Annotated in this window: 49 protein-coding genes (1 of these 49 running past the window's edge); 45 read left to right on the top strand and 4 right to left on the bottom strand. The window is 39.8% G+C overall.

The features are described from left to right. Together cysD and LKE05_RS09290 are read left to right on the top strand one after the other, a co-directional pair. Positions 1-805: the 3' portion of a sulfate adenylyltransferase subunit CysD gene (gene cysD / locus LKE05_RS09295; protein WP_022230253.1), read on the top strand. Its footprint begins 95 nt before the window's first position; the window shows 805 of its 900 coding nt (coding positions 96-900); the start codon falls outside the window, past its left edge; it ends in the stop codon at positions 803-805. Between the two features lies 1 nt (position 806). Next, positions 807-2,486: a sulfate adenylyltransferase subunit 1 gene (locus LKE05_RS09290; RefSeq protein ID WP_308456629.1), complete on the top strand. Its 1,680-nt coding sequence runs from the start codon at positions 807-809 to the stop codon at positions 2,484-2,486. 40 nt (positions 2,487-2,526) lie between these two features. Here LKE05_RS09290 and LKE05_RS09285 read toward each other — a convergent pair whose 3' ends face one another. Beyond that, the gene (locus LKE05_RS09285) at positions 2,527-3,057 is read right to left on the bottom strand and encodes a hypothetical protein (protein ID WP_308456628.1); all 531 of its coding nucleotides are present in this window, start codon (positions 3,055-3,057) and stop codon (positions 2,527-2,529) included. 181 nt (positions 3,058-3,238) lie between these two features. On the opposite strand from LKE05_RS09285, the gene LKE05_RS09280 reads away from it, so the two are divergent. Together LKE05_RS09280 and LKE05_RS09275 are read left to right on the top strand one after the other, a co-directional pair. After that, the gene (locus LKE05_RS09280) at positions 3,239-4,261 is read left to right on the top strand and encodes a response regulator transcription factor (protein WP_308456627.1); all 1,023 of its coding nucleotides are present in this window, start codon (positions 3,239-3,241) and stop codon (positions 4,259-4,261) included. Positions 4,262-4,323: 62 nt separating this feature from the next. Beyond that, on the top strand, positions 4,324-6,558 hold the full coding sequence (locus tag LKE05_RS09275) for a hypothetical protein (RefSeq protein WP_308456626.1): 2,235 nt from the start codon (positions 4,324-4,326) through the stop codon (positions 6,556-6,558). Here the strand turns inward: LKE05_RS09275 and LKE05_RS09270 are convergent. Further along, complete coding sequence (locus LKE05_RS09270; RefSeq protein WP_308456625.1) at positions 6,547-7,479, bottom strand: glycosyltransferase family 2 protein; 933 nt, start codon at positions 7,477-7,479, stop codon at positions 6,547-6,549. The two genes, LKE05_RS09275 and LKE05_RS09270, sit on opposite strands and share 12 nt — an antisense overlap. A 110-nt stretch (positions 7,480-7,589) precedes the next feature. On the opposite strand from LKE05_RS09270, the gene LKE05_RS09265 reads away from it, so the two are divergent. From LKE05_RS09265 to LKE05_RS09110, 32 genes are all read left to right on the top strand, one after another. Beyond that, positions 7,590-7,847 (top strand): YlmC/YmxH family sporulation protein, encoded by a 258-nt coding sequence (locus tag LKE05_RS09265; RefSeq protein ID WP_022230568.1) that lies wholly within the window; start codon positions 7,590-7,592, stop codon positions 7,845-7,847. Between the two features lie 61 nt (positions 7,848-7,908). Further along, entirely contained in the window at positions 7,909-8,370 is a 462-nt protein-coding gene (gene nrdR, locus LKE05_RS09260) for a transcriptional regulator NrdR (protein ID WP_022230569.1), read from the top strand. Next, on the top strand, positions 8,354-9,208 hold the full coding sequence (locus LKE05_RS09255; RefSeq protein ID WP_308456624.1) for a PHP domain-containing protein: 855 nt from the start codon (positions 8,354-8,356) through the stop codon (positions 9,206-9,208). Before nrdR ends, LKE05_RS09255 begins: the two co-directional genes overlap by 17 nt. A 35-nt stretch (positions 9,209-9,243) precedes the next feature. Next, positions 9,244-10,614 carry a tRNA uridine-5-carboxymethylaminomethyl(34) synthesis GTPase MnmE gene (gene mnmE, locus LKE05_RS09250; RefSeq protein ID WP_308456623.1) on the top strand — a complete coding sequence of 457 codons (1,371 nt, stop codon included), beginning with the start codon at positions 9,244-9,246 and terminating at the stop codon, positions 10,612-10,614. 133 nt (positions 10,615-10,747) lie between these two features. Further along, on the top strand, positions 10,748-11,746 hold the full coding sequence (gene pta, locus LKE05_RS09245; RefSeq protein ID WP_308456622.1) for a phosphate acetyltransferase: 999 nt from the start codon (positions 10,748-10,750) through the stop codon (positions 11,744-11,746). 163 nt (positions 11,747-11,909) lie between these two features. Beyond that, positions 11,910-13,109 (top strand): acetate/propionate family kinase, encoded by a 1,200-nt coding sequence (locus LKE05_RS09240; RefSeq protein WP_308456621.1) that lies wholly within the window; start codon positions 11,910-11,912, stop codon positions 13,107-13,109. 421 nt (positions 13,110-13,530) lie between these two features. Beyond that, positions 13,531-14,259, top strand: a complete 729-nt coding sequence (locus LKE05_RS09235; protein ID WP_308456620.1) for a JAB domain-containing protein — start codon at positions 13,531-13,533, stop codon at positions 14,257-14,259. A gap of 163 nt (positions 14,260-14,422) precedes the next feature. Further along, the gene (locus LKE05_RS09230) at positions 14,423-15,634 is read left to right on the top strand and encodes a homoserine dehydrogenase (protein ID WP_308456619.1); all 1,212 of its coding nucleotides are present in this window, start codon (positions 14,423-14,425) and stop codon (positions 15,632-15,634) included. Continuing rightward, the gene (gene thrB, locus LKE05_RS09225) at positions 15,634-16,530 is read left to right on the top strand and encodes a homoserine kinase (protein WP_308456618.1); all 897 of its coding nucleotides are present in this window, start codon (positions 15,634-15,636) and stop codon (positions 16,528-16,530) included. Before LKE05_RS09230 ends, thrB begins: the two co-directional genes overlap by 1 nt. Positions 16,531-16,556: 26 nt before the next feature. Then, positions 16,557-17,765, top strand: coding sequence for an aspartate kinase (locus tag LKE05_RS09220; RefSeq protein WP_022230577.1), 1,209 nt, complete (start codon positions 16,557-16,559; stop codon positions 17,763-17,765). Positions 17,766-17,887: 122 nt separating this feature from the next. Further along, positions 17,888-18,619 carry a 23S rRNA (guanosine(2251)-2'-O)-methyltransferase RlmB gene (gene rlmB, locus LKE05_RS09215; RefSeq protein ID WP_117967781.1) on the top strand — a complete coding sequence of 244 codons (732 nt, stop codon included), beginning with the start codon at positions 17,888-17,890 and terminating at the stop codon, positions 18,617-18,619. A 246-nt stretch (positions 18,620-18,865) separates the two neighbouring features. After that, the gene (locus LKE05_RS09210; RefSeq protein ID WP_308456617.1) at positions 18,866-19,135 is read left to right on the top strand and encodes an ACT domain-containing protein; all 270 of its coding nucleotides are present in this window, start codon (positions 18,866-18,868) and stop codon (positions 19,133-19,135) included. 14 nt (positions 19,136-19,149) lie between these two features. Further along, on the top strand, positions 19,150-20,517 hold the full coding sequence (locus LKE05_RS09205; protein WP_022230580.1) for a PFL family protein: 1,368 nt from the start codon (positions 19,150-19,152) through the stop codon (positions 20,515-20,517). An 80-nt stretch (positions 20,518-20,597) separates the two neighbouring features. Further along, positions 20,598-20,909: a hypothetical protein gene (locus LKE05_RS09200; protein WP_022230581.1), complete on the top strand. Its 312-nt coding sequence runs from the start codon at positions 20,598-20,600 to the stop codon at positions 20,907-20,909. A gap of 16 nt (positions 20,910-20,925) precedes the next feature. Next, entirely contained in the window at positions 20,926-21,972 is a 1,047-nt protein-coding gene (locus tag LKE05_RS09195) for a V0D/AC39 family V-type ATPase subunit (protein WP_022230582.1), read from the top strand. 12 nt (positions 21,973-21,984) lie between these two features. After that, a complete protein-coding gene (locus tag LKE05_RS09190; RefSeq protein WP_117967777.1) occupies positions 21,985-23,883 on the top strand; it encodes a V-type ATP synthase subunit I in 1,899 nt (632 codons plus the stop codon). Between the two features lie 37 nt (positions 23,884-23,920). Further along, positions 23,921-24,343 carry an ATP synthase subunit C gene (locus tag LKE05_RS09185; RefSeq protein WP_117967775.1) on the top strand — a complete coding sequence of 141 codons (423 nt, stop codon included), beginning with the start codon at positions 23,921-23,923 and terminating at the stop codon, positions 24,341-24,343. 321 nt (positions 24,344-24,664) lie between these two features. Further along, complete coding sequence (locus tag LKE05_RS09180) at positions 24,665-24,973, top strand: V-type ATP synthase subunit F (protein ID WP_022230585.1); 309 nt, start codon at positions 24,665-24,667, stop codon at positions 24,971-24,973. 18 nt (positions 24,974-24,991) lie between these two features. Next, positions 24,992-25,600 (top strand): V-type ATP synthase subunit E, encoded by a 609-nt coding sequence (locus LKE05_RS09175; RefSeq protein ID WP_022230586.1) that lies wholly within the window; start codon positions 24,992-24,994, stop codon positions 25,598-25,600. 31 nt (positions 25,601-25,631) lie between these two features. Next, the gene (locus tag LKE05_RS09170) at positions 25,632-27,404 is read left to right on the top strand and encodes a V-type ATP synthase subunit A (protein WP_117967770.1); all 1,773 of its coding nucleotides are present in this window, start codon (positions 25,632-25,634) and stop codon (positions 27,402-27,404) included. A gap of 18 nt (positions 27,405-27,422) precedes the next feature. Beyond that, the gene (locus LKE05_RS09165) at positions 27,423-28,823 is read left to right on the top strand and encodes a V-type ATP synthase subunit B (protein ID WP_022230588.1); all 1,401 of its coding nucleotides are present in this window, start codon (positions 27,423-27,425) and stop codon (positions 28,821-28,823) included. A gap of 21 nt (positions 28,824-28,844) precedes the next feature. Then, positions 28,845-29,468, top strand: a complete 624-nt coding sequence (locus LKE05_RS09160) for a V-type ATP synthase subunit D (protein ID WP_022230589.1) — start codon at positions 28,845-28,847, stop codon at positions 29,466-29,468. A 115-nt stretch (positions 29,469-29,583) separates the two neighbouring features. Then, a complete protein-coding gene (locus LKE05_RS09155) occupies positions 29,584-31,884 on the top strand; it encodes a sensor domain-containing diguanylate cyclase (protein ID WP_308456616.1) in 2,301 nt (766 codons plus the stop codon). A gap of 117 nt (positions 31,885-32,001) precedes the next feature. Next, a complete protein-coding gene (locus LKE05_RS09150; RefSeq protein ID WP_308456615.1) occupies positions 32,002-32,757 on the top strand; it encodes a helix-turn-helix domain-containing protein in 756 nt (251 codons plus the stop codon). 219 nt (positions 32,758-32,976) lie between these two features. Continuing rightward, positions 32,977-33,696, top strand: a complete 720-nt coding sequence (locus LKE05_RS09145; RefSeq protein ID WP_308456614.1) for an urea amidolyase associated protein UAAP1 — start codon at positions 32,977-32,979, stop codon at positions 33,694-33,696. 18 nt (positions 33,697-33,714) lie between these two features. Beyond that, complete coding sequence (locus LKE05_RS09140; RefSeq protein ID WP_022230593.1) at positions 33,715-34,362, top strand: urea amidolyase associated protein UAAP2; 648 nt, start codon at positions 33,715-33,717, stop codon at positions 34,360-34,362. A gap of 23 nt (positions 34,363-34,385) precedes the next feature. Further along, positions 34,386-37,973: an urea carboxylase gene (uca, locus tag LKE05_RS09135; RefSeq protein ID WP_308456613.1), complete on the top strand. Its 3,588-nt coding sequence runs from the start codon at positions 34,386-34,388 to the stop codon at positions 37,971-37,973. Positions 37,974-37,976: 3 nt separating this feature from the next. Then, complete coding sequence (locus tag LKE05_RS09130; RefSeq protein ID WP_308456612.1) at positions 37,977-39,674, top strand: allophanate hydrolase; 1,698 nt, start codon at positions 37,977-37,979, stop codon at positions 39,672-39,674. Between the two features lie 65 nt (positions 39,675-39,739). Beyond that, the gene (locus tag LKE05_RS09125; protein ID WP_308456611.1) at positions 39,740-40,135 is read left to right on the top strand and encodes a P-II family nitrogen regulator; all 396 of its coding nucleotides are present in this window, start codon (positions 39,740-39,742) and stop codon (positions 40,133-40,135) included. Positions 40,136-40,151: 16 nt separating this feature from the next. Next, positions 40,152-41,564 carry an APC family permease gene (locus tag LKE05_RS09120; protein ID WP_308456610.1) on the top strand — a complete coding sequence of 471 codons (1,413 nt, stop codon included), beginning with the start codon at positions 40,152-40,154 and terminating at the stop codon, positions 41,562-41,564. A gap of 102 nt (positions 41,565-41,666) precedes the next feature. Next, positions 41,667-42,251, top strand: a complete 585-nt coding sequence (locus LKE05_RS09115; RefSeq protein ID WP_022230598.1) for a xanthine phosphoribosyltransferase — start codon at positions 41,667-41,669, stop codon at positions 42,249-42,251. A 1-nt stretch (position 42,252) separates the two neighbouring features. Beyond that, positions 42,253-43,569, top strand: a complete 1,317-nt coding sequence (locus LKE05_RS09110; protein WP_022230599.1) for a nucleobase:cation symporter-2 family protein — start codon at positions 42,253-42,255, stop codon at positions 43,567-43,569. A gap of 42 nt (positions 43,570-43,611) precedes the next feature. Here LKE05_RS09110 and eno read toward each other — a convergent pair whose 3' ends face one another. Beyond that, positions 43,612-44,883 (bottom strand): phosphopyruvate hydratase, encoded by a 1,272-nt coding sequence (gene eno, locus LKE05_RS09105; RefSeq protein WP_308456609.1) that lies wholly within the window; start codon positions 44,881-44,883, stop codon positions 43,612-43,614. Positions 44,884-45,059: 176 nt separating this feature from the next. On the opposite strand from eno, the gene LKE05_RS09100 reads away from it, so the two are divergent. The 5 genes from LKE05_RS09100 (at position 45,060) to LKE05_RS09080 (ending at position 51,208) form a co-directional block, all read left to right on the top strand. Next, positions 45,060-46,058 carry a stalk domain-containing protein gene (locus LKE05_RS09100; RefSeq protein ID WP_308456608.1) on the top strand — a complete coding sequence of 333 codons (999 nt, stop codon included), beginning with the start codon at positions 45,060-45,062 and terminating at the stop codon, positions 46,056-46,058. A 454-nt stretch (positions 46,059-46,512) separates the two neighbouring features. Further along, positions 46,513-48,582, top strand: a complete 2,070-nt coding sequence (gene fusA, locus LKE05_RS09095) for an elongation factor G (RefSeq protein ID WP_022230602.1) — start codon at positions 46,513-46,515, stop codon at positions 48,580-48,582. Positions 48,583-48,817: 235 nt separating this feature from the next. Next, complete coding sequence (locus tag LKE05_RS09090) at positions 48,818-49,927, top strand: ABC transporter ATP-binding protein (RefSeq protein ID WP_022230603.1); 1,110 nt, start codon at positions 48,818-48,820, stop codon at positions 49,925-49,927. Positions 49,928-50,021: 94 nt separating this feature from the next. Then, the gene (locus LKE05_RS09085) at positions 50,022-50,975 is read left to right on the top strand and encodes a calcium/sodium antiporter (RefSeq protein WP_308456607.1); all 954 of its coding nucleotides are present in this window, start codon (positions 50,022-50,024) and stop codon (positions 50,973-50,975) included. Between the two features lie 8 nt (positions 50,976-50,983). Continuing rightward, on the top strand, positions 50,984-51,208 hold the full coding sequence (locus tag LKE05_RS09080) for a hypothetical protein (RefSeq protein WP_022230605.1): 225 nt from the start codon (positions 50,984-50,986) through the stop codon (positions 51,206-51,208). Between the two features lie 566 nt (positions 51,209-51,774). On the opposite strand, the gene aroF is transcribed toward LKE05_RS09080, so the two are convergent. Then, on the bottom strand, positions 51,775-52,788 hold the full coding sequence (gene aroF / locus LKE05_RS09075) for a 3-deoxy-7-phosphoheptulonate synthase (protein WP_308456606.1): 1,014 nt from the start codon (positions 52,786-52,788) through the stop codon (positions 51,775-51,777). 156 nt (positions 52,789-52,944) lie between these two features. Here aroF and tadA point away from each other — a divergent pair, with 156 nt between their 5' ends. From tadA to LKE05_RS09055, 4 genes are all read left to right on the top strand, one after another. Next, entirely contained in the window at positions 52,945-53,397 is a 453-nt protein-coding gene (tadA, locus tag LKE05_RS09070) for a tRNA adenosine(34) deaminase TadA (RefSeq protein ID WP_022230607.1), read from the top strand. A 64-nt stretch (positions 53,398-53,461) separates the two neighbouring features. Then, entirely contained in the window at positions 53,462-55,183 is a 1,722-nt protein-coding gene (locus LKE05_RS09065) for an S-layer homology domain-containing protein (RefSeq protein ID WP_308456605.1), read from the top strand. A gap of 11 nt (positions 55,184-55,194) precedes the next feature. After that, positions 55,195-55,869 (top strand): S-layer homology domain-containing protein, encoded by a 675-nt coding sequence (locus tag LKE05_RS09060; RefSeq protein WP_308456604.1) that lies wholly within the window; start codon positions 55,195-55,197, stop codon positions 55,867-55,869. A 135-nt stretch (positions 55,870-56,004) separates the two neighbouring features. After that, a complete protein-coding gene (locus tag LKE05_RS09055; RefSeq protein ID WP_308456603.1) occupies positions 56,005-57,492 on the top strand; it encodes a glycosyltransferase-like membrane protein in 1,488 nt (495 codons plus the stop codon). Positions 57,493-57,671: the final 179 nt, after the last annotated feature.

The following is a 57,671-nucleotide window of genomic DNA, read 5'->3' as shown; positions in this document are numbered from 1 at the left end:
CTCAATCGGTAAGGACAGTTCAGTAATGCTGCACCTTGCAATGAAGGCGTTTTATCCTGAAAAACCGCCGTTCCCGTTTATGCATATAGACACAACTTGGAAGTTTAAGGATATGATTAAATTCCGTGACGATACCGCAAAGAAACTCGGTATTGAAATGATTGTGTATTCAAATGAGGAAGGTATAAAGCAAGGTATCAATCCGTTTGACCACGGTGCGGCTTATACTGATATAATGAAAACGCAGGCATTAAAGCAAGCACTTACAAAGTACGGCTTTACAGCGGCATTCGGCGGCGGCAGACGTGATGAAGAAAAATCGCGTGCAAAGGAAAGAATTTTCTCATTCAGAAATGAGGCACAGGCTTGGGACCCTAAAAACCAACGTCCTGAAATGTGGAAACTTTACAACACTAAGATTAACAAGGGCGAAAGTATGAGAGTATTCCCAATTTCAAACTGGACAGAAAAAGATATTTGGCAGTATATCAAGCGTGAAAAGATTGATATTGTACCGCTTTACTTCGCGGCAAAAAGACCTGTTGTTGAACGTGACGGTAATCTTATAATGGTTGATGACGACAGATTACCTCTAAAAGAGGGAGAAGTGCCTGAATACAAATCAGTAAGATTCAGAACACTTGGCTGTTATCCGCTTACAGGCGGTATAGAATCGACTGCCGATACGCTTGACGAAATTATTGAAGAAACACTAAGTGCGGTATCTTCCGAAAGAACTTCAAGAGTTATAGACAATGAGGCGGCAGGAAGCATGGAACGCAGAAAAAGGGAGGGTTATTTCTAATATGAACGGATTACTTAAATTTATAACTTGCGGAAGCGTTGACGACGGTAAGTCAACACTTATAGGACATATCCTTTACGACTCAAAACTTCTTTATGCTGATCAGGAGAAAGCGTTGGAGCTTGACAGTAAAGTCGGCAGCAGAGGCGGAGCGATTGACTATTCACTTTTACTTGACGGACTTATGGCCGAAAGAGAACAAGGTATAACGATTGACGTTGCATACCGCTATTTCACAACTGACAACAGAAGCTTTATCGTTGCCGATACACCCGGACACGAAGAATATACAAGAAACATGGCAGTAGGTGCGTCATTTGCGGACTTGGCTGTAATTCTTATCGACGCGTCACAAGGCGTGCTTGTTCAAACAAGACGTCATGCGAGAATTTGTAAGCTTATGGGTATACGTTACTTTGTGTTTGCCGTAAATAAGATGGACCTTGTAAAGTATGATAAAAATGCTTATGATAAAATCGTAGGACAGATTGAAGAATTGAAAAACGAATTGTCACTTGAAAACGTTAAGATAATTCCATTGTCTGCAACAGAGGGTGACAACGTAACGGTTAAATCGGAAAACATCACTTGGTATGACGGCGAACCGCTTTTGGAATATCTTGAAAATGTAGATATAAGCGAAGAAAATGCGGAACAGGGATTTTATCTCCCTGTACAGAGAGTCTGCCGACCGAACCACACATTCAGAGGTTTTCAAGGTCAGATTGAATCGGGCAGCATAAATGTCGGTGACGAGATTACAACATTGCCGAGCAATGAAAGTGCTCATGTAAAAGAAATTTATGTAGGTGACAAGAAGTCAGAAACTGCATTTAAAGGTCAGCCTGTCACAATTACTCTTGACAAAGAAGTTGACGTTTCAAGAGGGTGTGTGCTTGTAAAGGGTACAAACCTTGCACCTTATAAGCGTCTTACAGCGTCACTTTTGTGGATGGACGATGAGCCTTTGACAGTCGGAAAAGACTATCTTGTAAAGATTGGTACAAAGACAATCGCAGGTATAGTCGCAGGTATTGATTATGCGATTGACGTTAATACAGGTGAGCATATCAATGCGGAAACAATAGGCAAAAACGGTATTGCGGTATGCGAAATTTTGCTTACAGAGGCTGTTGTTGCAGACTTGTTTGAAGAACACAGAACACTCGGTGAATTAATTCTTATCGACCGTGTGACAAATATGACTTCGGCTTGCGGTGTTGTTGACGAACTTAAAGAAAAGGGCGGTTCTTTCTCGGACAGAGCATCGTTTAAGTTTGAAAACCTTGAGGCAAGAGGCGATATTTTTGAAGAATTCTATTACGATCCACAGAGCTTGTCAGTACTTAAATATCAACCTGTTGACAAGACTTATACTGTCGGTGACAAAATTCCGACAGAGGGTGAAAGCTATAAATATCCTGACAGCTTTGATATAATTGTACTTCGTGACGGAGTTACGGTTAAAGTCAGAAATAAGAAGATAGGCGATATTATCGAAACAAAGAATTATGAATACGACGGTTACCCTGTCATTAACGGACGCGGTTTTGAAATTAAGGCTGATTCAAGAGAAAAAGTTGTGAACTTCCTTAGGGAATATGCAACAAGAGATGACGAAAACAAATTCTTTGAAAAATGGTTAAACTTTAATACATACAGAAAAGTTACCGTAAAATAAAAAATAAAGGCTGTCGGCGAAATGCCGACAGCCTTTTGTATTACATAATTTTAGCGGAAACAAGTTCTTTTTCATTATCCGAAACAAATTTTGAAAAAACGTAAAGCATTGCAAGAAGTGCTTTATCGTCGATTTCATCACATGAAATTTTGTGATTTGTAATCAAACCTTTGAGTTTGTTATTTATCAGAATATCGAATTTATTGAATTTACTTCGTCTTATACAAAGTTCACCGAAAAAGCTTTCAGCCTCAATATAAAATTCAATCGGGGGTGTTACGAAAATATCGTAAAGCTTCTTTAAAGCAGAGCCGTTTGTTTCGGTGTCGTTCCATTTGTAGTCTGCCCATGCGTAAAATTCGTTTTGTGTTTCGTGTTCGGTAAAGACGTATTTAATGCGTTTGTCGAGAGGTTTAGGGTCGATTTTTACGGAATAAACAATTTCACCGCTGCTGTTACAGACAGAATATTCACCGTATGTTTTCAGGTTTTTCTTTATTATAAATTCTGTTTGATTTTCGGTATTTAATATATATGATTTAAAAAATATTTTCTTTATCTTCAATTCCATAAAACAACAACTCCGTTCGTAAAAATTGTTTTTATAAAATTATATAATATATACGGTTAAATGACAATACAAAAAAATTAAAAAAATTTCCTATATTAAATTGACAATAAAAAAAATATGTGTTATGATTAAACCTATCGGATAAGTATGATATAAAAATACGGTGTGAGAAGGGGATTATATGTACAAGGTATTGCTTGTTTTTAAGGATGAAAATATTGCTGAAAAGATAAAAAGAATGAATATTTGGGGCGAAAATTCGGAATTTGAAATATCGGCGGTCGCAAAAGACGGTGCGGCGGCTTATGATGAGGTTAAAAAACAGCACTATGATTTGGCAGTCATGCAAACGGATATTGACGGAATGGACGGACTTCAGCTTTTAAGGCACATCAGAGGTGAAAGGCTGTGTTCTTGCGTGGTGCTTTTCAGCAGTGAGCCGAATTTTGAAAACGCAAGACAGGGTATAATTTACGGTGCGTTTGATTATCTTACAGAGCCTTTGACTGAAAAGTCGTTCTGTTCGATTTTCGACCGCATAGAGAACAGAACTGACAAGAAGGAAGAAGTTTATCATTCCGAAGAAATACTCAGTTGTATAGAACAGCACGGCGGCAATCTTGAAAAACAGCTTGCCGATACACGCACTGATATATACAATATTGCTACAGATAACGTGCTTGCGGAAAATGCGGTTATCAGCACATACGACAATGTTGTAAACGAACTTTTCAAGCAAAACGAATGGCTTGATTTGTATATTCCGCATATTGATGTCAAGGAGTATGTGGGGATAGAGAGAACCGAGGACGCCGAAAGGACGGTTATCGAAACTGCAAACGAAGTGTGGGAATTATATCCCAAAGTTCAAAATCCGCAAATGCAGGATGTTATATTATACATATTGAACAATCCGGAAAGTGACCTGAAACAAAAGACTATTGCGTCTAAGCTGTATATGAACAGTTCGTATTTAAGTACGGTGTTCGCAACACAGACAGGTATGCGCTTTGTGGATTATATCACAACTGTACGCTTAAAACGTGCAGGGTGGTTACTGAAAAATACGGAAATGAAAATTACCGAAATCGCATTAAGACTTGATTATAAGGACGTCGGATATTTTTCGCAACTTTTCAAAAAGCAATACGGCATTGTTCCGTCACAGTACAGGTTGCCGGATAATTATAATTATCAGATTTAAACTTGTATAAAGACGGATTTAATAGTATAATGTTACTAAAAAAGAAAAAAAGGGGCGAATTAATGAAACTGAAAAACATATTGATTTTAATACTTTGTATAGTACTTTGTCCGCCGATAGTAATGGCGGTAAGTGACAATACGGTGTACACCGAATTTACCGGCGGAAACAGTTCGAGCACAGGAAGCGGAACAGAACAATCGCCTTATAATCTGTTTGAGGACGCATTAAATGCCGTTGAGGACGGCGGTACAATATGTGTCGGCGAAAAAGGCGCATTTGTAAACAGCAGTGACGATAAACCGCTTGTAATAAACAAAAATGTTACAATCACTTCAAAAAGCGATACCGCACCGGAGATTTCAATACGCAAAGCGGGTGTGGTTTTGGGCGGAAACGTGAGTTTTAAAAATGTGGTTTTGTCGCTTGTAAACGGCAATCACGCACTGATTGCGGCAAACGGATATACACTTACGCTTGACAATGTTACATATTTTCAAAATACAAGGGAAGTACATATTGTAGGCGGTACTTTGTACGATAAAAACGGTGTGAGCCTTAGTCCGACGGTCGGAGAAAAAAGCAAGATAGTTTTAAGCGGTAATAAAACGCATTTCGGAAATATCTATGCCGGAAGTATCAACGGCAGTTTTGATAAAGATGTTGAAATTGATATAAACGGTGTGACGGGTAAAAATATCGGTAAGGTGTATTCTTGCGGAGCGAAAGAAGGTTATTATAATTCCGATAATTTCCTTGATCCGAATAATGAGCCGACCGCACCGACTGCCGGTTCGACAGTGTACGGTGTGACGGGTAATGTGAATATTAATTTGAGCAACAGTTCTATTTGTGAGATTGACGGCGACTGCGGTAGCGGCAGAGCAAATGTCAGTGTGGTAACGGAGTATCAGTACAGCAGTGCAATGAAAAATATAGGTTTGCTTACGGTGGACAGCGGAATGCTTGAACTTACCGAGATTAATGACGATGTCAACGTAAAGATTAATTCAAACGGAATTTTGGATATGTCAAACTTGGGTGAATGCAGTGTAAATGATTTTTACGGCGGAGGTACACTTGTTTTGGCAAAGGACGGATTGCTTACGGTAAACGGTACATTAAGCGGTGTGACAGAATTTCAAACTTCGGGCGGAGTAAATTCTTCGGGTATTGCCGAGTATGACAGATTATATATTAAGACATCAAAAGGTGACGGAAGTTTTACTTTCAATCCGTATGCCACTCAATCGCATATGACGCTTGACAAGACGGTGGACGGCTTTAAGACGAGCAGTAAAACGGAAGAATCTGTTGTTTTGAAAAGTTTTGGGATAACAGGAAGTGAGTTTAATGACACTTCACTTGAAGTTAATCAAGGCTATTTTGATATTCCGATTGAAACGGAATTTGAGGGCAGCGGTTTTTATGATATAAGTATGGTACCGCTTGTTTATACCGTTTCGTATAACGGTGAAACGTACGGCCCGAGAAATTCGACATTGACAGATGACGGGAATTATGAGGGTGATTTTAAGGAACTTAATATGTGCTTTGCACCGATAACGGACAATATAAGTGTGACGAAATATTCGTCAACGATTGGATTCATGGATGATATTGCAGAGGGCGTGTATGATGTAACGGTTACTGCACCGACTGCAAGCGGAAATGTTGAACGTAGCTTTAAACTGATTGTCGGAGATGTGACACCGACAGCAACACCAACCGCCGAACCAACGGCAACACCGACAGCAACACCAACACCAACAGTCGAACCAACGGCGACACCGACAGCAACACCAACAGCCGAACCGATGGCGACACCGACAGTTAAGCCGACCGCCGAACCGACGGCAACACCGACAGCAACACCAACAGCCGAACCGACGGCGACACCGACAGTTAAGCCAACGGCCGAAACAACGGCGACACCGACAGTTAAGCCAACCACAGAACCGACTGCAACACCGACAGTTAAGCCGACCGCCGAACCGACGGCAATACCGACTGTAAGCAACAAAGTTGAGTTTACAAAAGACGGTGACAGGGTTAATGCGAAAATTATATTAGACAAGCAAGTGTCGGCGGAAAATATAAAAATGTATGTTGTATACAAAGAAAATGATGTTTTGAAACGAGTTGAAACGGTGAACGTAAATGATGATTTTACGGCAGAATTTACAATACCGAATGAACTGAAAAATACAGAAATATCGGTTTATATATGGAACGACAAAATGAACCCGTATATGGATATACAAAAAGTGACGACCGAGCAGTCGTCACTTTTTTAATTTGATGAATATTTGTTTATTTAGTGCGAAAATTCCGCATTTATATTTGAATTTCATACTTGTATTTTTAAAAACAAGTTTTCGGTACATCAAACGAAATTGATTATAAAGCTCTTTGATTTTATCGCTTTCTCCTAAAATGCCGTAACCTTTAATGATACTGTACATTGCCATAGAAAGAGCCTTTTCGGCGAGGGTGTATTCTTTTTTGTTAAAGAAAAATTGACAACGGTCAAGCATACCTTCGGCGGCGTTTAGGTTTTCGGTTTTAAACTGCGTGTGCATAATACTGCCCTCACGCTGAAGATAAAAATAAAGCGGTTTTTTTGAAACTGCGATTTTGCTGCATTGACTTATTATTTGATGTACGGCAAATTCGTCCTCATGCAACGTATTAAGCGGAAAACGAACATTATTCCAAAGATGACTTTTATATAACTTTGCCCACAAGGTGACGTAATAAATTCTTGTGTCGGTGTAAAAATAATTCCAAAATGTATCGGTTGATATAATTCCGTCTGTGACAGTTACGTTTTCCTGCGGAGAGAGATTGCCGTTTTCCTCTACACTGGTGTAACCGCACATTGCTATATTGGTATCACCGATATTTTCTGAAAGAAACTCAATCATATTCGGTTCGATATAATCATCGGAATCGACAAACGTTATATAATCGCCGTGCGTATTGTCAAGACCGATGTTTCGTGCGGAAGACACACCTCCGTTAGGCTGGTGGATTACCGTAATTCTGTTGTCTTTTTCGGCAAGACTGTCGCATATTTGCGGTGAATTATCCGTTGAGCCGTCATCAATAAGTATTATTTCGAGATTTTTATATGTTTGGTTAAGTATGCTCATAACGCATTTTTCGATATATTTTTCAGTGTTGTATACAGGCACTATAACGCTTATCAATTTCATATTTTCCACCTACCTTTTATAATTAAGATTATAACTGATTATAATAATTAAGTCAACAAAATCATAAATATAACACACACAATGAAATACAGAAAGGATATGAATATATTATGTTTCGAGGGTATAATTTAAAACAAAAAGAAGTTGTGAATATAAAGACGGCAGAGCGGCTTGGACGCATCAGTGACGTGGAGATAAGCGAGAGTACGGGGAACATCGAAGCTATAATAGTTCCGCGAAAAGGGTGCTGTTTGGCAAGGCTTTTCGGAGGGGGTGAACTTGTCATTCCGTGGAGCGCTATTGAGGTGGTCGGGGAAGATTTGGTTCTTGTGCGATTTTTTGATATTGATAATGAAAAATTATCTTGAAAAAAATTATCGAATAGTATATAATAATACCATAAATACTATACATAAAGGAGAAACACAAATGAGATGTCCATATTGCGGATTTGCCGAAAGTAAGGTCATTGATTCAAGACCTACCGAAGAAAGCAATTCCATCAGAAGAAGACGTGAGTGCTTAAAATGTCAAAAGCGTTTCACTACATACGAAAAGCTTGAGGCGATTTCGCTTGCGGTTATAAAGAAAGATCAGTCACGTCAGCAGTATGACAGAGGAAAAGTGTTAAAAGGAATAATTACGGCTTGCGAAAAACGTCCTATATCTCTATCGCAAATGGAACAGATTGCGGACGATATTGAAAGCGAATTGTATCAGTCAATGACGCGTGAAATCGAAAGCACCGCTATCGGTGAAAAGGTTATGGAAAAGCTTAAAAAACTTGATGAAGTTGCTTATGTACGTTTTGCGTCTGTATACAAAAGTTTTGATGATATAGATACGTTTATGGCAGAATTGCAGGGACTTATCGATGATAAAAAAGATTGATTTGCATACGCATTCAACTGCGTCCGACGGTACGTTTACTCCGTCGGAGGTTGCGCATAAAGCACATAAAACAGGACTCAGTGCCGTCGCACTTACAGACCACGATACGATAAACGGACTTGCCGAGTTCAAACGTGCTTGCGGTGAATACGGAATTGAGGGTATATCTGGCGTTGAAATAAGTGCAAAGTACGAAAAAGAAATGCACATAGTCGGCTTGTTTATTGATGAAAACGATACTGAACTTGCCGAAAAACTTGACGAACTAAAAAATGCAAGAGAAGTGCGTAACAAAAAAGTACTTGAACTTGTGAACGGGCAAGGTATGGAAATATCGGTTGACGATATACTGTCGCAAAAAGACGGTGCAACGCTTTTGAATACAGGCAGAGCACATATTGCCCATGCTATGGTGAAGAAGGGATATGTTGCGTCAGTAGACGAGGCATTCAAAAAGTATCTAGGCAAGGGTATGAGCTGTTATGTTCCGCGAAAAACGTATTCGCCTAAAGAAAGTATTGAAATGATTAAAAATGCAGGCGGTTTGGCGATTTTGGCACACCCTGTTTATATTACGGAAGATTACGACAAATTGTATTCACTTTTGAAACAATTAAAGGAATACGGACTTGACGGTACGGAATGTTTATATAACTGCTATTCCGAAGAATTTTCAAAAATGTGTTTTGATATATGCGATAAATTAGGACTTGTAAAGTCCGGCGGAAGTGATTTTCACGGCGGTAATAAGCCTGATGTGGAGCTTGGAAAAGTTTCGGGCGGTTATGTGCCTTATGAATTTTTGCTGAATATGAAAGAACAAAGGGGTCTAATGTAATAGACCTCTTTATTTGTAAGAAAGGACTTGATAAAATGGAACGAACTATTGCGGCAATTTCCACTCCGCAGGGTAACGGCGGTATAGCTGTTATAAGAATAAGCGGTAATGACGCTATTAAAGTTGCGGACAAGGTTTTCTTCGGAAGTAAAAAACTTGCCGATTGCGATACACATACCGTTCATTACGGTTTTATAAAAAATGAAAAGGGCGAAAAGGTTGACGAAGTGCTTGCAACGGTTATGCTTGCACCGAAAACTTTTACGCGTGAAGATGTTGTGGAAATCAGCACTCACGGAGGAAGTACAGCGTCAAGAGCGGTACTTGATACGATTATAAGAGCAGGCGCGTATATGGCAGAGCCCGGTGAGTTTACGAAACGTGCATTTTTGAACGGACGTATAGATTTGTCACAGGCAGAGGCGGTAATTGATATTATAAATTCAACAAACGAACTTGCACAGCGAAATGCACTTTCACAGCTTGAGGGTTCACTTTCAAAAGAAATCGAAAATGTAAGAAATGAGCTTGTTCACCTTGCCGCACAAATGCAAGTCACGATAGATTATCCGGATGAAGATTTGGAGGATATTACGACTGACGATATAAGAAATGTTGCGCATGACTGCAAAAACAGAGTGAATAAACTTTTGTCAACCGCCGACAGCGGTAAAATATTGCGTGACGGTATAAAGACGGTTATAGTAGGCAAACCGAACGTTGGTAAATCGTCACTTTTAAATTCGCTTGCAAGAGAGGAAAGAGCGATTGTTACCGACATTGCGGGAACAACACGTGATGTTATAGAGGAATATATCAACCTTGACGGAATACCTCTTATGCTTATCGATACGGCAGGTATAAGAAATACTGATGATACGGTTGAAAAAATCGGCGTTGAAAAGTCGATTAAATCTATTGAAAAGGCTGACCTTGTTGTCGTTATGATAGACGGCAGCGGATTTTTCGGTGATGAGGACGTGGAAGTTCTGCATGCGACCAAAAACAAAAAACGAATTGTTCTTATCAACAAAACCGACCTGGGTCAAAGCAAATATGTTGAGGCGGTTAAGGCAAAGGCAAACGGCAGTGTTGTTATTGAAGTGAGTGCGAAAACGGGTATGGGACTTGATATTCTTGCCGATGAAATCCGCAAGGTTTATAATTTCGGCGAGCTTGCAAGAGAGGACAGTGCCGTTATAACAAATATGCGTCACAAGACGGCGCTTATAAAAGCAGGCGAAGCACTCGGACGGGTTGTTGAGGCTATTGATATGAATATGCCGTCTGATATTGCATCGATTGATATTAATATCGCCATTGACGCACTTGGCGAAATTACGGGCGAAACTGTGTCGGACGATATTGTTACGGCGATATTCCACAGCTTTTGCGTGGGTAAATAGTCGAGTGAAATTGTTAGAAAATTCACAAGCCAAAATAAAGCAATTTTTTAAGATATTTACTTGAAAAAGATGAAAAAAAGGTATATAATAAAAAGAGGTAAAAAATTATAAAGAGAAAAAGGAGTTTTGTGTAATGAGTACATTCATAGAACAATTAAAGGAAAGAGCCAAAAAGGACATCAAAACTATCGTTCTTGCAGAGGGCGAAGAAATCAGAACTTTGAAGGCTGCTGAAATGGTAAAAAAAGAGGGCTATGCAAAGATTATTCTTGTAGGTAACCCTGACAAAATAAAGACAATGGCTGCCGCTGAAAATCTTGATATTGACGGTATCAAAATTGTTGACAGCGAAAACAGTGAAAAGAACGAAGAATACGCAAACGTATTCTATGAATTGAGAAAGAAAAAGGGCATTACACCTGAACAGGCTGCCGAAACAATCAAAGATCCGTCATATTATGCGGTAATGATGGTTAAACAAGGTGATGCTGACGGTATGGTATCGGGTGCTATTCACTCATCAGCCGACACAATTCGTCCGTCACTTCAAATTCTAAAGACTGCACCGGGTACAAAGCTTGTATCTGCATTCTTTATTATGAATGTTCCTAACTGCGAATACGGTCACAACGGTACATTTATTTTCGGTGACTGTGGTCTTAACCAAGATCCGACTGCTGACGAAGTAAGTGAAATCGCTATTTCATCAGCTGCATCATACAAACAGCTTATCCAAGACGAACCGAGAGTTGCAATGCTTTCATATTCTACATACGGCAGTGCAAAGAGTGCCCTTGTTGACAAAATGCAAGAGGCTACAAAGCTTGCAAAGGAAAAGGCTCCTGAATTAAAGCTTGACGGTGAACTTCAGCTTGACGCCGCTATCGTTGACAGTGTTGCTAAGTCGAAAGCTCCTTCATCAGACGTTGCAGGCAGTGCGAATGTACTTATTTTCCCTAACCTTGACGCAGGTAACATCGGTTACAAACTTACTCAAAGACTTGCTAAGGCCGAAGCTTACGGACCTATTCTTCAAGGTATCGCAAAGCCTGTAAACGACCTTTCAAGAGGCTGCAGTGCGGAGGACATTGCAGGAGTAGTCGCTATAACCGCAATCCAAGCACAGTCTTAAGCGGTATATCACGCACCTCTCGCATTTTTTGTTCGCCTTGCGTACCGGCGTACGCGACGGCAACCAAGAAAAAGCGATATGCACGCAATCTACCGCTTAATACCAAGCGGTTACATTAAGTGGTTTGTGTTATAAATTAATAAAAAATGAAAGGAATTTTAATATGAAAATATTAGTTATAAATGCGGGTAGTTCATCATTGAAGTACCAGCTTATAGATATGGACAACGAACAAGTTATGGCAAAGGGTCTTTGCGAAAGAATTGGTATTGAAGGTTCAAATCTTCAACACACAAATGTTGCAAAGGACGAAAAGACTAAGATTGAAAAGCCGATGAAGGATCACGGTGACGCAATTCAGATGGTTATTGACGCACTTGTTGATGAAAAAATCGGTGTTATCAAGTCAATGGACGAAATCGGTGCAGTCGGTCACAGAGTTGTACACGGCGGTGAAGAATTTGCAGGTTCATGCGTAATTACAGAAGCAGTTATGAAAGCACTTGAAAAGTGTACACCGCTTGCTCCTCTACATAACCCACCGAACATTATCGGAATCAAGGCTTGCCAAAAGATTATGCCTAACACTCCTATGGTTGGTGTATTCGATACAGCATTCCACCAGACAATGCCTCCAAAGGCATATATGTATGCTTTGCCATATGAATACTACAAAAACTACGGTATCAGAAAGTATGGTTTCCACGGTACAAGCCACAAGTATGTTTCACAAAAGGCTGCTGAATTTTTAGGCAAGCCGGCAGAAGACCTTAAGATTGTTACTTGCCACCTTGGCAACGGCTCATCAATTACAGCTGTTGACGGCGGTAAGTGTATAGATACATCAATGGGATTCACTCCTCTTGACGGTGTGCCAATGGGTACAAGAACAGGTTCAATGGACCCTGCTGTCGTTACATATCTTATCAACCAAAAAGGTATGTCAGCTAAAGACGTTGACGCTCTTATGAACAAGGAAAGCGGAGTTTCGGGTGTTTCGGGCGTATCATCTGACTTCAGAGATTTGTCTGCTGCCGCTAAAGAAGGAAATGACAGAGCACAGCTTGCTCTTGATATGTTCTCATACCAAGTTAAGAAAGACATCGGTGCTTATGCTGCCGCTATGGGCGGTGTTGACGCAGTTGTATTCACTGCCGGCGTAGGTGAAAATGATGCGGCTACAAGATCAGCAGTTGTTGAGGGGCTTGACTTTATGGGTATCAAGATTAACGAGGACAAGAACGCTGCAAGGGGTACAGTTGATATTTCAGCTGACGATGCAACAGTTAAAACTCTTGTTATCCCTACAAACGAAGAACTTATGATTGCTATTGACACTAAGAGATTGGTTGAAAACAAGTAACTGAGAGCCTGGCGACAAAATGTCGCCAGCTCCAAAAATCACATCTTGCGATGTGATTTTTGAGTGTTTTCAGAGAAAAAATCTAAAGTTCCTCCAAAGTCGAAACTTTAGATTTTGAGTCCTTTCTGCCGCACATGTCGTCAGAAATGATTTTCAATGAGGGAGTATCGGAAAGACGTCCGACGCTCGTAGAGCGGTTTTGCCAAAGGCAAAACTACTGAAAAGGCACCTCAAACTCCCAAGAATAAAGTATACAAAACCACATGGTTTTGTATACAATTTGAATTAATATTGTTTTTTACGGAACATACTGTTTTAGTATGCTCCGTTTTTTTGTGTAAATAATTTGTCGAATTTTGTAGACAAATTATAGTAAAATAGTGTATAATAAGCCGTAGAATGAAGTAATGGCGGTGAAATAATGGACACAAACAATCACAAAGGTCACAGAAAAAGAATGCGTGAGGATTTTGAAAAAGGCGGTTTCAAAACGTGGCAGAAACATAAGGTTTTGGAGTATCTTCTCTACAACGTAATTCCGGTGGCGGATACGAATGATATAGCACATAATTTGATTAAAGAGTGCGGTGGATTTGTGAATGTGTTCCACACTTCTAAAAAACGTCTTATGAGCATAGACGGTGTAGGTGAAAAAACCGCCGATTACATATGTTCTCTCGGTGAATTTATACAGTATTACAATACGGAAAAATATAATACGGACGTGTTTGTTTTAAACAGTGAAACGAGTGAAAATTATTTGTGCAATCTGTTTGACGGCAAAAATCGTGAATGTTGTTATATGATTTGCCTTGATCCGAAAAACAGAATTATTAATCAGGAAATGCTTTTCGAGGGCAGTTTTGAAAGCGTTGAACTTGATGTTGCGAAGGTGCTTAGAAGTGCGGTTAAAAGTGACGCGTCACAGGTTGTATTTACGCACAATCACCCAAGCGGAATTTTAAAACCGTCAAATGCCGATTTGGTTACGACACAGGCTTTGGAGCATACGCTTTTTTTCGCCGGTATAAAAATGCTTGACCATATAATCGTGGCAGACGGCAAATGTATGAGTATTCTGCCGTATTTAAAAGGCAGCGGAATGAATGCGAAGATTAACAGAGAGATAAAGAAAAATAACAGACGATAAAAATGTTAGTGTTAATTTACACAAAAGAACTTTGATTAAAAAGGTCATATTTGGCGTTTGAAAACATTGACTTTATCACAGTGATATGGTAATATATTTTATTATAGATATTACTATAACAAAATACATATTATAATGAAAGAAAAATAAGGGAGGCATAAGAATGGCAAAGGTTGCAATAATGGGCTACGGTACTGTTGGAAGTGGTGTATACGACATAATTAAGACCAACAGTGACAAGCTCAGCCGCAGTGCGAATGGTGAAAGTGTGGATATAAAGTACATTCTTGACATTCGCGATTTTGACGACCATCCCGAAAAAGAACTTTTTACAAAAGAATTCAATGACATACTTAACGATGACGAAGTAAGCGTTGTTGCGGAAGTTATGGGAGGACTTCACCCTGCATATGAATTTACAAAAAGTCTTCTTGAAGCGGGAAAGAGCGTTGTAACGTCTAACAAGGAGCTTGTTGCCACATACGGGACAGAGCTTTTGGAGATTGCCCGAGGGAAAAATGTAAACTACTTCTTTGAGGCAAGTGTAGGCGGCGGTATTCCGATTATAAGACCTATGCATCAATGTCTAACGGCTAACAATATATTGAAGATTGCCGGTATTTTAAACGGTACAACAAACTATATTCTTGACCAGATGATAAGAAAGGGCAAGACTTTTGAAACAGCCCTAAAAGACGCACAAAATAACGGTTTCGCAGAGAGAAATCCTGCCGCCGATATTGAAGGTCACGACGCTTGCAGAAAGATTGCGATTTTGGCGTCACTTGCGTCGGGCAAAATGATTGATTACAATGATATTGATACAGATGGTATAACAAACATTACTCTTGACGATGTTAAATATGCCGCTGCTATGGATTCAGTTATAAAACTTATCGGATATGCACAGTTTGACGAAAACGGCAAGGTTTACTCAATCGTATCACCTATGGTGATAAAAAACAGCAGTCCTCTTGCCGGTGTTGACGGTGTATTCAATGCCATTATGGTTACAGGCGATTGCGTAGGCGATGTAATGTTCTACGGTAAGGGTGCAGGTAAACTTCCTACTGCAAGTGCTGTTGTTGCCGACGTTGTTGACGCGGTTAAGCACAGCGACAGAAGTAAGAAGATTTTCTGGGAAAAGCCGACTGAAAATATTATGGCTGATATTGATTCGAAGAAGTTTGAATACTTTGTAAGAACAACTGATTCTGCAGAAAATGTTCAGAAAATATTCGGAAAGTGCGAATTTGTCGATAATATTATAGACAATGAGTCAGCGTTTGTGACTTCACCGCTTACTAAATCTGAGGTTGAAGAAAAACTTGCTAAGCTGTCTGATGTTGTGGCAAACATTCGTGTAATGGATTAATGATTAAATTAAGAGTGCCTGCAACCAGTGCAAATATGGGTGCAGGTTTTGATACTCTCGGTGTGGCTGTTGGTTTGTATAACCGAATGATGATTGAGGAAATTCCCGAGGGACTTGAAGTAATCAACAAAAATACTCAAAGCTTTATCCCACAGGATACAAGCAATTTGATTTACCGTGCAATGGCGGAACTTTTCGACTATGTAGGTTATGAGCAAAAGGGTTACAGAATAACTCAAGACAGCCAGATACCTATGACGCGAGGTTTGGGCAGCAGCAGTGCGTGTATTATAGGCGGAATGTTGGCGGCAAATATTATTTCCGGCAGACAGCTTTCGTATCAGGAAATAATTCATCTTGCGGCAACGATGGAAGGTCATCCCGACAATGTGGGACCGGCACTTTTCGGCGGTTTCTGCGTGTCGCTTATGGATGATGACAAGACTATAATCAAAAGCACAAAGCTGAAAAGTCATATTAAGTTCGCGGTTATAATTCCGGATTTCTTTGTTGCAACAAAGAAATCAAGAGGAGTTCTTCCGTCAAAGATTGATTTTAAAGACGCAGTCTTTAATGTCGGTCATGCGTCAATGTTTCAGGCAGCTATGCTTACGTGCGATATGAAAGCGCTTGAAATCGGCGTTAAGGATAAACTTCATCAACAGTATCGTAAAAGTTACGTTGACGGTATGGAAGATATATTTGAAAAAACATATCACTTGGGTTCGCACGCAACATATTTGAGCGGCTCCGGACCTACAATACTATCAATACTTGACGGCAACTATGATGGATTTAAAGCTGGTATGGAAGAATATTTTAAGACTAACGGTCTTGAATGGAAATGTATGATACTGCCGATCGACAATGTCGGTGCGGTAGTTTCTGAGATATGAATATAAAAAAGGAAGGATAAACAAAAATGGGACTTATTGTTCAAAAGTATGGCGGTACTTCCGTTAAAGACGCTGAAAGAGTAATGAACGTCGCAAGACGTATTACAGACGCGTATAAAGCAGGTAACAATGTGGTTGTTGCAGTTTCGGCACAGGGTGATACAACCGATGACCTTATCGAAAAGGCTAAGGAAATCAACCCAAATGCCTCAAAGCGTGAAATGGATATGTTGCTTTCAACAGGTGAGCAAATTTCAATTTCTTTGCTTGCAATGGCGATAGAAAAAATCGGTTGTCCGGTTATTTCTCTTACAGGCTGGCAGGCAGGTGTTAAGACTGACGCTAAATACGGTGCTGCAAGAATAAGCACAATAGATACAGAAAGATTACAAGCTGAGCTTGATAAGAAGAACATTGTAATCGTTGCAGGTTTCCAAGGTATAAACAAGTATGACGATATAACAACTTTGGGACGCGGCGGAAGTGATACATCAGCCGTTGCATTGGCTGCCGCACTTCACGCAGATGTCTGCGAAATATACACAGACGTTGACGGTGTATATACGGCAGATCCGAGATTTGTAAAGAATGCGTATAAGCTTGATGATATTTCATATGATGAAATGCTTGAGCTTGCGTCACTTGGTGCAAACGTACTTCACAACAGAAGTGTTGAAATGGCAAAGAAGTACGGGGTTAAGCTTTCAGTCAGATCAAGTCTGAATAACAATGAAGGCACATATGTTAAGGAGGTAGAACAAGTGGAAAAGATGCTCGTTAGAGGTGTAACAAGAGATAATGATGTTGCGAGAATTGCTCTTTGCGGTGTAGAGGATACTCCGGGAAAGGCTTTCTCAGTATTCCGTATGCTTGCTAAGCACGGAATAAGCGTTGACTTAATCATTCAGTCAATCGGTAACGGTGAAAAGAAAGACATTAGCTTTACTGTTACGGAAGAAGATTTACAGCCTGTACTTGACCTTCTTGAAGAAAACAAGGCAATCGTTAAGGCTGACGAAGTTAAATGGACAAAGGACGTTTCAAAGGTTTCTATTGTCGGTGCGGGAATGGTTAATAACTCAGGCGTTGCCGCTACAATGTTTGAGGCTCTTTACGATGCACACATCAACATCAATATGATTGCTACATCGGAAATCAAGATTTCTGTTCTTGTTGACAGAAAAGATGCTGAAGCGGCTGTTGTTGCAATTCATGATAAATTTTTGTTGAAATAATTAAAAATAAATAGAAAATAAACCACAAGGGCGTGGCGACTGACGGATTTTATATGTCTTTTAGTTACACGAACTTGTGGTTTCGTGCTATAATATAGAGTAAATATAGAGGAGAAAGTTCAGTGAATGATAAAATTATAGGAAGAAATCCTGTTTTGGAGGCAATTCGTTCAGGTCGCAGCGTGGATAAAATCCTTGTTAAAAAGGGTAAGTACGAGGGCTCTATTGTTCCGATTATCAAGAAAGCAAAGGACGCAGGAATTATAATTCAAGAGGTCGAGAGAGCTAAGCTTGACCAAATCGCAGAGGGTGAAAACCATCAGGGCGTTATTGCATATGTGAGTGCATACGACTATGTGAGCGTGAAGGATATTCTTGATAAAGCTCGTGAAAAAAATGAGCCGCCTTTCGTTATTATTTGTGATAAAATAACCGATCCGCATAATTTGGGTGCAATATTGAGAACTGCAAATTGTGTAGGTGCACACGGTGTTATTATTCCTAAAAGAAATTCAGTGGGTCTTAACAGTGTTGTCGCAAAAACTTCGGCAGGTGCGGTTGAATATACACCTGTTGCAAAGGTTACAAATATCGCTAACACGATTGACAGCCTGAAAGATGAAGGCTTGTGGATTGCAGCGGCCGATATGGACGGTCAGGAAATGTATGATATTGACCTTAAAGGCTCGCTTGGTCTTGTTATAGGCAGTGAGGGCGAGGGCATCAGCAGACTTGTAAGAGAAAAATGCGACTTCATAGCAAGCATACCTATGGCAGGCGAAATTAATTCACTTAATGCGTCGGTTGCGGCAGGTGTTTTGATGTATGAGGCGTTAAGACAAAGAAGAAAGTAAAGCGTTTATTAACCGCAAGTTTTATTGTATTTTTGAACAAAAAACAGCCTTGAAAAACGGCTTATTTGTCGCAAATATCAAGACAAAAAACGGATTGTGAAAAAATAAACAAATTGCAATAAAATTCGGGTTATTAAACTGTTACAGTGGACAAACTTTAAAAAAACCACTTACTTTTTTAAAACAAAAGTGCTATAATTCAATTAAAGATAAACAATGAAAATATGAAAGATTGGAGATAAATAAGTGAAAGCAGTAGTTACCGTAATAGGCAAGGACCAAAAGGGCATAATAGCTAAAATCAGTAATATATTATTTGAAAACGGAGTAAATATTCTTGATATTTCTCAAACAATAATGCAGGATATGTTCACAATGATAATGCTTGTGAATTTTGAAAATGAGAATGTTACAGTAAAGCAAATCAGTGAAAAATTTGAACAGGCTGAAAAGGATATGGGGCTTTCAATCCATGTGCAGAGAGAAGAAATCTTCACATCAATGCACAGAATATAAGGGAGGTACAAATAATGATTAATCCCTTTGAAGTAATAGAAACTATAAAAATGGTTGACGAGGAAAACCTTGATATAAGAACTATAACAATGGGTATTTCTCTAAAAAGCTGTGCCGGTCCTGACGTTGATACAGTTTGCGAAAAAGTGTATGAAAAAATCACAACTTACGCAAAAGACCTTGTAAAAACCGGTGAGGACATTGAGGCTCAATTCGGTATTCCGATTATCAACAAGAGAATTTCGGTAACTCCGATAGCTACTTTGGTGGACGCATTGGAAGAACCTACTGTTGAAAAATGTGTTAAAATCGCAAAAACTCTTGACAAAGCCGCTAAAAAGACAGGCGTAAACTTTATAGGCGGTTATACGGCACTTGTGCATAAAGATTATACGAACGGTGAGAGAATACTTATTGAGTCAATTCCTGAAGCACTTGCCGCAACAGATCTTGTATGTTCAAGCGTTAATGTGGGTTCGACAAGAGCCGGTATCAATATGGACGCTGTTAAACAGATGGGTCAGATTGTTAAGAGAGCGGCTGAACTTACTGCCGATACACAAGGATTTGCGTGTGCAAAGCTTGTTGTATTCTGCAACGCGGTTGAGGATAATCCGTTTATGGCGGGTGCGTTCCTTGGCGAAGGCGAGGGTGAATGTGTTATAAATGTCGGCGTAAGCGGTCCGGGTGTTGTTAAATGTGCACTTGAAAAGGTTAAAGGCGAGGACTTCGGTGTTGTTGCCGAAACTATTAAAAAGACTGCATTTAAGATTACAAGAATGGGACAGCTTGTTGCACAAGAAGCGTCAAAACGTCTTAACGTACCTTTCGGTATCGTAGATTTGTCACTTGCTCCGACACCTGCCGTTGGCGACAGCGTGGCTTATATTTTGGAGGAAATGGGACTTGAAATGTGTGGTACTCACGGTACAACAGCCGCACTTGCACTGCTTAACGATGCAGTTAAAAAAGGCGGTATTATGGCGTCAGGTTATGTCGGCGGACTTTCGGGTGCATTTATCCCTGTAAGTGAGGACGCAGGTATGATTGCAGCGGCAACAGACGGCGTACTTACTCTTGAAAAACTTGAGGCAATGACTTGCGTATGTTCCGTAGGTTTGGATATGATTGTTATACCGGGCGACACAACTGCCGAAACTATTTCGGCGATTATAGCCGACGAAGCGGCAATTGGAATGGTCAACACAAAGACAACAGCAGTAAGAGTTATCCCTGCACCGGGTAAGGTTGAGGGTGACGTGGTTGAATTCGGCGGACTTTTGGGAACAGGTCCCGTAATGCCGGTTAAAAAGTATTCAAGTGCCGAATTTATAAACAGAGGCGGCAGAATTCCTGCACCGCTTCAAAGTTTGAAAAATTAATGCAGACAAAATCGTAATGATTTTTGAATATAGTCTGAAATAATGCAGATTAATCTGCAGAGGAAAGAGAGGTTGGGAAAATGGAAGATCTAATTATGAAGATTATCGACATCGAGGACAGAGCACAGGAAGTCATTAAGGACGCTAAGAAAGCCGACAGAGAGCTTGAAGAGCGAATTAAGGACGAATCTCGTAAAATGCGTGATGACATTACGAGAAGAATGGAGGCTAAAAACGTCACTCTAAAGCAAATAGAGGAAGAAGATGCCGATAAGAAAGTAGAGGCCATAAGAGTAAATATGGAAAGACATCTTTCCGAACTCGAAAAGAAGTACAACGACAATAAAGACAAATGGGTTAATGAAATTGTACAGAATATTATCGGCAGATAAGTGAGGTGGCAGCAAAATGAGCGTGGAATACAGTGCAATCGCCGCTAAATTAAAGGCGATGTATTCAAAATTTCTGACAAGAGATGACTATGAACAGCTCCTTGAAAGAAAAAGCGTAAATGACATATGCAGTTATCTTAAAAGTACACCCGGCTACGGTGAAGTTCTTGAACAGGTGAATGAGAGAGATATTCACAGAGGTCAGATGGAAATCCTGCTTGAACAGGAAATGGTTGACGAATACGTCAGACTATATAATTTCATGGACAATTCAAAGAGAACCGTTATGGAATTTTGGTTTATGCGCAGAGAGATTGCATTTTTGAAACGTGAGATAAGATATATCTATACTCACGAGGAAAGAAGTAATGATGAGGTAAACCAAAGCAAATTTGACGCTTTCTTTGAAACACACACGAAAATAAATCGTGAGATAATGCATAATGCAAAATCCCTGTCGGATTGTATCGAGGCTTGTAAAAACACTCCTTACAGCGAGCCGCTGCAACGAGCGGAAAATATAGGCGCGGATTCATTTTCGATGGGTATGGTGCTGGACACATATTACTATAAGTCAATATGGCATACAGCATCGGTCGCTCTTGATAAGACACAGGAGAATTTATTTAAAAGGCTTATCGGAACAAAAATAGATATGCTGAATCTTATGTGGATTTACAGGGGCAAAAAATATTTTGAATTTACAAATGAAATAATTTTCACCTATCTTCTGCCTGTCAGATACAGATTGACGGAAGAGGTAATCAAACAGCTTGTAAATGCAGATTCTGTTGAAAGGTTTATTGATATTGTAAATCAATCGACCGCATACGGAAAGTTGTTTGAAGATTATGATAAGGGAAGATTTCCCGAAGGCAATTACAGGTATATTTATAACCGGTTATCAAAAAGTATATTTGTAACTCATCCCGAGTCGATGGTTGCGGTATATGCCTATATGAACCTAAAGGAAGTTGAACTTAATAACATTACGACCATTATCGAGGGGATAAGATACAACTTAAATCCTGATTTTATCCGCACACATATTGGTCTTGAGTAGAGGAGGGGGAAAATGGCAATCGTAAAGATGAAAGCCGTAACTATTGCCGCTCAAATCAGTGAATTTGATACGGTCGTTGAAAAGTACGTTTACGGCAGAGATATTCATCTTGAAAATGCTATGTCGGTAATTTCAAACAGAGGCAAGCTGAAAAACTTTGAGGAAAACAATGAATACGACATAGTTGCAAAAAATGCGTTAAGCATTATGAATCTTGCTAACTACACAGTGAACAAGAAATTGATTGCTCCCGAAAGTGTAAAGCTCGGCGATATGCAAAATTTTATTGACGGAATAAACGAGCGTATCGAAGAAGAGCGTAACCAAAGCGACGAGCTTTCAGAGAGAATAAAGGCAAATGAAGCGGCGGTTGAGCAGCTTAATCTAATGCTCAGTATGGACGTGGATTTGTCGAAAATTTTCAAGTTTGAATTTATAAGATGCAGATTCGGACATATTCCGAAAACAGGTTATAAAACGCTTATAACTTACCTTGACAATCTTGAAACTTTCTTCATTAAGACTGCGGAGGACGCAACAGATGTATGGGGCTTTTACTTCGCACCGCTTTTGAAAGAGAGAAAGATTGAAGAAGTATTTAATTCTCTGTATTTTGAACCTATGGACATATCAGAGGATTACGTTGGTACTCCGCTTGAAATAAAGCGTGGATTATTAAACCAAAATCAAAAATTAAAACAGCAGATTGAAGAACTCAGTGCAAAGACCGCCGAGATGATTTCAAGCAGTGCGGATAAACTTTGCGGAATTTACAATCTTGCGAAGAAACGTCATCAATTCTCCGAAGTAAGAAGAAATGCCATTCACGGCGATATGTTCTTCTATATAGTAGGTTGGATGGATGAAAAGAGTGCAAAGTCGCTTGAAAAAGAGATTAACGGTTCAGATGACGTTGTGATGTTCTATATGGAGGACGCAGAGGACGTCAAGGATATTCAGCCGCCTACAAAGCTGAAAAATAATCCTGTATTTAAACCGTTTGAAATGTTCGTTAAAATGTATGGACTTCCGAGTTATACGGAAATTGATCCGACAGGCATACTTGCCGTAACGTATATACTGTTCTTTGGTATAATGTTCGGTGACGTAGGTCAGAGCCTTGTGCTTGCGATAGCAGGCTTTATAGTTTACAAAGTCAAGAAATGGGACTTGGGCGGTATTGTCGGAATGGTCGGAATATCTGGTGTGATATTCGGATTTATATACGGAAGTTTCTTCGGAAATGAAGAAATAATCCCTGAATTGTTCCATACAACAGCGTTAAACCCTATGAATGAAATAGCGTTAATGCTGGGCGGTACGATTGGTATGGGCGTGCTGATAATTATATTCGGTATGGTATTGAATGTTATAAACGCACTGAAAAGTAAGGAACTTGGCGAAGCACTGTTCGGACATAACGGTGTCGCGGGCTTGGTGTTCTATATAGGCGCACTTCTTCTTGCCGGTAACTTGTTCTTAAAGTGGGGTATACCGACATTCGTATTTGTGGCAATTATTATTTTGGCAGTGCTTTGTATGTACTTATGCGAGCCGCTTGGTAAGCTTGTAGAGGGTAAAAAGGACTGGCTGCCGAGAAACGGAATGTTCTTTGTGGAAAACTTGTTTGAAATGTTTGAAGTAATTTTGAGTTTCTTCACAAATACAATCTCATTCCTAAGAATAGGCGCTTTTGCAATAGTCCATGTAGGTATGATGATGGTTGTTGCAATTCTTTCTCAAAGCGGCGGTGTAGGCGGAGTTATTGTACAAGTAATCGGTAACGTACTTGTTATGGTTCTTGAAGGTCTTATCGTCGGAATACAGGTACTTCGTCTGGAGTATTACGAAATGTTCTCAAGATACTTCTCAGGCAGAGGTAAAGAATTTATGTCACTTCGTGATAAATAATATAAATCGGTTTTAATATATTTTGGAGGTAATCACTATGTTAATGAAAATTTTATTCGCTTTAATCGCACTTACAGTAATCGTTCCTGTTGCTTTGTATTATAAGTCAGGCAAGACAAAAGGTAAGGAATGCCTTTTGATGAACGCAATCTCATTCTTCAGTATTCTTGGTGTCGGCGTTATCTGCACACTTGGCGGCGGAGTTAGCGCTCTTGCGGCAGGTACAGGTGCTGAAGCCGGTCTTACAGTCGGTGAAGGTCTAAAGTTCATCGGTGCGGCTCTTTCAACAGGTCTTAGCGGTGTCGGCGGTGGTATCGCCGTTGCATCAGCTGCATCAGCTGCTATCGGTGCAATGAGTGAAAATGAAAAGATTATGGGTAAAACTCTTATCTTCGTTGCCCTGGCAGAAGGTATCGCACTATACGGTCTTGTAATATCTATATTGATTCTTAATTCATAATAGGCTGAGTAAAATTGACCACAGCACTACTTTTTGCTTGGGGCAGTACAAGTGTACGGCACCGCAAGCTGCAAAGCAGCACTGTGAACAATTTTCTTTCAGCCTTTGGTAAATCGGGCGAGCGAGCCACCCCTCCGCCGTTGGCACCTCCCCTCAAGGGGAGGCGAGGGTTGTCCGTTACGGAGTGGGGAGAAAGCCACCCCACCGTCATCTGCGATAACACCTCCCCTCAAGGGGAGGCAATGGACGACGAGTGTAGTCCGTTACGGAGTGGACGGAGAATGGATTTTATTATTACAAGTCTGAAAGGACGTATGTTTTATGAAAATGTATTTAATCAGTGACAACATTGATACACAAATCGGTATGCGACTTGTGGGTATAGACGGATGTGTTGCTCACGACAGCGAAACTATTACTGCAGAAATTAAAAAGGCTGTAAACGACCCGGAACTTGGTATTTTGATATTTACGGAAAAAGCGGCGGCAATGGTTAAAGAATATCTTAACCATCTTAAAATTACATTGCACACTCCGCTTATCATAGAAATACCGGACAGACACGGCAGTCGTGATATTGCTAACAGTATCAACAATATGGTTCAAGAGTCAATCGGTCTTAAACTTTAAACAGGGGAGGTAAGGAATATGGAAAGCAATAACTTAACAGAAAAACTCAATACCTTTACATCGCTTGTTCTCAAAGATGCGGAACAGAAAAGAGAAAAATTACTTGAGAATGTTCAAAAGGAATATTCAGAGAGAATAGATGCAAAGGAAAACGAGCTTTTGCAGGGTGCATATGAGAATATTCAGCAGAATATTCAATCCGCTCAAAAAAGTGCAAATGAGAGAGTTCTTCACGCAGAGCTTGATTCAAAGAAAAAACTTATCATGCGTCGTGAAGAAATTATTGATGACGTAATGAAACTTTCGAGAGCAAAAATCGTTGAATTTATCGAGAGCGATAAATACGAAGAATGGCTTTTAAGCAAGATTGAAAAGGCTTTATTTGAAGTTGGAAAAGGTTCAAAGACAATTTATATCTCATCAGACGATATAAAGCTTAAAGAAAAAATTGAACAGATTCCCGACACGTCAAGAATTACGGTTGAGGCATCGGGTGAAAAAGATTTTCTTGGCGGTGCGAAGATTTTAAATACAGACAGAAAGGTTGCTGTTGACTATTCATTCAAGGAAATGCTGTCAGAAGAAAAGCAGAAATTCCTTCAAAGCAGTGGATTGGCACTGGGTTAAACGGCATACAAACGGAAAGGAATGAAGGTAAATGGCTAATACAAAAGGTCAGATATTCGGTATAAACGGCCCGGTCGTAAAAGTAAAGGGTTCAGATTCCTTTGAAATGCAGGAAATGGTATATGTCGGTAATGAAGAACTTATCGGCGAAGTTATCGGCGTAACTTCCGATACTACTATTGTACAGGTTTACGAGGAAACGACAGGTCTTAAAAAGGGTGAACCTGTAGTCGGTACGGGCGGTCCTTTGTCAATAACTCTTGCTCCGGGTATATTGTCTGATATTTTTGACGGTATCGAAAGACCGTTGAAAGAAATAAGAAATATGTCAGGCTCATTCATCGGCAGAGGTTTAAAGGTTACTAATCTTGACGAAAGAAAAACTTGGAATGTGGAAATGGTTGCGAAACAAGGCGACTATGTTACAGGCGGTGACATCATTGCCGTAACACAGGAAACAAGCCTTATCGAGCACAGAATTATGATTCCGCCGAATATCAAAGGTAAAATCGAATGGATTGCTCCGAACGGCAACTACACTATTGTTGATATTATCGCAAAGGTAAAGAGCGATGACGAAATTATCGACATAACAATGAAACAAAAATGGCCTATCAAAAAGGCAAGACCTTATACACAGCGTCAGCCTATTTCAAGACCGCTTGTAACGGGTCAGAGAGTAATCGATACAATGTTCCCGCTTGCAAAAGGCGGTGCGGCAGCTGTTCCGGGCGGTTTCGGTACCGGTAAAACTATGACACAGCATCAGCTTGCGAAGTGGTGTGATGCGGATATTATCGTATATATCGGCTGCGGTGAACGTGGTAACGAAATGACACAGGTACTTGACGAGTTCTCTGAACTTATCGACCCTAAGTCAAACAGACCGCTTTTGGACAGAACAATGCTTATTGCTAATACTTCAAATATGCCGGTTGCAGCGCGTGAAGCAAGTATTTACACAGGTGTTACAATTGCGGAATATTACAGAGATATGGGTTATGACGTTGCGCTTATGGCTGACTCAACATCACGTTGGGCTGAGGCACTTCGTGAAATATCGGGTCGTCTTGAAGAAATGCCTGCGGAAGAAGGTTTCCCTGCATATCTTGCTTCAAGACTTTCGGCTTTCTATGAAAGAGCGGGATATGTTACAAATCTTAACGGCAGTGAGGGTTCTGTATCAATTATCGGTGCGGTATCACCACAGGGCGGTGACTTCTCAGAACCGGTAACACAGAATACAAAGCGTTTTATCAGATGTTTCTGGGCACTTGACAAGTCGCTTGCATATGCAAGACACTATCCGGCTATTCAGTGGCTTAACAGTTACAGTGAATATATCGGTGAAGTTACTGATTGGTATGCTCAAAATGTTTCTCCGGACTTTATGGAAAAGAGAAATAAGATGATGGCAATTTTGCAAGAAGAAAGCAGTCTTATGGAAATCGTTAAGCTAATCGGTGCAGACGTTCTTCCTGACAGTCAAAAGGCTACTTTGGAGGTTGCAAAGACAATCAGAGTAGGTTTCTTGCAACAAAATGCTTTCCATGCGGACGATACATATGTACCGCTTGAAAAGCAAAATAAGATGATGGATACAATTCTTCTTTTTGATAAGAGAATTAAAGAATGTGTCGAAAAGGGCGTTGTGCTTTCAAAGGTGAGCGAAAGCGGAATTGCCGAGGACATTATCAGAATTAAATACACGATTGGAAATGACAATATTGATGGTCCGTTCCATGATTTACAGAGAAAAATCAACGAAACATTTGACAAGTTGATTTATAACCATGAAAGCTAAAGGAAAGGATATGAGCATATGGCAATAGAATATATGGGTCTTAATAATATTCAGGGTCCTTTGGCAGTTATCGAGGGAGTAGACGATACATTCTATGAAGAAATGGTTACAGTTACTCTTGACAACGGCGAGAAAAGAATAGGACGAGTTATTGAGATTTCCGGTGATAAAGCGGTAATACAGGTTTTTGAGGGTACTTCAAATCTGTCACTTACCAACACTAAAACAAAATTTATGGGCGAGCCGATGCGTTTGCCGCTTTCAAAAGAAATGCTTGGCAGAACGCTTGACGGTATCGGCAGACCGATTGACGGTTTGGGCGATTACTTTGCGGACGAAGTTCGTGATGTAAACGGTCAGCCTATCAATCCCGTTTCGCGTGAATACCCGAACAACTTTATTCAGACAGGTATTTCGTCAATAGACTGTCTTGCCACACTTATAAGAGGTCAAAAGCTTCCTATATTCTCAGGCGACGGTCTTCCGCATGACGACCTTGCCGTACAGATTGCAAGACAGGCAAAGGTTGTTGACCCTGATGACGAAAACGGAGAAAAGTTCGCTATCGTATTCGCGGCAATGGGCGTTAAGCATGACGTTGCAAACTACTTTAAAAAGTCATTTGAAGAAAGCGGTGTTTTGGGTAAGGTTGTAATGTTCTTAAATCTTTCAAATGACCCTGTCGTTGAAAGAATTATTACACCGAGATGTGCGCTTACAGCGGCAGAATATCTTGCATTTAAGCACGATATGCACGTACTTGTAATACTTACCGATATGACGTCATACGCGGAGGCACTTCGTGAGGTTTCATCTTCAAAGGGTGAAATTCCGTCAAGAAAGGGTTTCCCTGGTTATCTGTATTCAGATTTGGCTTCACTTTATGAACGTGCAGGTATTATCAAGGACGCAAAGGGATCGGTTACACAAGTGCCGATTTTGACAATGCCTAACGATGATATTACTCACCCAATCCCTGACCTTACCGGTTACATTACAGAGGGACAGATAGTTTTGGGCAGAGAGCTTAGCCTTAAAGGCGTATATCCGCCTGTTTCAATTCTTCCGTCACTTTCGCGTTTGATGAAGGACGGTATCGGTGAAGGCTTTACAAGAGCCGACCACCCTGAACTTTCAAACCAGCTTTTTGCGGCATATTCAAAGGTTGAGGACGCAAAGAGTTTGGCGTCAGTTATCGGTGAAGATGAACTTTCCGATATGGATAAGAAGTATATCAAGTTCGGCAGAGCGTTTGAGGAAAAGTTCCTTACACAAGGTAAGAATGAAAACAGAACTATTGACGATACTTTAAATCTTGGTTGGGAGCTTTTGGGTATGCTGCCTAAGAGTGAACTTGACAGAGTCAGCGATAAGACTCTTGAAAAATATTATCGTCCTGTGGAGGACGAAGAAGTATAATCCTGAGAGGGGGAATTTCAGATGGCAAAGACGTTAGCACCTACAAAAGGTAACTTGATGATGGCAAAAAACACATTGCGTCTTTCAAAGCAAGGCTATGAAATGCTTGATAAAAAACGAAATATCCTAATCAGAGAAATGATGCTTTTGATAGAGGAGGCAAAGGAAGTCGAGGCGAAAATCGAAGAAACCTTTGCCGCTGCATATAAGGCTTTGGAATCGGCAAACGTAATAATGGGTGTGAGCAAGGTGCAGAACCTTGCTCATTCGGCAGTGCTTGAAAACAGCGTAAAAGTTGATTTACGCAGTGTTATGGGCGTTGAAATACCTGTTGTTACGGCTGATAAGCCTGACGGCAGACCTGTTTACGGATTTAACGGAACGTCCTCGGCACTTGACGAGGCAAGCGTTAAATTTAACGAAGTTAAAGTGATGACGGTTAAGCTTACGGAAATTGAAAATGCGGTTTACCGTTTGGCTATGAACATAAAGAAAACGCAAAAGAGAGCAAATGCTCTTGAAAATATTACGATACCTCTTTATGATAAACTGTCTAAGGATATTCAGAATGCTCTTGAAGAAAAAGAACGTGAGGAGCATACTCGTTTGAAAATCATTAAAAGAACAAAAGAAAAACAGGGATAACAGACAAAAAAAGCTACTTTATACAGTAGCTTTTTTTATGCGAAAAATGTATAATATTCTTGATTTTTATATGTACAGTATGTTATAATATTGTCGAATATGAAGAGGTGGAATTATGGCAGTGAAGAAAAGAAAAATAAGCAAATTTGTTGCCGTAACAATGGCAATATTTGTTGTTTTATATGCAGTTGTATTTTCGACAAGTTTGTATGTACAAAAGACAGCTGAACAACAATGTTATGACACTTTGAGAAAATCTACTGAAAATTTAGGCAAGGAAATAAAAAATAATATATACAGCAATCAAGAACAGCTTGAAATTATAGCCGATGTAATCGCAAGTCGAGGTAATGCGGATTCGGAACAGACAAAACATATATTGAAGTCATATATGACAAGAGGACAGATTTCGCATCTTGAAGTGTTATTGCCCGACAACAGGGTGATAACGTCTGACGGAAACTATGCAGACGTGTCGGGTATTTTGTCATACGCGGAAGAGGTTGAAAAAGGCGAATACGTTTCACCAAATTCGACAGTGGATATAAGTCACGGTGATAAAAAAGTGCTGAAATGTGCAGTACCTATTTTGAAGAGTGGCAAAACGATAGGTATTCTTTACGGTATTATAGAAGTTGATTCACTTCCGACTTATTATGTTGCAGAGTCATATGCCGAAAATGCGTCAATATATTTGATTGACGGTGACAGCGGCGATTTTATTATGGATACTTGGCATTTGTCGCTCGGAAATATAGCTGATTGGAGCAATCACAAAGTAAAAAACGACTTAAAAACTTCAGAAATAGACAAGGATATAAAGAGCGGAAAAAACGGTTATTTAATCGGCTATTCCGAGAGGGCAAAAGAGAATATGTACTCGTATTATACGCCTGTCGGTATCAATAATTGGTCGGTTATGCTTTCTATACCGGAAAGTACCGTTATGAAAATTGCATGGAAAATCAAACAAGCCATGTATGTGATGGCTGTGATTACGGTGATTATCATTGTGGCATATTTTTTATGGCTGTTGTCGTTAAGAAAAAAAGATATTAACAAAGTGGAATATATGCTTGAAGTCGAGAAATCGTTGTTTGACGCACACAAGCATACCGAAAATGTCGATAATACTTTAGGTAAAGTTGCTGACTATATGAAAGCCGAAACCGCATTTTTTACAAAGGTTAAAAACGGAATAATCGATGAAGTATACTGTTGGTCAAATAAAGAGAATTTTGATATTAATGCGGCTGAAAACAGACCTGTAAAAGTTGTTATTCCTGGATTTAACGGTGACGGAACAAGTATGAAATTCGGTAAAAAGTTATATAATCTGAGAGATTACGGATTGCCGTATGACTATTATATCGACAGCTATATCGTAACGTCTGTATATGACGTGAAAAAACGTTTTGTCGGTGTACTCGGTGTTGTCAATATGGATAAGGTGTGGAAAAATGCCGATTATATCGAAAATGTTGCAGGCACTTTCTCGTTGGCTGTAAATAATATTTCTTCTTATAAGTCACTAAGGGAAATGGGAATTATAGATTCTCTTACGGGACTTTTAAACAGAAATTGTTTTGAACAGACGATTGAAAATTTGGATAAGAATGAATACAGAAATGTAGCGTGTGTTTATATTGACGCAAACGGATTGCATAATATTAATAACCGTTTCGGTCATGAGGCGGGTGACAATATGCTTAAAGCCGTTGCGCAGGCATTGCAGAGCAAATTCGGTTCGGATAAAACGTATCGTATCGGCGGTGATGAATTTGTTGCGTTTACTTTCGGAGATAGTGAAAAACAAATCGAAGAAAATATTGAAAGTATAAAGAACGATATTGAAAAACAGGGTTACAGTATATCGTACGGCGTGTCGTTCAGCGAGGTTTCAACCAATGCTGAAAGATTTATAAAACAAGCCGAAAGAAATATGCTTGACAATAAGTATTCGTATTATCATAAAAAGAGCGTCGAAAATAATAAGGACGACGATTGGACTATCAGCAAAGCAAATATCAGCGAACACGATATGGATACATTCTTGTCGGCTGTCGCTTCGAAATTTACGGGCGGTTATATCGTAAATTTTGATGATGATACAGTAAGAGTAATATATGTTCCGAAGTTCTTTAAGAGTATGCTGAAAATTACAAACGGTAAATTCAAAGAGGCTCTTAGAATGTATTTGAATGAAAAAGTTGATTCAAAATATCATCGTAATTATGAACCGTTCTTTGATTATGAGTGGATAGAAAGACAAATTCAAGAGGGTAATGTTCCTGAGATTGAATTTGAACGTACAAACGGTGAACTTGCAAAAATGCAAATTATTAAAGCACCTGATTACAGCGAAAATCACAGAGAAACGGTTTGGATTTTTGAAACAATAAAAGAAGTTGAGTAAAATAAAAACAGGTCTGTTCAAAAACAGACTTGTTTTTTGTTATAAGTATGTTATAATAGAAAAAGCTTGAATATTATCGAAAACTGTTTATTTTCGCTGGAAATCGGAGGAGAAATTATGCTTACGGAAAATGAATGGAATACTATTAATAATATGCTGCTTGAGCTATACACGATTGATGAACTTGATGTATTTACGAGCAAAATAATGAAAATGATACGAATGCTTATTCCGTACACGAAGGGCTGGTTTATCATTTTAGACGATGACCGCAAAATCAGAAAAGAGCAATCGTATTTTATCGGCTTGGACACGGACGTAAAGGATAAGTACACAGATGTTTTTTACAATGAGGATTATATTCAATATCTGTACGACTTTGTTTCGGAAACGAGTGTTTACAAGGACACGAGTATTCTTGAAAGTGATGTTCGTGAAAAAACGGATTTTTACATAAAATTTTTAAAACCCGAGGACATTATATTCGGGTGCGGTATCATTCTGATAAAAAATTCAAGAATTATAGGAATGTTCAATCTTTTCAGAAATGAAAAGAGCGGTGACTTTAATGAAAAAGAGTTGTACGTTTTGAACTTACTTAAAAATCACATTGCAAATATGCTTCATAATGTTATGCGTCTTGACAGAGCAAGCATTACGGTAAACAAAAGTCTTAACAACTTTGCAAAAACTTATGGTTTAACGTCAAGAGAATCGGAAATCTTAAGCCTTATCAATAAAGGTTTGTCAAATCAAGAAATTTCGGATAAAGTTGTCATATCCGTTTCAACGGTGAAAAAGCATATTTACAACATATATAACAAAACTGGAGTTTCAAGCAGAGGTCAGCTTATTTCGTTATTTCTTGAATGAGTAGAACTAAAGTAGTAGAAAAATCAAACTTTCGGATAATTGAAAAAATTCTTTTGCGGTTGTATAATAAACACAAGATGAAAGCAAAGAGGCTTTAAGGTATTGAAACAAATATCTTAAAGCCTTTTTTAGTATCACAGTACAAGCAAAGGGGCTTAACTGATTTTAAATCGGTTAAGTCCCGTTTTTTTATTTGATTAGAAAAAGGAGAGAAACATTATGCAGAAACTTTTTACAAAGGAATTCAGACCGGGTGAAAAATGGTCGGGACTTATCGGAAAGAACAAATATATTCACTTTAAAGCACTTGGAGATAATGCCAATGTATCAATTCTTCTTTACAATATGAGAGATACATCTGAAAGATACAATATGCCTGATACTCTAAAAGCACAATACACAGCACATCTTACAAAGGGCAATGTGCTTATGAGCGACAACGGCAGGGTGTTGGCGAGTATCACAGAGGACAGCTTAGGTTGGCACGATTCAATCTGCGGTCACACAACAAGAAAGATGACCAATGAAAAATACGGCAAGACATCATATCAGGAACAAGGCAATGATTTTTACAGATGCGGCGAAGAAAACTTCAAGATTGAACTTGTCCGCAACAATATGGGTAAAAGAGATATTGTACCATGCGTAAATCTTTTCTCAAAGGTGTATGTTGATGAGGACGGAAGTATGAACTATGTTTCGGATCACTGTAAAAAGGGTGCTACGGTAACGCTAAGAACAGAAATGGATATTATCTTTGTTGTTTCAAACACACCTAATCCGCTTGATCCGTCAACGGAATATCCGTCTGTTCCCGTTACAATGGAGGTTTATGACGCTCCAAAGACAGACCTTATGGACGAATGTGTAAATTCACGTGATGAAAATTACAGAGCATTTGAAAACACATGGGATTACTACAACTTACTTGGCGAATAATCAGAGGAGGAAAAGATTATGTATGGATTTATTGAAAAAGACAGTGATTTGAAAATAGAGGACGCAGTATATGACGAGGTGCTTAATGCAGGACTTGGCTGGATGCACGAATTGAAAAAAGGTCAGACATTCAGAATACTTGATATTGAGGGTAACCAAGCCGTTGATACGACATTTTATGATTTGGAAAACCCTGAGGATCACTACGGTGCGGTACAGACAATCGTGGCACAGAAAAATATTTATTTGACAACGGGAAGTATTTTAAGAGCCGAGTCGGGCAAACCGTTACTTGAAATCACAGCAGACAAGACAGGCAGACACGATACTTTGGGCGGTGCTTGTTCATCGCAAAGCAATACAGTCAGATATGCGAGAGAAAAGAGATATATGCACAACTGCCGTGACAGCTTTATGCTACAGCTTGCCGACACTACGGCAGACATTAAAAAGCGTGACCTTGCACCGAATATCAACTTCTTTATGAATGTGCCTATCACAAAAGAGGGCGGATATAAATTTGATGACGGTGTATCGGCACCGGGCAAGTATGTTGAGATGAAAGCATTGGCAGATGTTATGATTCTTATAAGCAACTGTCCGCAGCTAAACAATCCGTGTAACGCATACAACCCTACACCCGTAAGACTTCTTATCTGGGATTAATAAATTGGCAAAGGAAGATTAATATGTTCAGTAAAGTTTTAATAGCAAACAGAGGTGCAATCGCCGTAAGAATTGAAAGAACGCTTGCTAAGATGGGCGTAAAGAGTGTGGCTGTTTACTCAAAGGCAGACAGGGACAGCTTGCACGTTGAAAATGCCGATGAGGCGGTATATCTTGGCGAGGGTACGGCAAAAGATACATACCTTGACGTTGATAAAATAATCAAAGCGGCACTTGATACAGGTGCGGAAGCAATACATCCCGGTTACGGATTTTTAAGTGAAAACACTGTTTTCGCCGCAAAGTGTGAAGAAAACAATATCAAGTTTGTAGGACCTGATTCAAGTCAAATTAAGCTTTTCGGTTTGAAACACTCCGCAAGAGAAATTGCACAAAAAGCAAACGTACCGCTTTTGTCCGGTACGGGACTTTTAAAAGGTGTTGACGAGGCGATTGTCGAGGCTGAAAAAATCGGTTATCCGGTAATGATAAAGAGTACAGCCGGCGGCGGTGGTATCGGTATAAGAATTTGTGAAAACAAGGACGAGCTTGTTGCGTCATACGACAACGTTTGTCACCTTGCGGAAAGCAATTTCAATGATGCAGGCGTATTTCTTGAAAAATATATCAGAAAAGCAAGACACGTTGAAGTACAGATTTTCGGTAATGAATACGGCGAAGTTGCAACGCTTGGTGAACGTGATTGTTCGGTTCAGAGAAGAAACCAAAAGGTTGTCGAGGAATCTCCGGCACCGAATTTGTCTGATACGGTTCGTGAACAAATGTACACAGCCGCAAAGAGTCTTGCAAAGACAAGCGGTTACAGAAGTGCCGGCACTGTTGAATTTCTTTATGACGAGTCTGACGAAAAGTTCTATTTTCTTGAAGTCAATACAAGATTACAGGTTGAACACGGTATAACGGAAGAAGTTTACGGTGTTGACCTTGTTGAATGGATGATTAAAGAGGCGGCAGGCGAGCTTAAAGGTATTGAAGAATTTAAGGCGGTGCCGAACGGACATTCAATCGAAGTCAGAGTATATGCGGAGGACTGTATAAATAATTTCAGACCGTGCAGCGGTAAGATTGATGATGTTACATTTAGCGACAAAGCGAGAGTTGAAACTTGGATAAGAAAGAATATCGAAATTTCCGCATTGTATGACCCTATGCTTGCAAAACTTATTGTTCATGCGGAAAACAGAGAAAAAGCGGTTGAAAAAATGCTTGACGTTTTGACCGAATCAAAGATTTACGGCATAACGACAAACTTAGAATATTTAAAGAGTCTTATCCTTACAGGCGATTATAAAGACGGAAAGCTGTTTACAAAAATGCTTGAGGGATTTTTACCTGAAGAAAATGCACTTGAAGTGCTTGACGGCGGTGTTCAGTCAACAGTACAAGATGCTGACGGTATGATTGGGTACTGGACTGTCGGTGTACCGCCTTGCGGTGCTATGGACGCGTACAGCTTTAAAATAGGTAATAAATTGCTTGGTAACGACCTTAATGCGGCAGGTATTGAGCTTACAATGCGCGGCGGCACATACAGATTCAGAACGACCGCAAGTTTTTGTATAACAGGTGCGGATATGCAGGCAACGCTTGACGGTGAAAGTGTGCCGATGTACACGGTTATAAGTGCGTCACCTATGCAAGAGCTTAAATTTAAAACCGCCGCAAAAGGAATGAGAACATATCTTCTTGTCAAGGGCGGTATAGACGTACCTAAGATTATGGGTTCATCATCAACATTCTGTGACGGTAAATTCGGCGGTCATAACGGACGTGCATTGAGAACGGGTGATGTACTTCATCTTGCAGAGGATTGTCAGGCAGATAACTTTAATTCATTTGACGGTAAGTATATTCCTAAGATTGATAATACATGGACTATCGGCGTTTTGCCGGGCCCGCAGCCTACTTATGAATATTTGAAACCTGAATATCTTGACACACTTACAAGTTCGGAATATACCGTAAACTTTAACAGTGCAAGAACGGGTATCAGACTTAACGGACCTGTTCCGCAGTGGGTGAGAGAGGACGGCGGTGAAGCGGGACTTCATCCGTCAAATATACACGATAACGCATACGCAATCGGTACGCTTGACCTTACAGGCGACCAGTCGATTTTATTAGGTCCTGACGGTCCGTCGCTTGGCGGATTTGTTTGCCCGGTTACAACGGCAAAAGGTGAAATGTGGAAACTCGGTCAATTACATCCGGGCGATAAAGTTCACTTCCAACTTCTAACTCTTGAACAAGCCGAAACTATAAGAAAAAATCAAGATAAAAATATCAATCTTGATTATACGGACGTTGTTCTTCCGAAGCCTGCTCAGCTTGACGCGTCATATTCGATTATGGCAGAGGGAACACACGACAATACCGATTACAAAATCAGATTGCAGGGTGAAGAAAATATCCTTGTTGAATACGGCGATATGGTGCTTGATATTGAACTGCGTTTCAGAGTACATATTCTTATGAACGAAATCGAAAAATCGGATTTACCTGTAATTGATATGACACCCGGTATTCGTTCATTGCAAGTACATTTTGATGTAAATAAAATTTCTGCGAGAGAAGTTTGTGAAAAAGTAAAAGAAATAAATGCAAACCTTTCATCGCTGGACGATATAACAGTACCGTCAAGAATTATCAAACTTCCGCTTTCATGGGACGATCCGCAAACACAGCTTGCCGCAAAGCGTTATCAGCAGACGGTAAGACCGAATGCACCTTGGTGTCCGTCTAACCCTGAATTTATCAGAAGAATTAACGGTCTTGACAGTATCGGGGACGTTCAGAATATTGTGTTTGACGCAGATTATCTTGTACTTGGTTTGGGTGACGTTTATCTTGGCGCACCGGTTGCGACACCGGTTGACCCACGTCACAGAATGGTAACGACAAAGTATAATCCGGCAAGACCTTGGACGCCTGAAAACGCTGTCGGTATCGGCGGAGCATACCTTTGCGTATACGGTATGGAGGGCCCCGGCGGTTATCAGTTTGTCGGTCGTACAATTCAGATGTGGAATCCGTTAAGAGAAACGGAGTATTTCAAAAAAGGTAAGCCGTGGCTTTTGAATTTCTTTGACAGACTTAAATTTTATCCGTGCAGTGCCGATGAGATTTTACAGTACAGAGATGATTTTCTTAGAGGTAAATTCCACATTGATATTGAGGAAACTACATTTAATTTGGGTAAGTACAAGGAATATCTTGAAAGTATCAAAGAGTCCGCTCAAAAATTCAAGGCACATCAAGAGGCATCATTCCAAGCAGAAAGACAGAGATGGATTGAAAATGGACTTGACCATTTTGAATCGGATACGGAAACGGAAGATACTCACGCAGATGATGTTTTGCCTGACGGCTGTGAGCCGATTAACGCAACTATTCCGGGCAGTGTATGGAAAGTCTTGATTGAAGAAGGTCAGGAAGTTAAGAAAGGTGATACGGTTGCCGTTTTGGAAAGTATGAAGATGGAATTCCCTATTGAAAGTGAATACAGCGGAGTAATTGAAAAGGTATTTATAAAGACAAGTCAACAGGTTGACGCAGGTCAGATGATTGCGGCTGTAAAAACGGAGGAATAAGTAATGAAGTTTTTCCCTAAGAAATTATCATTGAAATGGATAAATCAAGCGTATGACAATAACGAACTTACACCTTACGAGCTTGTCGATGAAATTTTGAAAAGAGCCGAAGAAAATAAGGACAAGAATATTTGGATAGTTGCTCCGTCAAGAGAGCTTATGGAAAAGTATATCTCAAAACTTCCGCCGAGAAGTGAGGATAAACCGCTGTGGGGAATACCGTTCGCGATAAAGGATAATATCGACCTTGAGGGTGTTCCGACAACGGCGGCTTGCCCCGAATATTCGTATATGCCGAAAAAAAGTGCGTTTGTGGTACAGAAGTTAATTGACGCAGGTGCGTTCCCTGTCGGAAAGACAAATCTTGACCAATTTGCAACGGGACTTGTCGGTACAAGAAGTCCGTACGGTGAAGTGCATAATGCGTATGACGATAAAATGATTAGCGGCGGCTCAAGTTCGGGTTCTGCGGTGTCGGTTGCCTTGGGTATGGCGGCGTTTTCGCTCGGTACCGATACGGCAGGCTCCGGAAGAGTACCCGCAATGCTAAATACACTTGTGGGGTTTAAACCGTCATTGGGTGCTTGGTCCACATCCGGCGTAGTACCGGCTTGTGCAAGCCTTGACTGTGTGACGGTATTTGCAAACAGTCTTGAAGATACCGAAACAGTCAATCAATATGCCAAAGGCTATGATGCGGAATGTGTTTGGTCGAAAGAATATGAGGATAAAGGTAAAAAACTTCCCGAAAAAATATATCTTCCTTTGAAAGAACCAGCATTTTTCGGTGATAACGCAGATGTTCATAAGGCTAAATGGTATTCGGCAACGGAACGTATAAAAAAACTCGGAGTTAAGGTTGAATATATTGATTATAAAATGTTTTACGATGCCGCGTTAATTCTTTATGACGGTGCGTATGTTGCGGAAAGATGGGCTGACTTAAAAGAATTTGTCATTGAAAACGAGGATAAAGTTTTTCCTGTTACCAAGAAAATTCTTCAGTCGGGCGGTACGGAAGAAAAGACCGCCGCAAGACTGTTTGAAGATTTGCATATGTTGCAATATTACAGACACAAGGCAAAGGAAATATTAAAAAATGCCGTTATGGTAATGCCGACGGCAGGAGGCACATTCACAAGAGAACAAGTAAGGGAAGATCCCGTAAAGACGAACAGCTTAATGGGACTTTATACAAATCACTGCAACTTGCTTGACCTTATGGCAGTGGCAGTACCCGAAAATACGCAAGATAAAAATTTACCGTTCGGAATTACGATTTTCGGACTTGCGGACAGTACAAATCTTGTACTTCAAACAGCGGAAAGTTTTCTTAAAACCGAAAGTATCGATTTTGCGGTATGCGGACTTCACAAAAAGGGATATGCCCTTGAAAGTCAGCTCACCGAATTGGGAGCGGAGTATATCGAAAGTACAGCGACTGCAAAGGAGTATAAGCTGTACAAACTCAATACAAATCCGATTAAGCCCGGACTTGTGAGAGCGGAAAACGGTGAAAATATAAATATTGATATATTCAAAATACCCGTTTCAAAGCTCGGAAGTTTTATGAGTAACGTAAACACACCGCTTTCGATAGGCAATGTCGAGCTTATCGACGGCAGATGGGTGAAAGGTTTTCTTTGCGAAGAATACGCCGTAAAAGATGCGGAAGATATAACAAGTAAAAAAAGTTTTTAATATACAACGGCGTATAGAACATATGTGTTCTATACGCCTGTTTTAACAAAACGGAGGTAAAAATAATGGAAGCTGAATTTTCAAGAATAGAGATTATAGGAAGTATGTCTAAGGTTTCGGCATTTATCGAAATGCTTAGCTCAAAACACATCAAGGAAATACATAAGCTCGGAATATCGGGCATAACCGTTTACAATGCTATGGGCTGCGGTGTGCAGAGCGGAAGCTCGGAGTATATGCTTGATTTTACGGAACAGCCTTTAAGACTTCTTCCGAAAAGTACTATGATTATGATATGTGAAACGTCTAAAGTTAAAGAAGTTATAGAATTTTTAAAAAAAGAATTTTATACGGGACACATCGGTGACGGAAAAATATTCGTGTCTGACGTTCGTAATATTATTCGTATCAGAACGGGCGAAGACGGAATTGACGCTTTGCAGAAATCAAAGATAGATTAAATCGGAGGTTACTCATATGAAAAAAATCAGTCTTTTTGGTGCAGTATCAACCGGTGTGGGTATGCTTATCGCAACGAGCTGTTTCGTTTCGTCGGCAAGCGGCTCAAGTGCGGTCGGTACACCGTTCGTTATTGCTATCGTCATAGCGTGTATAGCAAATATGCTTGCGGTTTTGTCGATAGCCGAATTAAATGCGATAATGCCTAACCTTACCGGCGGTATCGCTCAATACACTCTTGCCGGACTCGGTCCGCTGTTGACTATTGTAACGATGGTCGGCGGTTATTTAATAAGCAATGTTTTCGCAGCACCTGCCGAAGGTGCGATGTTTGCAAATGTAATGACGGAAATGACGGGTGAGGCGATACCGCCTGCGGTGTTCAGCGTGGGAATAACGATTGTTCTTATATTCATTAATCTAAAAGGTGTGAATATGTCAACGCTTTTGCAGGAAATCGTTGCGGCATTTATGGTAGTGTCATTGCTTGCACTCGGTATTATCGGCGCACTCGGTTTGGGTTCGGGTGAACAGGTGGCACAAGATGCGGTTATTTCGTCGGATTTAAAGGACATTCTTCCGCTTACCGCAACGGCATTTTGGTTCTTTATCGGTGCGGAGTTTATTGTACCTTTAGGTAAGGATATGAAAAGCCCTAAAAAAGTACCGCTCAGTATGGTGCTTTCACTCGGCATAATGGGAATTATTCAAATATTGCTTGTATTCGGATTTAAAAATTATACATTGTGGTCCGATCTTGGAAGTGCAGCGTCACCGCACGTTCTTTATGCGGTGAATATGCTCGGTAAGTGGGGCAGATATTGGATGATTATTGTCGCTATATTTGCGGCGGTAAGTACGCAAAACTCTATTATTTGTTCAGTTTCGGAAATATGCTGCGGAATGGCAAAGATGAATCTTCTTCCGGCGTTTTTTCAAAAGAAAAACAAAAACGGAGCACCTTATTGGGTTATTATAATTTTGGGTGTGCTTACTTGCATTATCGAGGCATCGGGCATTTCGACAGGTGAACAGGTGGCATTTTTAACTCTTACTTGCTCGCTTTTCTGGATGCTTTCATATATTACATCACACGTCAATGTAATTATGCTAAGACGTAAAATGAAAAATGTTCCGCGTAACTTCAAGACACCGCTTTTCCCGCTTTTGCAAATCGTGGGTATAGCACTTCAGGTGTATATGATGTTCAATATATCAACTGACCCTGTACAAAGAAGAAATATATATATTTTGTGCTTTGTTCTGTTTGCGGCATTGTTTATATACGCATTCATTTGGGTTAAGTACAGACTTAAATTACCGCTTCTGAAAGGTATCGGAGTTCATCAGGTAATGATGATGGAAAGCCCTGAATATCATCGTGTTCACAGTGATTTGAAAAATGAAAGCAATACAAATATGGGGACTTAAAAAGTCCTCATATTTTTTTTGCAATTTGATGTCGATATTAATTGTATTATGGGTGTAGGTGTGGTATAATCGTATATATTTTATTATTTGAGGAGAGTAAAGATGAACTGTTTAGAGGAAAGAATTTTAAAGGACGGAATAGTTAAAGAGGGTAACGTGCTTAAAGTGGACAGCTTTTTAAATCATCAAATGGACATTGATTTGTTTAATGAGATGGGCAAGGAATGGAAAAAACGCTTTGAGGGTGCGAATATAAATAAAATTTTGACTATCGAGGCATCGGGTATAGGTATTGCCTGTATCGCCGCACAACATTTCGGTGTGCCTGTTGTTTTTGCGAAAAAATCAAAGAGCGTAAATCTTGAGGGTGAAATGTACGTTGCGGAGGTTGAGTCATTCACGCACAAATGCAAAAATCAGGTTATTGTTGCGAAAAAGTTTTTGAATGAAAACGACCGTGTATTGATTATCGATGATTTCTTGGCAAACGGTTGTGCGCTGCAGGGATTAATTCAGATAGTCAAGTCAGCCGGTGCAACGGTTGAGGGGATAGGAATAGCTGTTGAAAAAGGCTTCCAAGCAGGCGGAAGAATTATTCGTAACTTAGGTTTTCAATTAGAATCTTTGGCAATAGTTGACGATATGGACAGCAAAACAGGTATGATTAAGTTCAGAGAGGAACAGTAAAATGAAAAACAGTGATATTAATAATATTTATAAGTTAGACGGAAAAGTGCCTGTTTCAAAAGCTATTCCGTTTGGTCTGCAACATATTTTGGCTATGTTCGTTGCGAATATCGCACCGATTATTATTGTTTCAAGTGCTTGCGGTTTAGACACAACCGAAACCGCAAGACTTATTCAGACGGCTATGATTGTTGCGGGAATAGGTTCTGTAATTCAGTTGTATCCTATATGGAAAGTCGGTTCGGGATTGCCGATTGTAATGGGAATAAGTTTTACGTTTGTATCTGTGTTCTGTTTTGTCGGTCCTACATACGGATACGGAGCCATTGTCGGAGCGGTTATTATAGGCGGAATTATTGAAGGCATACTCGGACTTTTCGCAAAATATTGGGTAAAACTGATTTCGCCGATTGTGGCGGCTTCGGTTGTAACGGCTATCGGCTTTTCGCTTTTGTCGGTCGGCGCAACATCGTTCGGCGGCGGCTCGGGTGCGGAGGATTTCGGTTCGGCTAAAAATTTAATTCTCGGAACAATTACGTTGGTTTGTTGTATCGGATTTAATATTTTCGCTAAATCATATTGGAAACAGTTGTCCGTATTGTTCGGACTTATCGTAGGTTACATTGTGGCTGTGTGTATGGGTATGGTTGATTTTTCTGGATTGAGTACGGCACAAATCGTATCACTTCCGCAGATACTTCCGATTAAACCGACATTCAATATAGGCGCGATTATTTCCGTGCTTGTGATTTTCCTTGTGTCCGCAACGGAAACAATAGGAGATACATCGGCACTTGCGTCATCGGGATTAAATCGTGAGGTTTCAAAGAAGGAGCTTACAGGCTCAATCGCCGCAGACGGTTTTGTCAGTGCATTGTCGGGACTTTTCGGTTGTTTGCCGATTACGTCGTTCAGCCAAAATGTGGGACTTGTTTCAATGACAAAAGTCGTAAACAGATTTACGATTTTCACAGGCTGCGTTATTATGGTTTTGGCAGGATTGTTCCCTATGTTCGGAACATTACTTGCAACATTGCCTGAGGCTGTGCTTGGCGGCTGTACGCTTATGATGTTCGGTAATATTGTTATAAGCGGTTTGCAGATGATTGCAAAATGCGGTTTTTCACAAAGAAATATTATTATCGCCGCATTGTCATTGAGTATCGGACTTGGCTTTACGCAAGTTCCTGAAATTTTCTCAATCTTTCCGCAAATCATTCAAAACGTGTTCGCTGAAAACTGCGTTGCGGTTGTGTTCTTGGTTTCGATAATTTTGAATTTGGTGCTGCCGAAAAATATGGAGGCTCATCAATCATAAAAAAACAGCAGACTATCCTAAAATAGTCTGCTGTTTTTATGATTAAAATTTTCCGTATTGCGCGATACCGCAGAGTTCTTCTTCTATTCTCAAAAGCTGATTGTATTTTGCAACTCTGTCTGTTCGGCTCGGTGCGCCTGTTTTTATTTGCCCTGCGTTTACAGCAACGGCAATATCGGCGATTGTTGTATCTTCCGTTTCACCGCTGCGGTGTGATATAACGGCGGTATAGCCGTTTTTATGTGCCATTTCAACCGCGTCAAGTGTTTCGGAAAGTGTGCCGATTTGATTAACCTTGATAAGAATTGAGTTTGCGACATCTGATAAAATACCCTTTTCAAGTCGTTTTGGGTTTGTGACGAACAAGTCATCTCCGACAAGCTGAATTTTATCGCCGAGCTTATCGGTAAGGATTTTCCAACCGTCCCAATCATCTTCTCCGAGTGCGTCCTCAATAGAGAAAATCGGATATTTTTCACACAGGATCTGCCAGTATTCAACAAGTTCCGAAGCAGTCTTTTTTATACCGGATTTCGGCAACAAATATGTTCCGTCATCTTGTACCCATTCCGAAGACGCGGCATCTATGGCAATTTTAAAATCTTCACCTGCCTTGTAGCCTGCACGTCCGATTGCGCTCATTATAACTTCAAGTGCTTTTTCGTCTGTTTCAAGATTCGGTGCAAAACCGCCTTCGTCACCGACCGCGGTGGTATTACCCATTTCGGAAAGCACCTTTTTCAATTCGTGAAATACTTCACTGCACCAACGCAAGCCTTGTTTAAATGACTTTGCGCCATACGGCATTATCATAAATTCCTGTATATCGACGTTGTTATTTGCGTGTGCACCGCCGTTTAATATGTTCATCATAGGTACGGGAAGTACATAAGAATTTATACCGCCTATATATTGAAAAAGCGGTATTTCAAGGCTTGCCGCAGCCGCTCTTGCAACGGCTAACGATACACCGAGTATTGCGTTTGCACCGAGATTTGATTTATTGTCTGTGCCGTCAAGCTCACACATTTTCATATCTATCGAGCGTTGGTCAAGTACATTCATACCGATTAACACATCTGCAATTTTTTCATTTACATTCGCCACAGCATTTTTTACACCTTTACCGCCGTAACGCTTTTTGTCATTATCCCTAAGTTCCACAGCCTCAAAAACACCTGTTGACGCACCTGACGGAACGATTGCTCTGCCCGACGCACATTCTGTATGCACCTCAACTTCGACTGTCGGATTACCGCGTGAATCCATAACTTCACGTCCGAAAATGTCGACTATTTCAATGTACTGTTTCATAGATATATCCTCCTTTGATTTAGTTCATAATAGAGTATTACCAAATAATCACTGTATTATTCAAAACAAACACATATAATATGAAATTCGTAGGAAATAACAGCCATTGACGGATTAATATGATAAGTGTATAATGGGGGTGTACATATCAAGTTATCACAAAAGGAGAGTTGATTATGAAGAAATTTATAGGAATGGCACTTGCAGCGGTGATTTCGGCATCGTCATTTACGGCACTTGCGGCAGGGGCTATACCCGATCATCAAGGCACAAGTATGGACGGTATTGAAATCGGTACGGCTCAGCTTAATTCGGCGGTAAAAAGTTATTATGATTTATTCGAGCAGGCAGGTGACCAATACGGTGTAGACCCAAACTTGCTTGCGGCAATATGTATGCAGGAATCGTCGGGAAGAAATTTGAGTTACCGTGATGACGGAAGTGAATATCCGGCATGGGGTATTATGCAGATTGAAAATACTTTGGAAAAATCATTCGCCAAGTTCGGTGAGGACACTACGGGAGAAAAATGGACGCTTCAAGATAGACTTGATCCGACTAAGGCAGTGCCGTTTGCGGCATATTTAATTTCACAGTCGCTTATCAGATATGATTGTGATTATATGAAAATGATTCAGTCGTATAACTTCGGACAAACCGTGCTTGACAGAATAATTGCGGCGAAGGGTGACGATTGGCTTTCGGAACGCGTCAATGCCGCGCAGTATGCGACAAATTGGCCGTACAATACTTACGGTGACGCACAGTACATAGAACACGTTATGAGATATTATCATAATGATATTGATTACATAGGTGCAAAGGTAAGAATAGACGGTAAATTGCTTGCGTTTGACGACCAGTATCCGTTGCTTAAAACCATTGAAGGTGAAACGTATACAATGATACCAGTAAGAGGTATATCAGAGGCTCTTAATGCAAAAGTGGACTGGGACGGTGACAAGCAGGAGATTACGGTTAAAAAGGGCGGCGACAAAGTCGTGATGTATCTTGACAGTGATGTTGCGTACATAAATGATACACCGATAACGCTTGATGCACCCGCAACGCTTATGAACAACAGAACAATGGTTCCGCTTAGATTTGTCATGGAAGCATTTAATGTTACTGTTGATTGGAACGGTGACACAAGAACTGTTGAAATAACAAAATAAAAGTTAGTGAATATGTACAAAAAAGTATCGTTTGATTTTTATAATCTGACGGTACTTTTTTTGTTATCTTTATATGATAATGTGGTATATATGTAATATATGAAAGCTATTGCAAGGCTGTCGACAAAATGTCGCCAGCCCAAAAATTACATCATGCTGATGTAAATTTTGAGTTCTATCAGAGAAAAAATATAAAGTTCCTCCAAAGTCGAAACTTTATATTTTAAGTCATTTCTGCCGCGCATGTCGCCAGAAATGATTTTTAATGAGGGGGTATCGGAAAGACGTCCGACGCTCGCAGAGCGGTTTTGCCAACGGCAAAACTACTGAAAAAGCACCTCAAACTCCCATAAATAAAGTAGACAAAACCATAAAGGTTTTGTCTAAAAGAACATACAAAAAGCGATAGCCAAATAAAATGAACGAAAAATATTATATTAGGAGGGTCAATCAAATGAAAACGTATTCAATGGACGCAATTCGGAACATCGCCGTTATGGGACACGGTAAATGCGGTAAGACAACGCTTACAGAGGCAATGCTGTTCAATGCGAAAATGACCGACAGAATGGGCAAAGTCGCTGACGGCAACACTGTAACGGACTATGACGGTGAAGAAATCAAAAGACAATTCAGTATTTCAACCGCTCTTGCAACGGTAGAGTGGAAAGATATGAAATATAATATGATAGATACACCGGGCTTTTTTGATTTTGTCGGTGACGTTAAAGAGGGTATCCGTGCGGCGGATTCGGCACTTATTGTATTGAGCGGAAGAAGCGGTGTAAGCGTCGGTACGGAGAACGTGTTCAGATACGCAAAACAAAGAGGTGTGCCGATTATGTTCTTTGTCAACAAAATTGATGATGACAGAGCGGATTATCAAAAAACTCTTGAGGAAATGAAAGAAAAGTTCGGAAAATCAGTAACTCCGTTCGTTTATCCGATAAGAGAAGGTGACGAATTCAAAGGCTTTGTCGATATTGTCGATATGACGGCAAGAAGATACGAAGGACAGGACAGAGTGGATATTCCTGTACCCGACGGTATGGCGGAAATTGTCGCACCGCTTAGAGAAATGATTATGGAGGCTGTTGCCGAAACCGATGAGGCACTTATGGTTAAGTATTTCAACGGTGAAGAATTTACTTTTGACGAAATTAAGCAAGCTATAAGAAAAGGTGTTAAGGACGGTGTTATTTATCCTGTATACTGCGGCAGCGGTCAGGATAATATCGGTGTGCGTTCGCTTATGGACGGTATGGGTAAGTATTTGCCTGCTCCGTCGGAAATTGAGGAAATCGCGAGAGTTGCCGACACAGGTGAGCCTGTTGAGCTTGTACAGAGTGAAACGGAAACAACGGCGGCGGTTGTATTTAAAACAATCGCAGACCCTTATGTTGGTAAGATGTCGTTGTTCAGAGTTTATTCCGGTGAGGTAAAGGGTGACAGCACGCTGTACAATCCGAACAAGGACGTAAACGAAAAGATTGGCAAGGTATTTAATCTTTGCGGTAAAAAACAGCTTGACGCAAAGTCGATAAAAGCCGGTGACATCGGCGCGGTTGCAAAACTTGAAAGCACAAAAACAGGTGATACATTATGTGAAAAAGGTAAGAATATCATACTTACCGGTATTGAATTTCCGCAGCCTGTTTTGTCTATGGCGATTAAACCGCAGACAAAGGGCGATGAAGAAAAGATTATAAGCGGTATTAACAAGCTTATGGAGGAGGATCCGACATTCACAATTACAAACAATACCGAAACAAAGCAGACTCTTATAAACGGTCAGGGCGAACAGCATATTGACGTTATTATAAGCAAATTAAAATCAAAATACGGTGTCGGTGCAGTTTTGGAAGACCCTATTGTTCCGTATCGCGAAACAATCAAGGGCAAGGCTACCGTTGAAGGCAAACACAAGAAACAATCTGGCGGTCACGGTCAGTACGGTCACGTTAAGATTGAATTTGAGCCGGGTGTGTCGGAAGATATGATTTTTGAAGAAAAAGTATTCGGCGGTTCTGTGCCTAAAAACTATTTCCCTGCCGTTGAAAAAGGCTTGCGTGATTCGTGCCGGAAAGGTGTGCTTGCAGGTTATCCCGTTGTGAACTTGAAAGCTACATTACTTGACGGTTCGTATCACCCTGTCGATTCGTCGGAAATGGCATTTAAGACGGCGGCGGCTATCGCGTACAAAGAGGGTTTGAAACAGGCTAACCCTGTCTTGCTTGAGCCTATCGGCTACTTGAAAGTATATATTCCTGAAAATATTATGGGCGATATTATCGGTGATATTAATAAACGCCGCGGCCAGATTATGGGTATGGGCGAAAGCGATAAAGAGGGACTTAATATGGTTGAGGCTGAAGTGCCTATGTCCGAAATGTTCCGTTATGCGACCGACTTGCGTTCTATGAGTCAGGGCAGAGGTATGTTCTCGTTTGAGTTTACCCGTTACGAGCAAGCTCCGTCAAATGTTGCCGAAAAAGTTATACAAAGCTCAAAAAATAAAGAGTAATCAAGCAAAAAACTCCTTTTTGTCATATGATTAAAATATGTTTAGTTAATTTTACTAAAGAATAAAAAGTATTTTTGTGAATTATACGACTAACAATTTGTATTTAAATATGTTATCATATATATATCAAAAAGATGTATTATAAAGATAACAATACACTTAAACAAGCAGAATAAATGAAATCTGGTTTATTTTGTATAAAAATTTTTCTTGGACGAGAGGGGAACAATTAATTATGGCAGATTTACAATTAAAACACATTTACAAAAGATATGCAGGCGGCGTTACTGCTGTAAGTGACTTTACACTTGACATTGACGATAAGGAATTCATCATTCTTGTAGGTCCTTCAGGTTGTGGTAAGTCAACAACTCTAAGAATGGTTGCCGGTCTTGAAGAAATTTCAGAAGGTGAACTTTATATCGGCGGACGTCTTGTAAACGACGTTGCTCCTAAAGACAGAGATATTGCAATGGTTTTCCAAAACTACGCTCTATATCCTCATATGACAGTATTTGAAAATATGGCATTTGGTCTAAAGCTTAGAAAAACTCCAAAGGACGAAATCAAGAAGCGTGTTACAGAAGCTGCAAAGATTCTTGACATTGAGCATCTTCTTGACAGAAAGCCGAAGGCTCTTTCAGGCGGTCAAAGACAGCGTGTTGCTATGGGACGTGCAATCGTTCGTAATCCTAAGGTATTCCTTATGGACGAACCTCTATCAAACCTTGATGCAAAGCTAAGAGTTGCAATGAGAACTGAAATTAAGAAGTTACATAACAAACTTCAAACAACATTTATGTACGTTACTCATGACCAGACAGAGGCTATGACAATGGGTACTCGTATCGTTGTTATGAAGGATGGTGTTATTCAACAAGTTGATACACCTGCTAACCTTTATACAAAGCCTGATAACGTATTCGTTGCAGGATTTATCGGTTCACCGCAAATGAACTTCGTTACTGCTACACTATCAAAGGAAAACGGTAGCGTATACGCATCATTTGGCGATAACAAGATTATGATTCCTAACGGTAAGGTTACACCTGAACTTGAAGGTTATATCGGTAAGGAAGTAATCGTTGGTATCAGACCTGAAGATATTCACGATGACGAGGCATTCATTTCAAGCAGACCTGAGGCTGTATGTAATGCATACGTTGAAGTTACTGAAATGATGGGTGCTGAAACATATTTGTATCTTGAACTTGCAGGTGAACAGTTCACAGCAAGAGTTAATCAACGTTCAACAGCTAAGATTGGTGATACAATCAAGGTTGCATTTGAAACAAACAAAATTCATATCTTTGATAAGGATACAGAAATGGCTATCGTTCACTAATTCGATTAGACAATTTAATTGTAGACAAAACCCATATGGGTTTTGTCTACTTTGCTTTTATGAGGAATTACAGAGGAAAAGGAGTTTATATGTAATGGTTTTGATGATTTTATTTTTGGTGATAGGGTTTGTGCTTTTGGTTAAAGGTGCGGATTTGTTTGTTGACGGTGCGTGTGATTTGTCGGCAAAGTTGAGAATTCCGGCATATATAGTCGGACTTACGGTAGTGGCGTTCGGAACAAGTTTGCCCGAGGCGGCGGTTAGCATAACTGCGTCACTGCAAGGCAGTAATGAAATTGCAATCGGTAATATAATCGGATCAAATATATTTAATACGCTTGTTGTACTTGGTGCAAGTGCTTTGTTCGCACCTGTTGCTGTAAAAGGAAATATCCTAAAACGTGATTTTCCATTCTGTATCGGTATAACCGCTGTAATGATTGTGCTTTTAATGACATTAAATCATGGTGATATTGCATTGACAAGATTGGACGGTATTATACTTCTTGCATTGTTTGCGGTGTTTATGGTCGGTTCTGTTGTGATGGGTAAGAAAGAAAGTAAATTAATTGAAAGTGCGGAGGATAGCGAAAAGGCAGATTTGCCAATGTGGAAATGCCTCTTGTTTATAATAATCGGCTTTGTCGGTGTTGTGGTCGGCGGTCAGCTTACTGTTAAAGGCGCAAAGGAACTTGCACTTATGGCGGGAATGAGTGAAAGAGTTGTCGGTCTTACCGTTGTGGCGATAGGTACATCACTTCCTGAACTTGTGACTTCGATTGTTGCCGCAAGAAAACAACAAAATGATATTGCGGTAGGTAACGTAATCGGCTCGAATATATTTAATTTGTTGTTCATTCTCGGAATATCAGCGACAATCGGTACAATAGGTACTGACTTTAATGTGGTAATTGACGGTTGTGTGTTGATTGGAATATGCTTGTTTACTTATATTTTTGCACTTGCTAATAAAAAGATTAATCGCCCTTGCGGTGTGGTTATGATTTTTATGTATGTGGCATATACGGTGTATTTGTTGGTAAGATAAGGGGGTTTATGAAAAAGTATTATATAGGCGGGCTGCTGACTTTGGTTACGATTGCTTTTGCAACGGTAACTTTGGCAGTGAATAAAGATGTGATTGGTTATCGCAGATATATATATACACCGCCCACAAAAGCAGGTAGTATTGTGTTTGTTGCTTTTGCGATATACATAGCTGTTTTGTCAGTCGGTGCTTTGGTTTATGCGATTTACAGACACTTTCATAAAGATGAATAGTTGTGTAGTAGGGGCGACAGTTGGTCGCCCTTTTTGTGTGATTAAGTTTGCTATCGTTTATGAGAATTTCGGAGTGGCGACAGTTGGTCGCCCGTTTGCATGATTGGAGTTCGCTGTTGTTTGAGTGGAACGTGTATAGGGGCGACCATTGGTCGCCTGTTTGTGTGATTGAAATTCAATAGAGAGCCACCCCTCAGTCGACAGTGTCGACAGCTCCCCTCAAGGGGAGCCTTACGGAATGTGGCGGAGAATTGAAAGATTTTCGTTGAGAGGAAAAGGAAAGTCGAGAGCACCGTTCTGTACGAAAGGAATTAGTCTGAGGTTATGATTAGGCGACATAGATGAAATTTATATGAAAGACAGTAAAGCCACCCCTCAGTCGACGGTGTCGACAGCTCCCCTCAAGGGGAGCCTTATGGGATTTTGCGGAAAATAAAAAGCCTCCCATTGAGGGGAGGTGGCACGAGGAACGAGTGACGGAGGGGTGGCTACTTGCAAAATCAAAAATAAAATATGGCTACATACAAAAATGCAAACAAAAAGGCAGTCAATCGACTGCCTTTAAATTAACCTAAAATTTTACCTTCAAACTCAACACGCTTCTTAACTGTCTGCATAACATTGTCAAACTGCTGCGGAGTAAGTGATTGAGCACCGTCGCACAATGCTTTCTTTGGATTATTATGAACTTCAATCATAATACCGTCTGCACCTACTGCGATAGCCGCTTTTGTAAGCGATTCAACCATCCACGGCAAACCTGTTGCGTGACTTGGGTCAACGATTACAGGCAAGTGTGAAATTGACTTTAATGCCGGTATTGCCGAAAGGTCAAGAGTATTTCTTGTGAATGTTTCGTAAGTTCTTATACCTCTTTCGCAGAAAATAACCTGTTCGTTACCGCCTGCCATAATGTATTCCGCACTCATAACCCATTCTTCGATTGTGCTTGAAAGACCACGCTTTAAAAGTATAGGCTTATTGCATTTACCAAGTTCCTTTAAAAGTTCAAAGTTCTGCATATTTCTTGCACCGACTTGAATTATATCAACATCTTCAAACAAATCAAGATGTGCCTGATTCATAATTTCTGTAACTATCGGAAGTCCTGTTGCCTTCTTTGCTTCAAGAAGAATTTTAAGACCTTCGTCATGAAGTCCTTGGAATGAATAAGGTGATGTTCTCGGCTTGAATGCACCGCCTCTTAAAAATGAAGCACCGCTCTTTTTAACTGCTTCGGCTGTTTCTGTCATTTGCGGAATTGTTTCTACCGAACAAGGACCTGCAATTACGCTGAAATGACTTTCACCTACTGTTCTGCCGGCAATGTTGAAAATACTGCTATCCGGGTGGAACTTGCGGTTTGCAAGCTTGAACGGCTCGGAAACTCTCTTAACGTCTGCGACTACGTCAATAGTCTTTAAATCGTCTGTGTCAAGAGTTGAAGTATCACCGATAATACCAACTATTGTGGAATTTTCGCCCTTACTGTAATGATGGTCAAAGCCCATGTCCTCCAGCTGTTTTAAAAGTGCGTTTACCTCGTTTTGTTCTGCGTTTTGTTTTAGAATTACAATCATTTTTCATATCTCCTTTTCTACCATACTACATCTTACCGACGATTGTATATCGGCAAGCAACAACCAACGCGGTTGCTTATCACATTTTACTACTATTTTTGACATATGTCAAGAGGTGTGATAAAATAAGGTTATATCTACTGAATGGAGAATTATATGGAAGAAAAATTTATGAAAGAGGCACTGAAGCAAGCAAAAAAAGCCGCGTCAATCGGTGAAACTCCAATCGGTGCGGTTATAGTGCGTGACGGTGAGATTATCGCAAGAGGGTACAACAAGCGTGAAACCAAGAAAAACGCATTACTTCACGCCGAAATAATAGCGATAAACAAGGCTTGCAAAAAACTCGGCGGTTGGAGATTACCGCGATGTGAAATGTATGTTACGCTTGAGCCTTGTCCGATGTGTGCAGGGGCGATTATTAATTCACGCATTGAAAATTTGTATTTCGGTGCGTATGACAAAAAGTCCGGTTGTGCCGGTTCGGTTATCAATTTATTTGAAAGCGGTATGTTCAATCACAATGTCAATGTGACAGGCGGTATAACGGAAGATAAATGTGCAAGCATATTGACTGAATTTTTTAGAGAGTTAAGAAAAAAGAAATAGACTGTTTTTTATATTGCAATTTATTTACAGATGTAATATAATAAATTTTAAGGGGTGATTTTTAATGAAAATAAGAAAAATTATATCAGCTATACTTACTATGTCTGTTATGTCGGCTTGCATAATACCTATTGCAAAAGCGGACGGATTGTATTCGGAAAAATTCGATATGACGAAAGTAAAAGCAGACAAGACGGACGGTGTTACGAAAGAAGTGGAAGTGCCTGACGGTGACTACACTGTAACGGTAACAACAGGCGGAAAAACAGAAACAAATGCGAATATTTATATAAACTGCGGTGAACGTGTAAGAGCGTACACGCTTGAGGCAGGCGAAACACAGGAAAATGAACAGCCTGTTGTGCCGAAAAACGGAAAAATCACTGTACAGGTTAAGGGTGACAACCCTAACGTGACGGAAATAGAAATAGAACAGTTACCGACACGAGAAAAAGCCGAAAAACCTACTATATATATTGCAGGTGATTCAACGGCACAAACTTACAACTATACAAAGGTATACCCTCAAACAGGTTGGGGACAAGTTTTTGCCGATTATTTTAATGACGATATAATTATTGAAAACCGTGCAATGGGCGGAAGAAGTTCAAAGAGTTATGACAACGACGGCAGACTTGACAGAATACTTACAGAAATGCACCCTGGTGACTATGTGTTTATTCAGTTCGGTATAAATGACGGTGCTGAAAATAAACCGGAAAGATACATAAGTGTTGAGGACTACAAAAAGTTAATTACAGACAAGTATATCGGTGAGGTTGAAAAACGCGGCGGAACACCTGTGCTTATGACTGCAAATGCGGCTGCTTGGTGGGACGAAGAAAACAACTGTTTTATGGAGTCGCGAAAAGATTACGCAGACCCTACGCGTGAAATCGCAGAAGAAACAGGCTGCAAATTTATTGATGAAAATAAAATCGTGACAGATGCGTGGAACAGTATGAGTAAGAATCGTGTTTTGTCGGGCTATTTTATATGTGAGCCGCTTGAAAGTAAGGCTTATCCGTCAGGTACGAACGACACCACTCATATGAAAGCCAAAGGCGCAAAGAGAGTTGCAAAGCTTATTGCGGATGCAATTCCGGAAAATGTGCCTGAACTGGCAAAGTATTTAAAGGGTGACGAAACATTTACGGATATACAAGGTCATTGGGCGGAAGATGTTATAAAAACACTTGCAGAGAATGACAAAGTATCGGGAGTCGGTGACGGAAAGTTTAATCCCGACGGAACTGTAACGCGTGCGGAATTTTTGAAAATGGCGATGGATTCGTTGGGCATAGTCGGTCACGCATATCGTGACGGCGAATGCCTTGACGCAACAAATGATGATTGGTATTGCTACTATTTGCAGGGTGCGTTGGATAAGGATATTATTCCTGAAGAAATGATTGAGGACTGTGATTTTACAAATGTTACAAAAACTCTTAAAGAATCAACAGAGAAAGAAAAGGCTGTCAGAGCTAATGTAAATGTTTATACGGGTAAGTTTTACGGTGATAAGCCTATTACTCGTGAGGAAATGGCTGTAATTGCAACTCGTTGCAAAAATTATAAAATGAGAAACTGGAGAGACTGGGACAATGAAAGACGTATTCCTGTTTTTTCGTTTAAAGACAGTGATGAAATTGATGAAAAATATATAAGTTATGTAGTACATGCTTATAATTTGAAATATATAGACGGTATGGAAGACGGTCGCTTTGCACCGAAAGAGAATTTGACACGTGCACAGGCGGCGGTTGTAATGAATAATTTAAAATAGGAGAAATAGGAATGAATATAAAGAAAGTAGTCGCAGTGGCATTGATATTGTCGTCAATGACGGCGGTATCGGCAAGTGCGGCTGAATTTAACGACATCAAAGGTCATTGGGCGGAAGAGGTTATCAATGAGCTTGCCGACAAAGATATTATACACGGTGTTTCGGATACAGAATTTAATCCGGACGGAACTGTAACGCGTGCAGAGTTTTTGAAGATGGCTTTGGGTACAGTCGGTATTGCCGATGTGCCGTACAGGAGCGGCGAATGTCTTGATGTTACCGCGTCCGATTGGTACGGAGGTTGTGTGCAAAGTGCACTCGACAAAGGCTTGATACCTGAAAATATGATTGGCAATTATGCAGCAAAGATAACAGACGGCAAGGCTATTTACAGTGGCTTTTTTGACGGCGATAAGCCGATAAAACGTGAAGAAATGGCGTATATGGTTTATATGCTGTATCAATACAGTTGTGATGAGGAGGAGTCTTATAACATACTTACTCCTGTCGATTTACAGTTTGATGATGTAAGCCAAATATCGCAATGGGCATTGGACGGCGTCAGATATGCGTATACAAACGGCTTAATATCGGGTATGGACGATGATACGTTCAGACCGCAGCAAACCGCAACTCGTGCGCAGGCTGCGTCTATTATAAGCAGATTACTTGATAAAACGGAATAGAGGTGTAAGAAATGTTTAGCAAAAAAACAATCAGAATTATTTGTCTTGTTACCGCAATAGCTATGGTTGTACCTATTTGTATAGGTATTATCAGTATGTTTGCAGGTGTTAATTAATGTTTAAGGAGAAGTACATATGAAGAAAAAAATCATATGGTTATTTTATTTGTTGTTTGCAATATGTTTTACTTTTACTGCAATAAATATAATATTGCATAATACATATTATAAAGCATTGCACTTGATTTGTGTTACAACAATATGCTTAGTCGGGTTGACAATAATATATAAAAACCTTTCCAAAAACGAGAAATTCATTGAGAAAAATTATAATAAGATACTTATCTCATTTGGTATAGGTATGTTTATAATAGAGATTGTATTGGGAATTGCATTAAGGTATGATCCGTTGTGGGATGTTGGCGCGATACATAAAGGTGCTATTGAATGGGTTGAAACAGGGACGTTTGAAAATTATTATGAATATTTCTATAGATTTCCTAACAATCTTGCGGCAATGGCATTTTTGCATTTGTTTTTCAAAATTGCATCAATATTTGGAATTAAAGACTATTTTGCGGTTTCTGTCGTAATAAACAGTATTATGGTAAGCTGTACAACAGTAATAGTATCACTGATTTGCAAGAAAATAGCTGACGTAAAACATGCTGTTTTTGCATTGGTACTGTTTGGATTCAGTGTGCAATTCTATTTTTTGGGCGGTGCTGTGTATACTGATATGCTTTCTGTTATGTTCCCGGTATTATTTTTCTATTTATATCTGAACTCTAAAGAGCAATCGGGAAAAAGAAAAATAATTACATATATATTAATGGGACTGACAATTACAATAGGAAGTTTGAATAAATTCACTGTAATCATAATTGCTATAGCGGTAGGCATTGATTTGCTCATAAACAGAAAATTCAAGGAGTTTACGAAAATTCTTGTCAGCGTAGTGAGTATTATGATGATATTTAATGTAACATTTAATTTATATATGTATTCTTCTCATTTGGACAGACAAACGGCTAATGGTGAAAATACACCGTATAATCATTGGGTCATGATGGGGCTTAAAGGTGATGGTGTATATAATCCTGAGGATTATGAGTTTACAAGGAAATATGATTACGATGAAAACAGAAACAGTAAGATAAATAAAGAGATTTTCGATAGAATAAAAAAATTGGGTTTTTGTGGTATATTTGATTTGGCAATGACAAAATCAACAGCAGATTTCGGAAACGGAACATATGGTGCTGAAGATTTTTATAATTGTAATCCTCAAACCGATACAAAGTTGCATAATTGGATTTTGCCCGAGGGGAAGAATTATAAAAAGTATGCAACATATGCAACATCAATGCATATTGCAATATTAATTTTGATGTTAACTGCTGCATGGGGATTTGTATGCTCTGATGATGAAAAACGTAAAAAGATGTTTTCATTGTATTTGACGATATTTGGAGTATATTTGTTTTTGCTTTGCTGGGAAACAAACCGAAGATATTTTTCAAATTTCGCACCTGTAATATTTATTTGCGGAACTTTGGGTATTGATAAATTTATAGAGGTTTGTTTGAGAACTAAAGAAAAAATTAAATGTGGTTTAAAATAGGCTGATAAAGGAACTGTAACGATTTGTTACAGTTCTTTTTTATTGTAATCGATGCAAATAGTATGTATAATAAGAAATAATCCACAATATATAGTATAATGAAAAAAAGTTCAAAAAAAATGAAAAAAAGTGTTGACAAAAGGGGTAATAGAGTGTATAATAATCAAGTCGTCAGTTGA

The organism is Hominilimicola fabiformis (assembly GCF_020687385.1).
Lineage (GTDB): Bacteria > Bacillota > Clostridia > UBA1381 > UBA1381 > Hominilimicola > Hominilimicola fabiformis.
The sequence above is the reverse complement of the archived record's forward strand: the minus strand, read 5'-3'. Positions and strand labels throughout refer to the sequence as shown.

Excerpts from the sequence above, each read along its gene's own strand:
- LKE05_RS09160 (WP_022230589.1), top strand. The coding sequence starts at position 28,845 with ATGGCAAAGACGTTAGCACCTACAAAAGGTAACTTGATGATGGCAAAA.
- LKE05_RS09265 (WP_022230568.1), top strand. The coding sequence starts at position 7,590 with ATGTTTCGAGGGTATAATTTAAAACAAAAAGAAGTTGTGAATATAAAG.
- LKE05_RS09085 (WP_308456607.1), top strand. The coding sequence starts at position 50,022 with ATGGTTTTGATGATTTTATTTTTGGTGATAGGGTTTGTGCTTTTGGTT.
- LKE05_RS09220 (WP_022230577.1), top strand. The coding sequence starts at position 16,557 with ATGGGACTTATTGTTCAAAAGTATGGCGGTACTTCCGTTAAAGACGCT.
- LKE05_RS09275 (WP_308456626.1), top strand. The coding sequence starts at position 4,324 with ATGAAACTGAAAAACATATTGATTTTAATACTTTGTATAGTACTTTGT.
- LKE05_RS09270 (WP_308456625.1), bottom strand. The coding sequence starts at position 7,479 with ATGAAATTGATAAGCGTTATAGTGCCTGTATACAACACTGAAAAATAT.
- LKE05_RS09065 (WP_308456605.1), top strand. The coding sequence starts at position 53,462 with ATGAAAATAAGAAAAATTATATCAGCTATACTTACTATGTCTGTTATG.
- LKE05_RS09175 (WP_022230586.1), top strand. The coding sequence starts at position 24,992 with ATGGAAAGCAATAACTTAACAGAAAAACTCAATACCTTTACATCGCTT.
- LKE05_RS09195 (WP_022230582.1), top strand. The coding sequence starts at position 20,926 with ATGAGCGTGGAATACAGTGCAATCGCCGCTAAATTAAAGGCGATGTAT.
- eno (WP_308456609.1), bottom strand. The coding sequence starts at position 44,883 with ATGAAACAGTACATTGAAATAGTCGACATTTTCGGACGTGAAGTTATG.
- LKE05_RS09235 (WP_308456620.1), top strand. The coding sequence starts at position 13,531 with ATGGACACAAACAATCACAAAGGTCACAGAAAAAGAATGCGTGAGGAT.
- LKE05_RS09285 (WP_308456628.1), bottom strand. The coding sequence starts at position 3,057 with ATGGAATTGAAGATAAAGAAAATATTTTTTAAATCATATATATTAAAT.
- LKE05_RS09080 (WP_022230605.1), top strand. The coding sequence starts at position 50,984 with ATGAAAAAGTATTATATAGGCGGGCTGCTGACTTTGGTTACGATTGCT.
- fusA (WP_022230602.1), top strand. The coding sequence starts at position 46,513 with ATGAAAACGTATTCAATGGACGCAATTCGGAACATCGCCGTTATGGGA.
- LKE05_RS09090 (WP_022230603.1), top strand. The coding sequence starts at position 48,818 with ATGGCAGATTTACAATTAAAACACATTTACAAAAGATATGCAGGCGGC.
- LKE05_RS09165 (WP_022230588.1), top strand. The coding sequence starts at position 27,423 with ATGGCAATAGAATATATGGGTCTTAATAATATTCAGGGTCCTTTGGCA.
- tadA (WP_022230607.1), top strand. The coding sequence starts at position 52,945 with ATGGAAGAAAAATTTATGAAAGAGGCACTGAAGCAAGCAAAAAAAGCC.
- LKE05_RS09155 (WP_308456616.1), top strand. The coding sequence starts at position 29,584 with ATGGCAGTGAAGAAAAGAAAAATAAGCAAATTTGTTGCCGTAACAATG.
- nrdR (WP_022230569.1), top strand. The coding sequence starts at position 7,909 with ATGAGATGTCCATATTGCGGATTTGCCGAAAGTAAGGTCATTGATTCA.
- LKE05_RS09060 (WP_308456604.1), top strand. The coding sequence starts at position 55,195 with ATGAATATAAAGAAAGTAGTCGCAGTGGCATTGATATTGTCGTCAATG.
- LKE05_RS09180 (WP_022230585.1), top strand. The coding sequence starts at position 24,665 with ATGAAAATGTATTTAATCAGTGACAACATTGATACACAAATCGGTATG.
- LKE05_RS09110 (WP_022230599.1), top strand. The coding sequence starts at position 42,253 with ATGAAAAACAGTGATATTAATAATATTTATAAGTTAGACGGAAAAGTG.
- LKE05_RS09115 (WP_022230598.1), top strand. The coding sequence starts at position 41,667 with ATGAACTGTTTAGAGGAAAGAATTTTAAAGGACGGAATAGTTAAAGAG.
- LKE05_RS09290 (WP_308456629.1), top strand. The coding sequence starts at position 807 with ATGAACGGATTACTTAAATTTATAACTTGCGGAAGCGTTGACGACGGT.
- LKE05_RS09145 (WP_308456614.1), top strand. The coding sequence starts at position 32,977 with ATGCAGAAACTTTTTACAAAGGAATTCAGACCGGGTGAAAAATGGTCG.
- LKE05_RS09240 (WP_308456621.1), top strand. The coding sequence starts at position 11,910 with ATGAAAATATTAGTTATAAATGCGGGTAGTTCATCATTGAAGTACCAG.
- LKE05_RS09120 (WP_308456610.1), top strand. The coding sequence starts at position 40,152 with ATGAAAAAAATCAGTCTTTTTGGTGCAGTATCAACCGGTGTGGGTATG.
- LKE05_RS09125 (WP_308456611.1), top strand. The coding sequence starts at position 39,740 with ATGGAAGCTGAATTTTCAAGAATAGAGATTATAGGAAGTATGTCTAAG.
- LKE05_RS09200 (WP_022230581.1), top strand. The coding sequence starts at position 20,598 with ATGGAAGATCTAATTATGAAGATTATCGACATCGAGGACAGAGCACAG.
- LKE05_RS09230 (WP_308456619.1), top strand. The coding sequence starts at position 14,423 with ATGGCAAAGGTTGCAATAATGGGCTACGGTACTGTTGGAAGTGGTGTA.
- LKE05_RS09150 (WP_308456615.1), top strand. The coding sequence starts at position 32,002 with ATGCTTACGGAAAATGAATGGAATACTATTAATAATATGCTGCTTGAG.
- uca (WP_308456613.1), top strand. The coding sequence starts at position 34,386 with ATGTTCAGTAAAGTTTTAATAGCAAACAGAGGTGCAATCGCCGTAAGA.
- LKE05_RS09100 (WP_308456608.1), top strand. The coding sequence starts at position 45,060 with ATGAAGAAATTTATAGGAATGGCACTTGCAGCGGTGATTTCGGCATCG.
- thrB (WP_308456618.1), top strand. The coding sequence starts at position 15,634 with ATGATTAAATTAAGAGTGCCTGCAACCAGTGCAAATATGGGTGCAGGT.
- LKE05_RS09205 (WP_022230580.1), top strand. The coding sequence starts at position 19,150 with ATGATTAATCCCTTTGAAGTAATAGAAACTATAAAAATGGTTGACGAG.
- mnmE (WP_308456623.1), top strand. The coding sequence starts at position 9,244 with ATGGAACGAACTATTGCGGCAATTTCCACTCCGCAGGGTAACGGCGGT.
- LKE05_RS09130 (WP_308456612.1), top strand. The coding sequence starts at position 37,977 with ATGAAGTTTTTCCCTAAGAAATTATCATTGAAATGGATAAATCAAGCG.
- LKE05_RS09280 (WP_308456627.1), top strand. The coding sequence starts at position 3,239 with ATGTACAAGGTATTGCTTGTTTTTAAGGATGAAAATATTGCTGAAAAG.
- aroF (WP_308456606.1), bottom strand. The coding sequence starts at position 52,788 with ATGATTGTAATTCTAAAACAAAACGCAGAACAAAACGAGGTAAACGCA.
- LKE05_RS09170 (WP_117967770.1), top strand. The coding sequence starts at position 25,632 with ATGGCTAATACAAAAGGTCAGATATTCGGTATAAACGGCCCGGTCGTA.
- LKE05_RS09185 (WP_117967775.1), top strand. The coding sequence starts at position 23,921 with ATGTTAATGAAAATTTTATTCGCTTTAATCGCACTTACAGTAATCGTT.
- LKE05_RS09055 (WP_308456603.1), top strand. The coding sequence starts at position 56,005 with ATGAAGAAAAAAATCATATGGTTATTTTATTTGTTGTTTGCAATATGT.
- pta (WP_308456622.1), top strand. The coding sequence starts at position 10,748 with ATGAGTACATTCATAGAACAATTAAAGGAAAGAGCCAAAAAGGACATC.
- LKE05_RS09140 (WP_022230593.1), top strand. The coding sequence starts at position 33,715 with ATGTATGGATTTATTGAAAAAGACAGTGATTTGAAAATAGAGGACGCA.
- LKE05_RS09190 (WP_117967777.1), top strand. The coding sequence starts at position 21,985 with ATGGCAATCGTAAAGATGAAAGCCGTAACTATTGCCGCTCAAATCAGT.
- LKE05_RS09255 (WP_308456624.1), top strand. The coding sequence starts at position 8,354 with ATGATAAAAAAGATTGATTTGCATACGCATTCAACTGCGTCCGACGGT.